Raw genomic sequence first — 55971 nt, forward strand, 5'->3', positions numbered from 1 at the left:
GCCCGCCCGCGAGTTCCGCGGCGGTGCCGTCGCTCAGCACCTTGCCGCGATGCAGAACGACGACCTGGTCCTCCGGCCGGATCTCGTCGACCAGATGCGTCGCCCAGAGCACCGCAAGCCCGCTCTCGGCAAGCAGATGCACATGGTCGGTGATCGCCTGCCGGGAGGCGGCGTCCAGTCCGACCGTCGGCTCGTCGAGCAGCAATATCTGCGGCTTGTGGATCAAGGCCCGCGCGATCTCCATGCGCCGCCGGTGACCGCCGTTAAGCGCACGCACCTGCTCGTCGGCCCGCTCGGGCATGCCGAGCTGCGTCAGCGCCGCTTCGATCGCCACAGCGGCCTGCCGCCCCGACAGGCCATGAAGTCCGGCGAAATAGCGCAGGTTGCGGCGCACCGACATGTCGAGATCGAGGGTAGGCTGCTGGAACACCACCCCGATGCGCGCGAGCGCCGCACGCGGCTCGCGCGCAATGTCGAAGCCGGCCACGCCGATCGTACCGGCCCTTGTCGCGAGCAGCCGCGTCAGAAGAGCGAAGAGCGTCGATTTGCCGGCGCCGTTCGGCCCGAGCAGCGCGCAGAACCGGCCGGTCCTGACGGAGAAGCTGACATCGTCCAGCGCCCGGGACTTTCCGTAGCTGTAGCTGACATGGCTGATCTCGAGCCCGATCATGATGCCCTTCCCGGCGCCGCCGCAAACTCTTCTATAATCGTCGCCGGTTTCCCGGCAAGGCGGAGGCAGCGCCGGGCGAGCCGCCGCGCCTCGGCCTCCGAATGGGTCACGAGAATGACGGCGGGGGCCGTTTCCGCGATCAGCGCCTCGGTCAGGGCCAGCATGTCCTCGGCCATCGCAGGATCGAGCGACACATAGGGCTCGTCCAGGACGAGCAGCTCCGGCCGCCCGGCAAAGGCCCGCGCCAGCGCCAGCCGCCGCTGCTGGCCGAGCGACAGCTGGCCGGGAAAGAGCCCGGCCCTGTCGGCAATGCCGGTCCGCTCCAGCGCTGAGAGTGCAGCTTGCGCCCCGAGTTGCGGATGCACCAATGTCAGGTTCTCGATGACGCTTCTCCACGGCAGAAGGACAGGCTCCTGGAAAACCATGGCGATGTTTTCCGGCCGGGTGATCTCGCCCTCGAAAGCGGTGTCGATGCCGGCGACGAGACGAAGCAGCGTCGACTTGCCGACGCCCGACGGACCGAGAATGGCGACCGTCTCGCCGATCTCCATCTCGAAGCGGATGTCGCGCAGGACCTCCTCTTCGCCGAATGCCTTTCGTCTGACATCGATCCTGATCACGCCGTCCTCCAGCGCCGCACCCGGCGTTCGGCCGGCTGCAGGAAGAAAGCCTCCACCAGCAGCATCACGCCGATGAAGGAAAGCGAATAGACAAGCACCATGGCGACGTTGAAAAGCTGGAAATAGAAATGGATCTGGAATCCGACCCCGCTGGAGCGGCCGAGAAACTCGACCACCAGCACGATCTTCCATATCACCGCGATGCCGGACCGGGCGGCAGCGGCAATGAAGGGCGCAAGCTGCGGCATGATCACGTGTCGCAGCCGCGCCAGCGGACGCATGCGGTAAACCGCCGCCATGGAGTCGAGGTCGGGGTCGAGCGCCCTCGCGCCCTCGCGCAGAAGCGTTGCGACATTCGGGATCTTGTTGAGCACCACCGCGGTAATGGCGGCTGTCTCGTTGAGGCCGATCCAGATGTAGCACAACACGATGAGCACGAGCGCCGGCAGGTTCAGAAACACGACAAGCCATGGGTCGAGCCATCGATCGACGGCGGCAACGCGTCCCATCAGAAAGCCGATCGCCACGCCGATCACCATGGCCGGCACGAATGCGCAGATCACGCGCCAGAGCGTCATTCCCAGGTGATAGGGCAAGGCGCCGGAACTGACCGCTTGCACGAAGGGTTCCCAGAGCGCCCAGGGCTGCGGCAGGACCGACGCGTCGTCCGTGAAGCCGGCGGCCGCTATCCACAAGAGCAACAGCAGCCCCAGCGACAATGCGCGCACCAAGGCAGGATGTTGCAGCGTCTTATTCAAGGTGCAGGAACAATCCACTGGGCAGGCTTGTCGCCTTGCCGACGAGCTCTTCTCCACCAAGTTCCGCCATTAGCCGCAGAAACCGGTCGGCGGCCGCCTCGTCGATCGGCTTGCCGCTCGGAATGCCGGCGCGATAGCCGTCGCGCAGGGCAATGAATTCAGCGTCGTCGGCCGCATTCATCTTGTCCCGCAATTCCTCCCACACCTCGTCGTTCTCGCGCAGCAGATCCTTGGCCGTGCGCGAGGCCTTGTAAAGCCCCTTCACGATTTCCGGATGGGTCGCGGCATATTCGCCCTTCAACACGTAACCGAGGAGCGGCGTATCGGGATCGAGCTTGAGCGCCGCCGCAGCATCCGAGACGGAGACCAGTTCATGCATGCCCTTGGCCCTCATCTTCGCGAGGAAGTGCCAGAAATTGATCGTACCCGCCGTCTCGCCCGAAAGCGCCGACTTGAAGATCAAAGGCGGAGCGCCGAACACCTGCTCGGTTTCGGCTGCGAGGTCCATGTCATGCTGCTGCCTGGCATAGGCGCGCAGGATCAGCCAGCTCTTGTCGAGCGGACCTCCGGCAATGCCGATCTTCTTGCCGGCAAGATCCGGCAGCGCCTTGATGCCGCTGTCGTCCTTGACCATCAGGCCGCCGACTGCCCGCGAATAGGGGATGAAAACATAGTTCTTGCCGGAGGCACGCTGGTTGGCCACCCAGATCCAGTCGGCCACCATGGTGTCGGCCTCGCCGCCCTCGAAGGCGACGCGCGTCGCGCCGTTGTCCGCATAGTCCTGGACGGCCAGCTCGAAGCCGTTCTTGCGGTCGAATTCATGGGTCTTGATGGTGGATATTTCCCAGTTGACGGTTCCCGATGCCAGCATGGCCGCCCGCAACTGCGGCAACTCGTCGGCCGAGGCCGCAGCCGGTCCGAATGCGAACAGGCAAGCGGCCACGATCAGTCTCAAAGTCTTCATTTCTTCCTCCCCGGAACCGCCGCCTTCGGGCTCCCTGTGCCGCGGACTTCTCGGGCGACCGTTTCACTGTATGGAAATCGATACTTTCTGGCTGTCGCCGGAGGTTTCCGGAATCTTCACCTCATAGCTGCCCGGCTTGACGGCGATGAAGGACAGGGTTGCCGTCCCGGCCTCGTCGAATTCCAGACTGTCGATCGCCATTGGGCGAACTTCTATGCCGTTGACAACGATCTCGTTCATCCAGATCGCACGAAAGAACGGCGCACCGGTAATCGCCAGCTCCGCCGATCCGTCCGCCGTGATCTGCATTTCGTAGTATGCGCCGGACTGAAGCGTAATGGCACCCTTGCCGAGCGGCTTTCCGGACGCGAGCGTGATCTCGATCGGCTCGCCGCGGTTGCATTTGGCAAGCAGGCCGGCAAAGCCGAGGTCGCTGCAAAGCGGCGCGGCAACGGCCGGGCTCGCCAGAGAGAGCGCGGCGAGCGCCGCAAGAACCGATTTATGCACGATGAACTCCTCCCCGTTGATATTTGCAAATTGCACCCGTTTAATCCGGCGCGACCACGACCCCCCAGGGCTGCTCGCCCACCTGAACCGAGCGGATCACCTTTTCCGCCTTCACGTCGATGATGCTGACATCATTGGAATTGCCGTTGGTGGTGATCAGGAATTTCTCGCCCGGCGTGAATGCCATCTGCCAGACCCGCTGTCCGACAAGGAGGTAATCGAGCACCTCGTCGGTCTTCCCGTCGATCACTGCGACGCGGTTTGCGGGTCCAAGCGCCACGAAGATGCGCGAGCCGTCCTTGGTGGCCTTGACGCCGACCGGCTGCAGCCATTCCGGCAGAACGCCCGGCACTTCGAAAGTAATCTTCTTGGTGATTTTCGGCTCGGCCGCCGACACGTCGATCACCGAAACCGTGCCGCCGATCTCGGCGCTGACGTAGAGCTTCTTGCCGTCTGCCGTGAATTCCGCATAGCGCGGCCGCTGGTCCACCAGCACGTTGTGCACGATCTTGTAGGTCGAGGCGTCGATGAAATGCGCCATATTGGTGGTTTCGGACGTATTGATGATCGTCTTTGCATCCGGGCTGACCGCGACGCCTTCCGGCTCGACCCCGACGGGCACCTCGGCCAGTACCTGGCGCGTCTTGACGTCCACGACGGTCACGAGATTGTCGTCCTCATTGGCGATGTAGAGCGGATTGCCCGAAGGATCGAGGGCGAAAAGCTCCGGATCCGGGCCTGACGGCAACGTGTGCAGTTCCTTATAGGTCTCGGGATCGAAAACCCGAACAGTGTCGTCGTCCGACGCGCAGACGTAGAGTTCCTTGCCGTCCGGACTGATGGTGATGCCGCGCGGCCTGTTTCCGGCCGGAAACGTGGCGATCACTTCCCAGCTTTCACTGTCGAGCACGGTTATGTTGTTGCCGCGCTCGTTGCTCACGAAGACCTTGTTGGCCTCGGCCGAACCGGCAGACAGCAGAACGGCAGACACAATCGCCAGTGCGGGTCTGAGCATCTTATCCTCCAAATGCGTGACAGGCTGTCTCGGGCGCATCGATACCCAGCGTGTCGAGCGGCGAATTCTGGTGCAGGTAGCCGTCCTGCGGCGATACGGAAACGGTCACCCGGCCCTCGGTCAAAAGGACCGGTTGCCGCAACTGCCCGTTCCAGGTGCGGAAGGTCAATTTCTGGCCCTTGAACGCAGCCAGTTCGAAATCCTTGGAAAGGGCGTAGGCCCGCACGGTTCCGGGATCGGCCTTGCCGGACCGCGTCACCGCCTCCCCGATCACCCGCATCGCAAGCCATGCCTGGTAATCTTCCTCGCGCATGTAACGGCCGGTGAGTTTTTCGAAGCGGCGCTGGAACTGGGTCGCACCCCAGGCCTCGTGAGCAGGATGCCAGGAGACCGGACGCAGGCCCGCAGAGCCGGCAACCGGCCTCGCGTCCCAGCTGTGATAGGGCAGATAGGGCGCGAAAACGCCCGCCTCGTCGGCCGCGACGATGACGTCGTATTCCTCGGCCTCCTGGGTGAAGACGGGAATCTGCTTTTGCACCATGACATGACCGGTATCCGTGCGCCGGCTGCCGCCGGTGTCGACGAACTCCCGCTCCTCGACGATCTCAGCGCCGAACTTGGCGGCCGATTTGCGATAGCTGTCGGCAAGCAGCTTGTCTTCGGGATGAGAGCCGTGGATCAGCAGGATACGCGGCCATTTCTTCCACATGAGAAACTGAACGATGCTGTCGCTGAGCATCGAACGGCTCGGCGAGACGTGCAGCACATTGGCCCGGCAGTCGGCATCGCGCAGCCCGTCGTCGCGAGCGCCCGAATTGAAAAGCAGAACTTCCGGTCCGGCCTTGTCGGAGAGCGCCTTCAGTATGTCGCCTTCGGCGATCACCGCGATGAGACCGATGCCTTCCGCCTTCAGCCCATCGAGCGCCGCCACCGCCTCTTCCGGCGCAACCGCCTGCGTTTTCACGGTGTAGTCCATGCCGGTGAAAGCGCCGGTGGTCCGGTTGTCCTCGTTGCCCAGCATGGCGCCGGCAAAGCCCAGGTCGGCGGGCGGCGCATCGAGCCGCGAGATCGGCGGACCGACGACACGATCGATCCGCAGCACAGCCGTCTTCACCTCCGCCGCCGGCAAGGGAGACGTGAGCAGCACCGTCGCCCAGAAAACGGCAAGCAAAAGCTTTAGGTTAGGCATTGCCGGAACGACCTCCCAATCTTCCTGACACTCCCTCGGAAATGGAGACTAACAGCGCAGTATGGGTCGCAAAACCGATACTTAAGGAGCGTAGTTTAGCGACATGCGTGTGCTAGGCTGAATTTCATGCGGCACACCCTGACAGTCCTTGTCTCCATCCTTGTCCTGGCACTGTTGCCGGCGCTCGCTCGTGCCGCGCTGGACAAGCCGCTCACGCCGGGCGCCAAGGTAGCATTCCTCGGCATGACCTTCATCGATCTGTCGACGGAGGGCGCCTATAACGGAGTGCGCGCCGACGAGACCGCGCGGCTGGAGCTCATGGAAAGCGCAGCGCGCGACCGCTTCGTTCAGGAAGGCTTCGTCATTCTCACGAACGAGCCAGTGGCGGCCGAACTCGCCAGCGCGGTCAATCCTGCCGACTGCAACGGCTGCGACCTGAGCATGGGCGAGCGGCTTGGCGCCGACTACGTGCTGGTCGGCGAAGTGCGGAAGATCTCCAACCTTATCCTATCGGTGGAGCTCGTACTGCGCGACGTGGAGTCCGGCGAGATGCTGCGCGGCCTTGCCGTCGACATCCGCTCGAACACCGACGACAGCTGGCTGCGCGGCATCCGCTACATCCTGAAAAACCACTTCTTCAAATCCTGAAGGATTCCCGATCAAGGTCCTTTGAGGTTCGGGATGACCCGCCGCGGCTTGTTTGATCTCCTCATCCCTGTGCTCGTCACAGGGATCCAGCCAGACCAAGTCCTTGGGCTGAAAAAACTCTTCCCGCGCCACGGAAGCGGAGAGATTGCAGTCCTCCGACACGTCCCCTCATTTCACCGGCCGCCGGGCTCCGGGTCGATGCGCTCCGTGGGGTAGCCGGCGGCCGTCCAGCCATCGGTGCCCTGCGGATACCAGAAGACACGTGTGTAGCCATATTCCAGGGCGCGCTTTCCGGCGTTCCAGGACATCCAGCAGCCGTCGAGGCAAAAGAACAGCACCGGCCGGTCCTTGTCGCCACCGGTCGCCTTTTCCAGGCCGGCGCGAAAATAGGCGTGCATGGCGTCGGCCAGCTGGCCATAGCCGACATTCGGCAGCCATAGGGCAGATGGAATGGACAGGCGCGGCTTTTCGTTCCAGACCGTCCCCTCCGGGAGATTAGTCGGCTTCGGCGGCCGCGGCAGGACGTCGATGAAAGCGACCTGACCGGTCTTCCACAATGCATGGGCAGCTTCGGTCGACACGACCGTCGCACCGGAAAGCGTCGCCGGCACCTCGGCGCGGTACTCGCTCTCGCGGTAGCCGGCAGGCTCCTCGGCCGCCGCCGCCGGGAAGGCGGCAAGCAGGAGCAGGACCAGCGAATGGAGCCGCAGGCGGGTCATTGCTGCGCCTCGAGCGGGCCGGTTCCCATGTCGTTCAGGAGCGGCACGCCGGCATCGGCGAGGATCGCGTTGATCTCGGACTGATTTCGACGAATGAGAGAATTGAGCTTGCGCTCCCAGACCTTCTCGCCTTGCCGCACGCCCATTGTGATGCGGTAGAAGAGCTTTGGCGGCGTGGTCTCCGACAGAAGCGGGGTCGCCTTCAGCTTCGGGTGGCTTGCCTTGACGAGCGGCCCGCCGATCGGCCCCCAGAGGATGGCTGCGTCGAGGGCGCCGAATTCCAGGTCGGCGAGCATGTCGTCGGCCGGATCCTCGTAGCGCCGGTCGACCATCAAATGATAGCCTTTGGCCTTGGGCAGCAGTCCGTTTCTCGCCATATGCGTCGCCGGCGGCGTTCCCGCGACGATGCCGATCCGCTTGTCCTTGAGAAGAGGGTCGGCAAGCGTCGTGACACCGCCCAGGGGACCTTCCGAGGCAACGATCAGCACATAGGACGATGTATAGTAATGGTTGGTGTTCAGGACCAGCTCATCGCCCTGGGCAAAACCGATGACCACGTCGCAGGCATTGGCCTGCAGGGTCTTGCGCACGAAGCCCGTCGCTATCGGAAACCAGGTGTACTCCACCGGCAAACCGAGCTTGGATGCCATCAGTTCGGCGATCCTGTTCTCGTAGCCCTTACCCGAACGATCCGACATCGGCAGATTGGCCGGATCGGCACAGACTCGAAACGCCGTTTTCGAAACAAGATCCGATGTCTGGGCCGCCGCCTGCTGAGAGCCGGCGGCCGCGATGAGAGCGCCGGCGGCTGCCAGGAGGCTACTCGTGACCGAGACAAGCCGTTTCAGCTTCCTTGATCGCATCGGATTTCGCTTCCTTCTTGGCCGGACGTCCCCGCGGCAGCGCATCGGCTCCGCGCGCTTTCAGATAGACGTAGATGTCGTCGAGATAACACATCACGTTGACGTTCTCGCCGAAGGCAGGCATCACCGAGTTCTCGGCAGCGTTCACCTTCTTGCGCCCGTTCGTGACGACATCGACGAAATCGTAGTAGTCCATGTTGATCGCGGAGGTCTTCAAGGCCGGCGCATAGCTCGACCCCTCGCCCTCCGGGCCATGACAGACGTGACATTCCGAGTGGTAGCGGCGAAAGCCCGAATAGGTGAGCCAGTCGACCGTGCCGTCCTCGGCGATCTTGAAAGTGGGAACGTCGTCGGCGGTGTAGTAGCGCCCGTTTTCGTCGCGCACAGCGGTGATGTTGTCCTTTGGCGCATCTTCTGCGCCTGCGGCGCTCGCCATAAACGTCAAAAAGGCGAGGATCATCGGTACGGCTGGTCTTGATCTGGTCATCTTACGTCCTTTGGGGGCTGGTATGAGTTGGCGCGGGCTTGATGAGCCCGCGCCAACTCCCGGGCGAAGTTTGCCCCTTACTCCGGCAGCTTGAACACGGTGAGCGTGCCGCCGAGTGCGGTGTAGTTGCTGAGGGCCGAGTAGCCGCCGACGGCTCCCAGACCTTCAGTCGGGTTGGTCAGGCCCGCTGCCAGACCGATACCGGCCCAGCCGCCGACACCGGAGAGCACCGCCACGTACTGCTTGCCTTCACGGGCATAGGTCATCACGTTGCCGATCACCCCGGAAGGCGTCTTAAAGCGATAGAGCTCCTTGCCGGTTGCCGCGTCGACCGCCTTGAGATAGCCCTCGAGCGTTCCGTAGAAGACCACATCGCCGGCTGTCGCCAGAGCGCCGGACCAGACCGAGAAAGGCTCCGGCAGAGACCACTTGATCTTGCCTTCCTTGTTGTCCCAGGCAATGAAATTGCCCATGCCGCCGTGGCTGTCCTTCGGCGGGTACATCGAAAGCGTGGCCCCGACATAGGGCTGGCCGGCGGTGTAGCTTACCCGGAACGGCTCGTAGTCCATGCAGACGTGGTTGGTGGGCACATAGAACAGCTCGGTCTTAGGCGAATAGGCCGCAGGCTGCTGGTCCTTGGTGCCGAGTGCCGCCGGGCAGACGCCGGTGGTGTTGGTGTCTTCGCCGTTTTGCTCGGTCGAATACTGTGCCACGACCTGAGGCCGACCGTATTTGTCGGACTTCGGATCCATGACCACTTCAGTTGCCCAGTTGACCGTGGGATCGTATTTCTCGGCCACGAGCAGCTCGCCAGTGACGCGGTCCATCGTATAGCCGAAGCCGTTCCGGTCGAAGTGGGTCAGCAGCTTGCGGTCCTTACCGTCGATCTGCTGTTCGGTCAGGATCATCTCGTTGACGCCGTCGTAGTCCCATTCGTCATGGGGCGTCATCTGATAGAGCCATTTGGCCATGCCGGTATCGACATCACGCGCGAAGATGGTCATCGACCACCGATTGTCGCCCGGCCGCTGGGTCGGGTTCCAGGTCGAAGGGTTGCCGGTTCCGTAATATACCAGATTTTCTTCCGGATCGTAGGAGTACCAGCCCCAGGTCGTGCCGCCGCCGATCTTCCACTGATCGCCTTCCCAGGTGGTGAGGCCGGAGTCCTTGCCGACCGGCTTGCCCAGATGGGTGGTCTTTTCAGGATCGATCAGCGTATCGCTGTCCGGCCCCATGGAGTAACCACGCCACAGGACCTTCCCGTCTGCCATCGAATAGGCCGTCACGTGACCGCGGACGCCGAACTCGCCGCCGGATATGCCGACGAGAATCTTGTCCTTCACCGGCATGACGGTGGCGGTATTCGTCTCGCCCTTGGTAGCATCGCCGTTCTTGACGCTCCAGATGACCTTGCCGGTCTTGGCGTCGAGTGCCACGACCGTCGTATCGGCCTGATGCAGGAAGATCTTGTTATCCGCATAGGCCACGCCGCGATTGACGGTGTCGCAACACATCACCGGGATCACGTTCGGATCCTGCTTCGGCTCGTATTTCCAGACGATCTGGCCATCCTTGCTGAGATCCAGCGCGTAGACCGTGTTCGGGAACGGCGTATGGACGTACATCAGGTCGCCGATGACGAGCGGCGAACCTTCGTGACCACGCAGAACGCCGGTCGAGAAGGTCCAGGCAACCTGAAGTTTGCCTACGTTGTCCTTGTTGATCTGGTCGAGCTTGGAGTAGCGCAGGTTGGCATAATCGCCGGTCTGGATGGCCCATTGATTGGGGTCATCGATGAGCTTCTGCAACTCATCGTTGGCGAAAGCGACCTGTGCACCGCCGCCTATCGACATAATGGCAAGCATTGTAAGAAGTCGTTTCATTTCATCCTCCTCTTGGGTGCTGCCGATAGGGCCGTTGAACCCGCTCGCTCCGGGAAAACCTCGCGGTCTCCTCATCTCCCGGTATCGGCTTGCGACTCTGCCCCTGCCGCTGGAGAAAGCTCCGTCTGCTACAGGGGTACCTTGCTTCTGTCCTTGTTTTCGCCTCCTCCTCTTCGATCAGGGAAAGGTTGCCAGATACGCGATTATATCGGCGCGCTCCTGATCCTTGCGCAGACCCGCAAAGGTCATCTTGGTGCCGGGTAGGAAGCCCTTCGGACTCGTCAGAAACTCAGCGATCTTCTCCGGCGTCCAGGTAAGCCCTGCCTCGGCCGCCTTGCTCATCGCCGGCGAGTAGGCGTAGCCTTCGGCTTTGCCGGCCGACCGGCCGATTATCCCGTTCAGCAAGGGTCCGGTCTTCGATTTGGCATCCGGACCGACGGCGTGACAGGCCTGACACTTGCGGAAGACTTTCTCGCCTGCCCCGGGATCTCCGACCGAGGGATCCAGGGCAAGAGCCGGCGCAGCAGCGCCAAGAGTTCCACCGAACAGGACGAAAGCGGTCAGCAGGGTACCAAGTCTAAAAGCCATTCTTTCCTCTCCCTTACGCGGCGTTCAGCCGCTCTGCATGCCAGCGCACGTGGTCCTCGCCGAAGCTCGCCACGAAGTAATAGCTGTGATCGTAACCCGCCTGCAGCCGGACCACGCCGGCCTGCCGCCGCTCCGCCAGCAAGCGGGCCATCGCCTCGGGCTGCAGCTCGTCCAGAAACTGGTCCGCCGCGCCCTGATCGATCAGGATATCGCCATGCCAGCCGAGCTCGCCGAGAAGCAGGCAGGCGTCATAGCTGCCCCAGTCGGCCTCGTCGTCGCCGAGATAGGCCGAGAACTGCTTGCGCCCCCAGTCGGACCGGGTCGGATTCACGATCGGCGCGAAGGCCGAAACGGAGCGGAACAATTCCGGATTGCGGAAGGCGATCGTCAGCGCGCCGTGGCCGCCCATCGAGTGCCCGGTAATGCCGTTGACGCCGTTGAGCGGCAACTGCTCCCGCAGAAGGGCGGGCAATTCGGTGACGATATAATCATACATGCGATAGTGCGGCGACCAGGGCTTCTGCGTCGCATTGACATAGAAGCCCGCACCCTGACCGAGATCATAAGCCTCGTCGTCGGCCACGCCCTCGCCGCGCGGCGAGGTGTCGGGGAAAACCAGCGCCAGCCCCTGCTCGGCCGCGTGCCGCTGCAGGCCCGCCTTGATCATGGCGTTCTCATGCGTGCATGTCAGGCCCGAGAGATACCACAGGAGCGGTACCGAACGCGTCCGCGCCTGCGGCGGCATGTAGAGGCCGAATGTCATCTCGACGCCGCAAACCTCGGAGGCGTGGCGGTAGACCGACTGGGTTCCGCCGAAACATTGGCTTTGCGTTACGAGTTCCATCTTCGCGCTCAATAGAGGACCACGCTTCGGATGCTCTCGCCGGAATGCATGAGCTCGAAACCCTTGTTGATGTCCTCGAGCGGCATGGTGTGGGTGATCATCGGATCGATCTCGATCTTGCCCTCCATGTACCAGTCGACGATCTTCGGCACGTCGGTGCGGCCGCGCGCGCCGCCAAACGCGGTGCCCATCCAGGTGCGGCCGGTGACGAGCTGGAACGGCCTGGTCGAAATCTCCTGGCCGGCGCCGGCGACGCCGATGATCACCGACTTGCCCCAGCCGCGATGCGAGGCTTCGAGCGCCTGGCGCATGACCTTGGTGTTGCCGGTGCAGTCGAAGGTGTAGTCGGCGCCGCCGATCTGGTCGGCACCGCGCTTCGTCAGGTTGACGAGATAGGGGACGATGTCGTCGCCGACCTCCTTCGGATTGACGAAGTGGGTCATGCCGAACTTTTCGCCCCAGGGCTTCTTGTCGTTGTTGAGGTCGACGCCGATGATCATGTCGGCGCCGGCAAGGCGAAGCCCCTGGATGACGTTGAGGCCGATGCCGCCGAGACCGAAGACGATGGCGGTGGCGCCGATCTCGACCTTGGCGGTGTTGATCACCGCGCCGATGCCGGTGGTGACGCCGCAGCCGATGTAGCAGATCTTGTCGAAGGGGGCGTCCGGATTGACCTTGGCGAGCGCGATCTCCGGCAGCACGGTGAAGTTCGAAAAGGTCGAGCAGCCCATATAATGGTGGATCTTGTCGCCGTTGATCGAGAACCGCGAGCTGCCGTCCGGCATCAGCCCTTGCCCCTGGGTGGCGCGGATGGCGGTGCACAGATTGGTCTTGCGGCTGAGGCAGGAGGGGCAGGAGCGGCATTCCGGCGTATAGAGCGGGATGACGTGGTCGCCCCTCTTCACCGAGGTGACGCCGGGGCCGACATCGACGACGATGCCGGCGCCCTCATGACCGAGGATCGCCGGGAACAGCCCCTCCGGATCGGCCCCCGACAGCGTGAAGTCGTCGGTATGGCAGATGCCGGTCGCCTTCACCTCGACCAGCACCTCGCCGGCCCGCGGGCCTTCGAGCTCGACTTCGGTCACGACAAGGGGTTTTCCGGCCTGAACGGCCAGAGCAGCGCGAGTGCGCATGGATGCCTCCGGTACTACGTTATGTAAGCGGCCTTGTGAGGCCTTGTGCACAGATTACAGACGGGCCAAAGCACAAAGACAATTGCGACCTTAGTGTGTAAAACGCGTCCTTTGGCTTCTCCCCCGGTCACCCTATACTGACACCCGTGAGAACACGGAGACATCAAGGATGAGAGCCGCCTGTCATGCGCTTCGCCGGATGCGCGGTTTGCCGCTCAACCTGGCGCTAGGGCTGGCGCTTTGCCTGACCCAAGCCCCCGGCATCGCGGGAGCAATGGATTTTTCCGATCCCGACTGGCCCTGTATCCAGCGCAAGGTCGAGAACCTGTCGGCGAGCCTGATGTGGCCCGCGCCGGTGACCCGCACGCCTCTTTCGCCCGAAGCAAACGATCTCGTGGAAGCATTGTCGCTTCGCCGGGTCAGCCTGGAAGAGGCAGATGCGCATATCAGGGCTTTCGTGGAGCGGAACAAGCAGGTCGACGGTCAACTGCTCGGCAACATCTTCTACGGCGTGTTCGACAATATCGCCGAGACCCGCCAGCGGCTGATCGCGGGAATAGCCCGCTATTCCCGCAGCCAGATCGCGCTCTCGTCGCGCATCGAGGGCGCGCGCGTCGAGATGGCGAAGCTTTCGCGGGAGAAAAGCCCCGATTTCGACCGTATCGACAAGCTGGAGGAACAGATCGACTGGGACGAGCGCATTTATCGCGATCGCTCGCAGGCGCTCACCTATGTCTGCGAAACACCGGTGCTTCTGGAAAAACGCGCCTATGCGATCGCACAGATGCTGCTGAAGCATGTGCCTGATTGACGCTTGAACGCATCGGATCTGCGGATCGTGCCTCCCGAGAGGATCAATTCCGCATTTGTCACCCCGCTAGCGCTTTGAACTACGCACTTCCCGCACGGGAAACCGTCGCACTTTCGCGGGAGTGGCTCTAAGGATCCCATTCCATCTCCGTATAGGCAGCCGTGGCGTTTTGCGGGTTCAAGAGATCGAACAGGCGCCATCGGCCCGATTCGGTTTGACCGATGACCTCGTTTGCTTCCCCGAGCGCCAGGCCGTCGTCGAGCGCTTTCTTTGTATCGGACTCCAGAACACGGAGGTAGCGTTCGAGCGGCGCGGCGGCCTGCGGCCAGTCGAGCAGCGGCCCTCCATGGCCGGGCACGACCTTCGGCGCGCCGAGGTCCTTCATTTCGGAAAGAGCGGCGAGCCAGCCGCGCAACGATCCGTCGAGGGCCGGCATGTGGGTGTCGAACAGCAGATCGCCGGCGAAAAGGATACCGGACGTCCGGTCGAAGACGGTGAGGTCGGTAGAGGTGTGCGCCGTCGGCCAGGTGCGCAACTCCAGCACCCTGCCGCCGAGGTCGATCGCCTCCTCCTGCGCTATCGCCCGATCCGGCGCGACTATGCGGCTGCCCAGGAAGGCCGCCTCGCCGATCCGCCGGGCGTAACTTGCGCGATAGTCTTCGGCGCGGTCGGCAAGCGCCCGCGCCAAATTGGCCTGGCCGAGCACTGCCGCGCCTGCCTCGCGAAGCGGCTCGGCGCCGAAGACATGATCCGGATGCATATGCGTCAGGATCAGATGGCTGATCGGCAGCCGACTTCGTTCGCGGATCGCCAGATAGATCTCTTCTCCGAGCTTGCGCGCGCCGCCGGAATCGATCACGGCGATGCTGCGCGACCCTACGACGAAGCCGAAGTTGGACACGTCGCCGCCGTTTTCCGCATCCGGCTCCCCCACCCGGCCGCGATGCAGGAAAACCCCCGGGGCCGCCTCGCTGAAGGAGAGAGCCGACTTGGGCCTCGGGGCACAAAATGGCGGCTTCTCGGTCCACTCGTCCGGCTTGCGTGTGACGGAGTGCAGCGCATGCTCGCACCCCGCTTTCGTCTCCGCCGCAAAGCCGGGCACCAGTGCCACCCGGCAGATCTCGCTCGGCGGCGCGTCAGGAACGGCTGCAGCAAGGATGCACATCGTCACGAATGCTTCGAACACCTCGAGCCCCCGGCATTTTCGAGAAAGTGGGCGATACACGAACTCGGCGATCTACAAGATTGCGGCCGCCGGTCGCGCCAGACAACATATCCGAAAGGCTCGCTTCTGCTCCCGGGCATCTCGTTCTATGCTATAAGATACTCACAGCCTGTCCAAAAAGGGGCTTTGAACCATGAAGCTCATTCTCGCGCTTATTCCCGCAATGCTGACGGCAAGCCTCGCATTTGCCGAGCCGGAGAAGCCGAACAACCCGCTTGCAGACGGCACGACCTGGCGCGATTTGAAGGGCGACGTCGTCGGCGAGGCGGCCATTCTCGACGGCTCCGCCCTGTTCTCCGTCACCGCGCCCTACCGCGCCAACGACGCCGCGACGGTGCCGGTCACGATCGAGCAGACGGACGCGGCGGCGGACCCGATCGAATCCCTCAAGCTGGTGATCGACGAGAACCCGGCGCCGCTGGCCGCGGAAATCCGCTTCGGCCCCGCAATGGCACCGCTGAAATTCGAAACCCGCGTGCGCGTCAACCAATATTCGAACGTCCGCGCGATCGCCGAAACGCCACAGGGCATTTTCATGAATGGCCGCTTCGTCAAGGCATCCGGCGGCTGCTCGGCGCCAGCCACAAAGGACCCGGTCGCGGCACTGAAGGATATGGGAGAGATGCGGCTGAAGCTCTTCGACGGCAAGGGGGACGTACAGAAAGCCCGCCGCGAGGCGCAGATCATGATCCGCCATCCGAACTATTCCGGTCTCCAGCGGGACCAGATCACCCAGCTCTTCGTCAGTGCGAAATTCATCACCGAATTGGTCGTGAAGCAGGGAGACGAGCTTCTGTTCGCGCTCGACGGCGGAATATCGATCAGCGAGAATCCCGTGTTCCGCTTCAGCTATACCGACAATGGTGCCTCGGATTTTACGGTCCATGCGGTCGATACGGACGGCAATGTCTTCGACCGCGTCCTGCCGAAGACGCCGCCCGCCTGAATGGTAGCTGAATCAGCCTGACGCCACGCACTTCCCGACGAAGAACCGCGACACACTTTTCCTGGAAGTGCTTTTAGAAACACAGCATCTCCGCCTCGGCCTGGGCGCGTCTCAGATCCGCGACCATGGTGCGTGGCACGACCGCCGACTTGAACATGGCCAGCTGTTCGCCGCTCCCCTGCTGGAGAGACAGCACCGTTTCAGCCTGGACATATTTGTCATAGGGCAGGATGGATGCGATCACATCGATCGAACAGGCGCATTTGCCCAATACTTCCCGACTCTGGCCGTTGGCGGCCATGCAGCCGAACACATAGTCGGCCCGGACCTCGGTGGGATAATCGTTGAGGCGCTCGGACATGCTCTGCCCGCTTGCGGGGATTGCCGCCATCGCGATTGCGAGCGCTGCCAGGGCGGCGCGCATCATGGCCGCCGCTCCGCAGCTTCTTTCAAGGTGATCGCGTGGGAATAGCCGGCCTCGGCCCCGCCCGACGCCGAAGGAACGGTGGCCACCAGCGAATAGTACCAACCGGGAATCTCTTCCGACACGGTGACGGCGAGCGACAATTGCGAGATCCGCCCCATTTGCGCGCGCGCCTTGTCGTCTTCGAACGGCCGGATCGTCACCTCGCGCGCGGCGATTTCGCGGTCGTGATAGCGCAGCGATACCGGCTCGATCTGCGCATCCCGCAGCAGGGCTTCCTTGACGCGGTTACGCATGTAGAAGGGACTGCCGCCGGATTGTGCCGCAAGATCGGAAAGCACGCTTTCGAGAAAATACATGATGAGCGGATTGCCGACCGAGGTTGGATAGGTGCCGAGCCCCCGGGACTGGCTGCCCTGATAGAGCGTCATCGCGACATTGTCGTCAACCTTGAGGCCGACCGTGAAGCTGCCGGCCCTCTGCCCTGCATCGGCGCCCGACACGACCTTGTCGTAGACGAGCGAGCTCTGCTCCTCTTCGGAACCGTCCTTCGCGGCGTCCAGCCCTTTCAACGCCGCCGAATGGAAGAGGAGCTCGTAGGTCTCCGCAGCAGCCACGGGTCCGTGCCCCGGCCCCAGCAGGAATAGAGCGATCAGGAGAAAAATACGCATCGCAGATCCACCGTCCGATTGTGGCCCGTTCCGAGGCTCCGTTTACCGGCTTCGAGCCTAGCAGCGGCCCCGGCAATGTCATCGGAGACCTTTGTCTGTGTTTGTCTCACGCCACGCGGGCCCGGGTCTTCCAGTCGATCAGCGCCCTGAGCCGCACCAGCTGCACCGGCTTGGTGAGCACGGCGAAGGACATTTCGTTACAGAGCTGCAGGAATTGCCGCTGCCGGTTGGCGGAAATGATGATCGCCGGTATTTCGGCTCCTGCGAGCGCGCGCAGCGTATGGATGGTTTCTATGCCGTTGTCCTCATCATCCAGCTGATAATCGACCAGCAAAATGTCGGGGGCCGTGCCGATTTCCTGCATCAGCGCCGCCGCATCGGCAGTCGAGTCCGCGGCCAGAACGCTGGCCCCCCAGCTTTCCAGAACCTGCGTCATCGCGTGAAGTTCGTCGGTATCGTTCTCGACGATCATCACGATCAGATCGAGGCTGCCGTCGAGCATCGGCTCCATTCTCGGATCCTCGCTGACGCTGGCACGGCCGGGCGCGACCAGTGGCACTTCGATCGAGAAGACAGAGCCCCGGCCGGGCTGCGATGCCAGCCGGATGGGGTGATCGAGATGCCGGCATGCCCGCTCGACGATCGACAGGCCAAGTCCCATGCCAGGGCCTTTCGCCGCGCCACTTGCGCGGGTGAACTCCTTGAATATCCGTGTCCGATCTTCCTCGGATATTCCGACGCCGGTATCCCACACTTCTATCCGCACGGCATCGCCTGTCAGCCGGCAACCGACAAGCACGCGACCGCGCTCCGTATATTGGATGGCGTTCACGACAAGGTTCTGGACACAGCGCATCAGATAACGCTGATCGCTGCTGACCCAGCGTGAGGAGGGCACGATCCGAAGGTCGATCCCCCTTTCCGTCGCCAAGGGCGCCAGATCCTCGGCCACGCCCTGCAGCAGGTTTCCGAGATTGAACGAGGTGACGTTGAACTCGGCTCCCGAACTGTCGAGCCGCGAAATGTCGAGAAGCGCCTGCAGGAGCGATTCGATCGAGGTGAAGGATCGCTTCAGGCGCCTGACCACTTCCTCCGTGCCCGGCTGCCCCACCTTGTCCGTCAGCATCGACAGATAGAGTTTCGCGGCGTTGATCGGCTGAAGGAGATCATGACTGGCCGCCGCCAGAAAGCGGGTCTTGGATATGTGGGCTGCCTCGGCAGCCTCCTTGGCGTGCCGAAGCGCCGCCTCGATCTTGGTCTGCTCGTCGGCATGTATCTGCAGCAGGCGATTGGCCTCGGTCAATTCGGCCGTGCGCTCCTGTACGCGCTGCTCCAGAAGCGCCGAGGCCTGCGTCTCTGCCGTCACGTCCATGATCGAGACGATGAAGCCGTCGTCGGGTAGGGAATGGATGCGGATGTCGAGGCTCATGCCGTCGCGCCGGCGGAAGCGCTCCTGCACCGCCTCGCCGCGGCGCACGGCCTTGAACCAGCCGGCGACCCTGGACCGGCGCCCTTCGCGTTCGAGAATCTCGTGACGCTCGACATGTTCGACGATGCGCTGAAAGGGGCTTCCCTTTTTCAGGAGCGAAAGCGGAACGCCGAGAAGCTCACCGAAGCGCTCGTTGCGAACCAGCAATTCGCCGCCTGACGAAAACGTGCAGATGCCGAGCGACATGTGATCGAAGGCTGCCTGCAGCAGATGGGACTGCTGGTCGATCAGGCGGTTCTTCTCGCGCCGGTTCTCGCGCACGATGTCGGTGATTTCGGTCTGCAGGACCGTGATGTTGCCGGAACTGGTCTGCCGGTAGGAAATCTGGAACCAGCGATCGTTCCGCAGCACCATCACGAAGGACGAAAAGCGCTGGCCGGATCCCTGCTCCTTCGCCACCGGCTGAGGCCGGCCTGCCAAAGCATTCTCCTCCCGGTTCAGATACTTGCTTGCGTTGACCGCTGCAAGATAGTCGTCGAAACCGAGGCCGGGCTTGATCAGCGGCTCCACGTCTGGCAGCAAATTGCGAAATTGGGCATTGCAGGCCTGCAGTCGTTCTTCGGAAAAGAGCGCGAAGCCGTCCTCCATCGCCACCATGGCATCGGCGAGGTTTCTCTGGATCCGCTCCTGCGCCTGGTAGGCGACCTCGAGCTCGCTCGAGGCCCGGTCGAGCGTATCGAGGGCCTTTTCGAGATCCTTGGTCTTTTCCCAGACCTCCGCCTGAAGGGCGATGGCGGATTCGAAGAGCGAATAGGCGGAGCCACCGACTTCGTGGCCGCGCTCGGCCCGGTTGACCAGCGCCTCGATGATCCTTGCCTGCTTTGCGATCTGAAGTTCGTAGGGCTCGTTCGGATCGATCATAGCGGCGTCCCCGCCTTCGGCCGGAAAAAGGCGACGCCGACAAAGGTCTGGTTCACGTGCACGCCGAGATGCTGTTCTCCATAGGTGTTGAAGCCGACGACGCGGCGCTGCCGCAACTGCTCGGAAACCTCGCTGTCCAGACCCTTGCGCTCGATCTCGAGCTTGCGCAGATAGCAATCGAAACCGAGGATGAAATCCGGGGCCTCACCGTCATGGCCGCTGACCGCCAGCCCCGTCTCGAGCGTGCGGATGATCTCCTTGCCGCGGCCGAGGCGCAACAGCAGGCCATCGTCGATCGCCGACAGGAAGGTGAGCCCGTGCTCGCCTTGAATCTGCTGGATCGCCCGCACGTGATAGAGATTGCCGTTGCGCACCAGCACCGGATTCTCGGCGAAGACCATCGGCGACAATTCGCCGACCGGCACCTTGACCAGCCGGGCATATTCCTCCGCCGCCGGCGAGCCGTTGATCTCCAGGACCAGCCGTTCCTCCGGGACAGCGCGGGTAACCACCATGCGCTTGTCGGTGGGCTGAAAATGGTCGAAGCCGAGACCGCTGAACTCCAGATCGGTTTCGAGCAGCAGGAGGAGCGCGGCGTTGCTGTGGAACTCACCGTTGCGAAGCACCTGGGTGCGCTTGAACCGCAGCCCGTCGCCGGCCGAACCGCCAAAGACGGGAATGTCCTTCAGCCCCGCCTCCAGGGCCGCAACCAGAATATCCTCCTGCTTGGACAGTCCGTCGGCAAAGATCAGCGCCAGCCGCTTCCGGCCCGGCGTCACGCGAAACTGCGTGGCGAGCCGCTCCGTCTGGGAAACGACATCGGCGATCGAAACCGGGGAAATCGGTTGGAACAGAATCGAGGCCACCCGAAAATGATGCCGCTGGAAGGCGACCGCCAGCAGAGTATCGTTTTCATAGCCGCGCGGCGTGATCTGGCCGGCTGTCGTGCAGCCGAAGACGACCGTGTTCGGCAGCGACTTTCTAAGAGCAGCGGCAAGGTCGTCCGGCTGCAGCCGGTTCGGCACGAACAGAAAGATGAAGCTCGGCCTCGCCGTGGCGAGCTGCCGTCTGATTTCGGCGAGGGCAGTGAACGCATCGTCGGCGCGTGATGTCGCGAGCCGCACCGCCTCGGCGGGTTTGCGGTCAAGATCGTCGACAGCCGTCATGCACCGTCACCCTCCAACTCCCATCCCAGCACGCCGGGCACACCTCACTGCAGGCTGTGGCGGATCGATACTTCGCGTACCAGCATCGCCGCCTGGGTGCGATTGTGGACGCCCAGCCGGCGCAGAAGCGCTGTGATATGCGCCTTGACGGTCGCCTCGGCCAGTTGCATCTCGTAGGCGATCAGCTTGTTCGGCATCCCTTCGCAGATCAGGCTCAGAATGCGGGTCTGCTGCTGCGACAGATGGGCGATCTTGCGCGAGATCGTCTCCACCGACTGGTCCGTGGCCGTCGCGCGCGCCGGCACCGCGTAGCCCGGCGGCACATAGGTCTTGCCGTTCCAGATATCCTGCATCGCTTCCTGGAAATTATGACGATCGATGTCCTTGGGGATGAACCCCGCGGCTCCAGCGGCGATGACCGACTGAACCACGTCCTTCGACGTGAAGGCGGAGATCACGATGACCGGAATATCGGGCATCTTCTCCTTGATTTTCAGAAAACCGCTTAAGCCGGACGCATCAGGCAGGTTCAGATCCAGCATGATCAGATCGGGCGAGAAGCGCATCCTGAGCTGCTGCAGCGCTTCACTCAGCGACGTCGCCGTTCTGATCCGGCGCGTATTGAAGGTGCTTTCCATCGTCGCCGCCAGAGCATCGCAATAGAGCGGATGATCATCGATCACGAGGGCCGACTTTATCGAAAGCGAATGAACGGGCAAGGTTGTCCGCGGCATGGCTCTCCTCCCGAGATACTTCCAAGCCAATAGAGCGACTCAAAGCCACTCCGAGTTCACCGAGAATATCTCTCTCCCAGGCCGTCGTACTCTCCCCAGCACGACGCGAATCGTTGTCGCACAGTTTTCCACCCCGGGCAATTCCGAGATTTGCCATGCGACGCTACACCGTCGGCGATACGCTTACGAGATTCAAGCGCCTAGTTCTGGGGGTGCCCAGGTACTCAGACGGGGCGGCTCGCATCCGCAACTCTGCATCGCCACTTCTGGACGCGAAGCGCCGGATGCTGCTCTGACCATTCGGCGATGTACACCGCAGACTGGAACATGCATTGATTCAACGACCTCAGGTCCTGAAACTGCAGCGTTTCCTCCCGGCACTTTTCGGGTGCAGTTGCAAGGCATACGGTCAGTACGAGCGTCACCGGCTCCATGACTTCTCCCGTTTCGGATGACGTTTACGCAGGGGCTAATATAGCCGTCAACGCGTGAATGCGCCAGCTGTGTGACGGCTTTCCGTCCGGATGTGCACGAAGCCTTTTCCCGGCATATTTGTAAATTTAAATTTGCAAATCCTTGCAATACATGTAGAAAATACCGCACGTAAGATAACAACAATCGGATTTTCAGCGCCTCCCCATGCTTGTGATTCTCGCCGATGATCTGACGGGTGCTCTTGATTCAGCTGCCCCGTTTGCGGGCCGCGGCCTTCGTACGGAAGTCGCTCTCGCGCTGGACTCCGTGGATGCTGCACTGGCGGACGGGCCGGAGATCCTCGTCGTCAACCTCAAGTCCCGCGAGATTTCCCCGCACGAGGCGCGCAAGGCGACATCCGACGTCCTGAAGCGCGTCCCTGAGAATGCGCGGATTTTCAAGAAGGTCGACTCGCGGCTGAAGGGCAATATCGAAGCTGAGCTCGACGCCACCCCTTTTGCCCGCGCGCTCGTCGCGCCGGCTATCCCCGATTTCGGCCGTGTCGTGGTCGCTGGCCATGTCCGGGGGTTTGGCGTGGAAGCGCCCATCCCCGTCGCCGAAAGGCTTGGCAGACATGCGGAACGGACATTGATCCCCGATACGATGTCTCGCAAAGACATGCTCGCCGCATTGGCAAGCGCCGAGACGGCCGGCTGCGACCTGATGATCGGCGCAAGGGGGCTTGCCGATGCACTTGCCCATCGGATGACGGATAGCGAAACGCTGCCGCTGATACCGCTGCCCCGGCAACCTATACTGATCGTCGTCGGGTCGCGTGACCCGATCACAGTCGAGCAGGTCGACGTGCTGCGCGATAACCGCCCCGCCGAATATTTCCCGGCGGCCGGAGGCAGGGTGCAGAAGCCTGTCACCCCGGCAACTGGAACGGTGACGATCGTACAGGCGATCGAGGGCGAGACGCCGCTCAATCCTGCCGATGTCTCCGCGAACCTGGCCGACAGCGTCGTTCCTGCTTTCACCGGCGCGGCCGCGACCCTGCTTCTTACCGGTGGCGCAACAGCCGAGGCCGTGCTGGCGAGGATGGGCGTTTCCCGTTTCCGCCTCCTCGGCGAATGCATGCCCGGGATGGCGCTGGCCTTTACCGATGGCCGCTATATCATCACCAAGTCCGGCGGCTTCGGCGGGCCGGACACGCTGAGCGACATCGCAAGGCAGATAATGGGGGAGGCGAGATAGACGATGGGACTGCAGGAAGGGACCCCCCGCAAGGGCCTGCCCGACATCGTGTTCGAAAGAATGCACCGCGCGATCAAGTCCGGCGCCTACAAGCCGGACGAGCGTCTGCCGACGGAGCATGAGCTGGCGACGGAGTTCGAGGTATCCCGGCCGATCGTCCGGGAGGCGCTGAAGCGCCTCAGGGACCAGGGGCTCATCTATTCCCGGCGCGGCGCGGGCAGTTTCGTGAGAGCCGTGGGCCTTCGCGAGCCGCTCGGCTTCGGTCAACTGGAAAACGTCGCCGATCTCCTGAACTGCTATGAATTCCGGCTGACGCTGGAACCCGCAGCCGCAGCCGCGGCGGCGCTCCGGCACGATGAGACGAGCCTCGCATCGATCCGCCGGGCCCTCGAACTGCTGCGCGACGCCACCAACAGGCAGTCCCACAGGGAAGATGCCGACTTCCAGTTCCATCTTGCGATCGCCCGTGCGGCCCAGAACAGCTACTTCTCGACCGCCATGGAGGCGCTGAAGGAGCACATCGCCGTGGGCATGAAGTTCCATGGCATCTCGGTGAAGCGCGAGGCAAGCGGCCTATCCAGGGTTTTCGCCGAGCACGAGGCGATTGCCGATGCCATCGCCGCCGGCAGTGCCGAAGAGGCCCGGATGCTGATGCTGAAGCACCTGACCGGATCGCGCGACCGCCTGTTCCTGGCCTCGCAGTAGAGGCAGGACCGGCCGAGGGAGAAGGTGAAGGGAAGGATACCCCGCCCCGACTTGGTCTGGCTGGATCCCTGTGACGAGCACAGGGATGAGCCGCGGCGGGTATCCCGAATCTCAACAGGCCTTAGAACGCTGCCCGGTAGATCTCCAGCACATCGGCCTCGCTCATGTCGACCGGATTGTTGTCCATCAGCCGCCGGATCGCATGCGCATCCGCGGCAAAGCGCGGCAGGTCGGCCGCCGTCGCGCCATTGGCGGCCAGAGACATCTCTATGCCGAGGCCGGCGCAGAAATCTTTCGCGGCCGACAGCAGATCACGTTGCGAGAGACCCTGCCCGAGCCCGAGGGCATCCGCGACTTCCGCCGTCTTTGCCGCAGCGGCCGGCTGGTTGAAGGCAAGCACATGCGGAAAGATGATCGCATTGGCGAGACCGTGCGGCAGATGCAAGAGCGTGCCGAGCGGATAGGAGATGGCGTGCCCGGCCGCCGTGTTGACGGGGCCGAGGCATATGCCGCCGTAATAGGAAGCCAGCATCATGCCCTCGCGCGCCTCGGTATCTTCGCCGTCGCGCACGGCACGGGCGAGATATTTGCCGACGAGGTTGAACCCCATGCGGGCGAAGCCGTCGATCATCGTATGGGCTTTGCGGTTGGTGAAGGCCTCGACGCAATGGGCCATGGCATCCACGCCGGTCGCCGCGGTGACCGCAGGCGGCACGCTGTAGGTGAGTTCCGGATCGAGCACGGCGAGATCGGCGATCATGTGCGGGCTTTCGACCGCGATCTTGCTGCCCTTGCCCGGGTCGGTGATCAGCGAACGGATCCCGGCCTCAGAACCCGTGCCGGCGGTTGTCGCGACCTGCGCAAGGCGCGTGTTGCGGCCGGCCACGCGATTGGGTCCGGCGACATCGGCGAGCGATTGCCCGGAGTCCCAGAGTACCGCGACCAGCTTGGCGACATCCATCACCGAGCCGCCGCCGAGACCGACGATCAGATCCGGGCGAGCGTTCCGCGCGGCTTCCACCGCCGCCTCGAGTGTCGCGATATCCGGTTCGCCGGGGATGGCGTCGAATAAGGTGACCTTGCCCGAGAGCTTCAGGCTGTCGGCAAAGCCGGACGTGACCGGCGTCGCAATGACCAGGGTGGAGCCGACCTGACCGGCCCAGGCGCCGACTTCCCCGATGCTTCCGGCGCCGACGACAAGCCGGCGCGGCTGATGGATCGTGATCATGACGCTGCCTTTCTGCTTGCCTGGCCGGCCACGAGCTTGCGCGCATAGGCGATCGCGGAATTCAGGTTGCCGTGGTTGGCGATACCCTTTCCGGCGATATCGAAGGCAGTGCCGTGATCGACGGAGGTGCGGTCGATCGGAAGATCTACGGAAACATTGACCGCCGTATCGAAGGCGACCAGCTTGATCGGGATATGACCCTGGTCGTGATATTGCGCGACGACCAAATCGAAGCCTCCCGAATAGGCGCGATGGAACACGGTATCGGCAGAGATCGGCCCCTCCACGTCGATGCCTTCTTCACGCGCGGCCGCCACCGCAGGCCCGATCTGATCATCGTCTTCCGTGCCGAACAGGCCGTTCTCGCCGCAATGCGGATTGATGCCGGCGACCGCGACGCGCGGGTGCTCGTAGCCGATGCGCTTCAGGTGCGCGTTACCGGCGCGGATCGTGGCAAGGACCCGCTCGGTGGTGGCGCGGCCGATCGCCTCCTTGAGCGACACATGGGTCGAGACGTGAATGACCTTGAGGCGCTCGGAGGCAAGCAGCATATAGGCGGCGCTCGATCCGGTCAGGCTGCGCAGCATGCCGGTATGGCCGTCGTAATGGTGGCCTGCCATATTGAGTGCTTCCTTGTTGATCGGCGCCGTGACGATGCAGCCGATGTTGCCGGCCTCGGCATCGCGTACCGCGCGCTCGATGAACCGGAAGGCTGCGTCGCCTGCCACTGCCGAAAGGCTACTCCAGGGGAGCGGCGCGCCCTCGACCGTAAGGTCGACGACATAGGGCTGAAGATCGACCGAGAGACCAAGCGCCTCCCTTGCAGCCTCGAGCGTCGCCAGGTTGCCGTAGATACGGGTAGCCTCCCGGTCCGCAGCCGACATCTCAGCAAGCGACCGGACCGTGATCTCCGGTCCGACGCCACAGGGATCGCCCATGGTGATGCCGATAATCTTGCTCATCAGTTTCTCCCCTCGTCGGCCCACCCGGGCGGCAGACGGACATATTTGATTGCCCGCCGATGGTAGGTGTAGGCGACGTGCAGGCTGCCGTCGTCCCCTTCCAGGAGCCACGGATAGGACATTTCCTTGTTGTGTCCATCGGTCGAATTGTTGGAAAGGCAGGTCCCCGGTCCGTCCTCGATCGCGATACGATCGGGGAAGGTCCGGCCGCCGTCGGCCGACAGGCAGACGCTCACCGGCGCCCGCGGCACGCCCCAGATCGGCACGCAGCCGCCTGAAGGATCGGCATCGGGCCGGCCGTCGTCGTCTCCGAGCTCGTCGTAAAGCGATGCGCGCCGGTCGGCCGAAAGGGCCGCATTCACCGGATTGCAGATCATCGCCAGCCGGCCGTCCCTGAGCCTGACGACCGCGATGGAGGAATTGTTGTTCGGCACGTCGGTCGGCGCCGGCAGGCTCCACGTCCGCCCGCCGTCGACGCTCTCGACGCGATAGACCTGGTCCGCCTGGCGGCGGCGGAAGAAAGCGGCGTAGCCGGTGTCGCCGACGCGCACCGGGCTCATGTGCACGCAACCGATCGAGCCGTCGAGATCGGCGAGCTGCCAGCTTCGGCCGCCATCGATCGAGACGCCGACGGCCGCATTGTCGTGGCTGCCGTTCCACTTCTGGCCGGGGCGCTGGATGCAGCGAAAGATCGGCAGAAGCCAGGCCCCGTCATCTCTGATGACCAGCGGCGCGCGGATGAAGCAGCCGCGCGGCAGGTCGAGATAGCGCCCCTCGGAAGCGGCAAGCCTCGTCGGATCAGCGGCATCCCTCTCGATTGCGGCCATACGGATGCGGCATTCGTCCTGGTTGCCCGAAGGCTGCGACGTGTGGAAAAGCCAGAGCCGCCCGTCGGGCGCCGTGAACAGCACCGGGTTCTGCTCTGAGTGCCCGGCATCGAAGCTCAGCCGCTGCGGCTCGCCCCATTGCGCGGCGCCTGGCGCGAGCACCGACGCGAAGATCGAAATGTCGGATTTTCCCTCGAGCGTCCCACCGAACCAGGCACAGACGAGACTTCCGTCCTCGAGCCTGTGCAGAAAGGCTGCGTGGTTCTGCACCATGGGCGAGGGCAGGAGCGATTCCAATCGCCCACCCCCGGTCTCCCGGAGCTTGCCGGTCATTGCGTTTGCGATTTCGTCAGGCGTCATGAAAGCCTCCTCATGCATTGGACAATCGCGGAATTTCGAAAGTTGTCAAGTTTTCTATTTGTCTGCAGCGCGTTCAGGCCCGGGCGTATTTGCCACCAACATGTTGTTTTTGCTACTTAGTTTCGAGATAAAAATTTTTCATTCCAGAATATAGGCGAAAACAATTTGACAAACTTGCTGAGAAATCGGATGGTCTGGACAATTCGGCGGCAGAAGGGCGCTTAGCGGCGAGGAGGCTGATTGCCGCTAATACCTGCATGGAGAGAGGCGCACGAAGGTCGCCGCGCCACACACGAGATCCTAGAGGGAGGAGAATGCAAATGAAAAGAACGCTGATTATGGGAGCCCTGATGCTGGGCTCCGCGCTCGCCCCGGCCTTCGCGGCATCGGGGCCGGTCAAGATCGTTCTGCCGGAAGAGGCGGACCTGCTCGAACCCTGCATGGCCACGCGCTCGAATATCGGCCGCATCATCATGCAAAACGTCAGCGAGACCCTGACCGAGCTCGACGTTCGCGAGGGCAAGGGCCTGATGCCTCGTCTGGCGGAAAGCTGGGAGCAGAAGGAGGATGGCAGCTGGCGCTTCAACCTGCGCAAGGGCGTGAAGTTCTCCGACGGCACCGACTTCAACGCCAAGGACGTCAAGTACAGCTTCGACCGCGTGATGAGCGACAAGAATGCCTGCGAGTCGCGCCGCTATTTCGGCGGCATGAACATCAAGATCGACGTCGTCGACGACACGACCGTAGATTTCACGGTCGATCCGGTCCAGCCGATCCTGCCGCTGCTCCTGTCGTTGCTGACGATCGTGCCGGAAGAGACGCCGATGGAATTCGTGCGCGAGCCCGTCGGCACCGGTCCCTACAAGCTGACCGACTGGACGCCCGGACAGCAGATCGTGCTTTCCGCCCGGGACGACTACTGGGGCGAAAAGCCCGAGGTCACCGAGGCGACCTATCTGTTCCGCGCCGATCCTGCGGTCCGCGCCGCGATGGTCCAGACGGGTGAAGCCGACCTTTCCCCGTCGATCTCGCAGACCGAGGCGACCAACCCTGCCACCGACTTCTCCTATCTCGACAGCGAAACCGTCTATCTGCGCATCGACCACAATATCGAGCCGTTGAACGACGTCCGCATCCGTCGCGCTCTGAACCTTGCGATCGACCGCGAAGCCTTCCTCGGTACGCTGGTGCCCGACAGTGCCGTCCTCGCCACCGCGATCGTTCCGCCGCCGACGCTCGGCTGGAACCCCGACGTGAAGGTCTTCCCCTACGATCCCGAGCAGGCCAAGAAGCTCATCGAGGAGGCCAAGGCCGATGGCGTCAAGGTAGACACGCCGATCACCATCATCGCGCGCACCGCGAACTTCCCCAACGTGACCGAGATCATGGAGGCCATCCAGGCACAGTTGCAGGAGGTCGGACTCAAGGTCGAGCTCAAATTCGTAGAAGTCGCCGAGCACGAAGTCTATTACTCGAAGCCCTTCAAGGAAGGGCGCGGTCCCCAGCTGGTTGCCGCGATGCACGACAACTCGAAGGGTGATCCCTCCTTCTCGATGTTCTTCAAATACGACTCCGAAGGCACACAGTCGGGCTTCTCCGATCCGAAGGTCGACGACCTGATCGCCCGTGCCTCGGCTGCCGTCGGAGACGAACGCGCCAAGCTCTGGTCCGAGGTCATCGCCTACGTCCATGACGAGGTGGTGGCAGACGTGCTGCTGTTCCACATGGTCGGTTTCTCGCGGGTGTCCGAGCGACTGGACTTCAAGCCCACGATGGCGACGAATTCCATGCTGCAGCTCTCCGAGATCAAGATCAAATGATCTGAACCGCGGACGAGCGGCCATTCGAAATGAAGACCTTCCGGCGGCGGGACCCTCGCCGCCTCATGCAAAATCGAGGGCTGCCATGCTCAGATTCATCCGCCAACGTGCGCTCGCAAGCCTGATCTCGCTCATCGGCCTGATCGTCATGGTATTCTTCCTGTCCCGGATGACCGGCGACCCGGCGGCCCTGTTTCTGCCCGTCGAAGCCTCCGCCGAGATGAAGGAGCAGTTCCGCGAGCTGCACGGACTGAACGATCCGATCCTCGTCCAGTTCGCCCGCTATGTGGGCGATGTCGTCACCGGCGACCTCGGCGAATCCCTGCGCAAGGCCCGCCCTGCACTCGATGTCGTCCTCGAAGCCTTCACCTGGACACTCTGGCTTGCCGTCATCACGATGACGCTCGTCACAGGAGCGGCGATCGTCGTCGGCTCGCTGGGCGCCTTCCGCTCCGGCGGCTTCTTCGACCGGCTGTCCTCGATGGTCTCGCTCATCGGTGCGTCCGTCCCGGATTTCTGGCTGGCGATCGTCGCCATCGTCATCTTCTCGATCAACTTCGCGATCCTGCCGACATCCGGCACCGGATCGGTCGTGCACTGGATCCTGCCGATCGCGGTTCTCTTCGTCCGCCCCTTCGGCATCATCGTCCAGGTGGTTCGCGGTTCCATGGTCAGCGCGCTTTCCTCGGCCTATGTGAAGACCGCGCGGGCCAAGGGCGTGAAGTCCGGGCCGATCATCTTCATCCACGCGCTGCGCAATGCGATGCTGCCCGTCATCACCGTGGTCGGCGACCAGGCGGCGAGCCTGCTGAACGGTGCGGTCGTGGTCGAGACGATCTTCGGCTTTCCCGGCGTCGGCAAGCTCATGATCGATTCCATCCTGCAACGCGATTTCAACGTGGTGCTGGCGGCGATCCTCGTCACGGCCATTGCGATCTTCCTCATGAACGTGCTGATCGACCTCGCCTATGCGCTGCTCGATCCGCGCATCCGGCACTGAGGAGGAACCGACCATGACCCTGGCAACCACCGACAATGTCATCGCCGCAGAGCCGTCCTTCCCGGTCCGCATGATGCGCATGCTGCTGGCGGACAAGTTCGCGCTTTGCGCGGCGATCTTCCTTCTCGTCATTCTCACCATAGCCATCATCGGCCCGGCCTGGCTGGGCGACCTCGCGACGAAGCAGAACCTGCGCGGCCGCAACCTGCCGCCATTCGACTGGACCCGCACCTGGGTCTGGTGGATGGGGGCCGACGCGCTCGGCCGTCCGCTTTTCGCCCGCATCATCGTGGCCGCTCAGAACACCCTGATGGTCGCCGCCGGCGCCGTGATCCTGTCCTCGGTGATCGGCACCGTTCTCGGCCTCATCGCCGGCTTTTCCTCGCCGCGCATGAGCCAGATCATCATGCGTCTCGCCGACGTGATCATGTCCTTCCCGTCTCTGCTGATCGCGGTGATCGTACTCTATGTGCTCGGCTCCTCGATCCTCAACCTCATGCTGGTGCTCGCCATCACCCGCATTCCGGTCTATCTGCGCACCACGCGCGCCGAAGTGCTCGAGATCCGCGAGCGCATGTTCGTGCAGGCTGCCCGGGTCATGGGCGCCTCCAGCAAGCGCATCCTCTTCCGGCACATCCTGCCGGTCGTGCTGCCGACGCTGACGACGCTCGCCACGCTCGATTTCGCCTATGTCATGCTGGCGGAGAGCGCGCTGTCCTTCCTCGGCATCGGCATCCAGCCGCCGGAAATCACCTGGGGCCTGATGATCTCGCAGGGCCGGCAATATCTCACCAATGCCTGGTGGCTCTCCTTCTGGCCCGGCCTTGCCATCATTCTCACCACCATGTCGCTCAACCTGCTGTCCAACTGGATGCGGATCGCGCTCGATCCGGTACAGCGCTGGCGTCTCGAAATGAAGGGCGGCAAAAATGGCTGAACATCTGCTCGAGGTCCGTAACCTCTCCGTCGAGTTCCACACCGCGGCCGGCGTGGTCCATGCCGTGAAGTCGATCTCCTATCACCTCGACAAGGGCGAGACGCTGGCGATCCTCGGCGAAAGCGGTTCCGGCAAGTCCGTCTCCTCCTCGGCGATCATGAACCTCATCGACATGCCGCCGGGCCGCATCAGCGCCGGCGAAATCCTGCTCGACGGCAGGGACCTGCTGACGATGCCTGCCGAGGAACGGCGCGAGGTCAACGGCCGCCGGGTCGCCATGATCTTTCAGGATCCGCTCAGCCATCTCAATCCGGTCTACAGCGTCGGCTGGCAGATCTCCGAAGCCATGACAACTCACGGGCTCGCCGGCAGCAAGGCGCGCGAAGAGGCGCTGCGGCTCCTTCGCCGCGTCGGTATTCCCGAGCCCGAGCGGGCAATGCGCAAATATCCGCACGAATTCTCCGGCGGTCAGCGCCAGCGCGTCATGATCGCCATGGCGCTGGCGCTCCGGCCGGACCTCCTGATCGCCGACGAACCGACCACCGCGCTCGACGTGACCGTGCAGGCCGAAGTGCTGAAGCTTCTGAAGGAGCTGCAGCGCGAAACGGGCATGGCGGTGCTGATCATCACCCACGATCTCGGCGTCGTCTCCGAGATCGCCGACCGGGTCGTCGTGATGGAAAGGGGCGCCATCGTCGAAGCGGGAACCGTGCGCGAGATCTACAAGAACCCGCAGCATCCCTATACGCAGAAGCTCATCGCCGCCGCCCCCGGCAAGGGCGCGATGCACGAACCCGGCGCGCGCGCCGAACCCCTGCTCAGCGTGCGCGACGTGCGCAAGACCTACGGCTCCTTCGAAGCGCTGAAGGGCATCTCCTTCGATCTGATGCCCGGCGAGACCATGGCTGTCGTCGGAGAGAGCGGCTCCGGCAAATCGACGCTTGCCCGGGCCCTTTTGCGTCTCGACGAGCCGGACAGCGGCACGGCGCTCTGGAAGGGCCGCGACCTGTTCACGCTGTCGCCGGCAGAGCTCTACAAGCTCAGGCGCGACCTCCAGATGGTATTCCAGGACCCGACCCAGTCGCTCAACCCGCGCATGACGGTCTACCAGCTGATCTCCGAGGCATGGGTCATCCATCCGGACATCCTGCCCAAGGCAAAGTGGCGTGAACGCGTCGCGGAGCTCCTGGTGCAGGTCGGTCTTTCGGCCGAGCACATGAGCCGCTATCCGCACCAGTTTTCCGGCGGCCAGCGGCAGCGCATCGCCATTGCCCGGGCGCTTGCGCTCGAGCCGCAGCTGATCATCTGCGACGAGGCCGTTTCCGCGCTCGACGTCTCCGTCCAGGCGCAGGTGATCGAGCTTCTCGACAGGCTGCGCCGCGAGATGGGGATCGCCTTCATCTTCATCGCCCATGACCTGCCGGTCGTTCGCGATTTCGCCGATTACGTCATGGTCATGCAGCAGGGAGAGGTCGTCGAGCTCGGCACCGTCCGCGAGGTCTTCGATACGCCGCGGCAGGCCTATACCCGCGCCCTTCTCGCGGCCAGCCTCAGTCCCGATCCGGATGCAAAGGCCGGCCACCTAGCATCGGTGCCGGCCGAGGCTGCCGACATTCTTATCCCAAAGCGGAGTCACTGATGTCCAAGAAAGCCTTCGTCGCCCTCGTCACCTGCTTCAACGAGGACGAGACCATCAATTACGAGGCGACCCGCGCCCAGGTACGCCGGCAGGTCGCCGCCGGCAACAATATCATGTGCGCCGGCACCAATGGCGACTTCACCGCGCTCACGCACGAGGAGAAGATCCGCCTCACCGAGGAAGTGGTCGACGAGGTCGGCGGCCGCGTCGATGTCATCGTCAATGCCGGCATGCCCGCGACCTTCGAGACGCTGCAGCTCGCGCGCGCCTTCGACCGCATCGGCGTCAGCGGCATCGCCGTCATCACCCCCTTCTTCATCGCCTGTACGCAGGACGGCCTGATCCGGCACTTCTCGACGGTAGCCGATGCCGTGGAGACCCCCGTCTATCTCTATGACATTCCCTCCCGCACCCAGAACCATATCGAGCCGGAGACGGCGTTGAAGCTTTCCGCGCACGGCAATATCGCCGGAATCAAGGATTCCGGCGGTGCGCAGGATACGCTCGGGGCCTATCTGCAGGTGGCGCGCGACGTGCCGGGCTTCGAAGTCTATTCCGGCCCCGACCATCTGGTTCTCTGGTCGCTGCAGAACGGTGCGGCCGGCTGCATTTCCGGCCTCGGCAATGCCATGCCGGAGGTGCTCGCCGGCATTCTCAGCGCGTTCAACAGCGGGAACATTGCGGAGGCGGAACGCCAGCAGGCAATCTACACCGCCTTCCGCACCGAGCTTTACGCCCTCGGCTTCCCGCCGGCCCTCGTCAAGCGCTCGCTCTACCTGCAGGACCCCTCCGTCGGCGCCTCCCGCCAGCCGGCACTGCTTCCGAGCGAGGAGCAGGACGCAAAAATCCGGGGAATTCTGGTGCGGCACCGGCTGCTGTGAGAGCGGTTCCCCACCCCGTTCATCTCGAAAGGTCTCGTTTACCGGACCGGTACAGGATCCACCCGGCAATCAGCATCAAGGCTCCCCAGAGAAGAAAGCCTGTGTCCCAGTAGACCCACTGATCGCGCGGCACGGTCTCGTTGACATGATGCAGGCCGAGAATCTGGTGGTTGACGGTGCCCTCGATCAGGTTGAAGCCGCCAAACCCGATGAGGAAGGTACCGGAAATAAGCTTTGCCGACCAAAGCAGGGGTCTCCGCCGCCCCCTGCGCCACAGAACGATCAGGCCCAGCACGACGAAAACGTATGTGCCCACATGGAAGAGGCCGTCGAAGAACGTATTCAGTCTCAGGTTTTCCAGGCTGTCCGGTGGAAAGCCTGCGCTGCTCAGCATGTGATGCCACTGCAGCACCTGATGCAGAACGATGCCGTCGAAGAAGCCCCCGAGACCGAGGCCGAGGAGGATTCCGGCTGCAGCGGGAAACTCTGCGTTTTCTTTTGCGGTGTCGTCCAATGCCTGTACTCCGCTGAGCAACCGCTCACAGAATGAATTCTTTCGAATTATTTATTAATTCATCAGTTTGATGAAATGTACTTTTCATTCCCTCTAAGCTGTCTTAATATTCTCCACGTCAGTAGAAGCGGTCAGCCGCGTTAGTATCTCACGATACAACATCCGGTCGGGAATTGCTGACATGCGATCGCGCAGACCGCAGCCCGACGGATCTTTCTGACCTCGCCTTCAGCAAAGTTGACGTCGAACTCCGGGGCGCTTCGCTCATGGACAATCCGTGAATTGGATTGACGGCAACTCTGGAGAGACTGATGATTATCGACATTAGCTGCTACCCGACCAAGATTGTGGATCTGGCCTGGCGGCACGATGGCGAGCCTTTTACAGGTGAGCGCCTCCTCAAGATGATGGACGGCCCTTATTATGTGAACGGGAAGCCGCGCCGCATCGACAAAGCTTTCATCCAGCCCCCGCAGGGCAACACCATTTACACCGACGGTTACGGCGATCTGACCGGCAAGGCGGCGATCCGGGACTACATGTCCTACACCGTCGAGCTCGTTCAGAAATATCCGGACCGCTTCCTCGGCTGCTTCGTCTACAATCCCCGCTACGGGACGCAGAACGGCGCCGAAGAAATCGAGCACCACGCCAAGGAATACGGCTTCAAGATGGTGCAGCTTCAGGCGAACATGCATGCCTACCGCCCCGACCGGGCGCTCGACTGGCTGCGGCCCGCGATGCGGAAATGCGCCGACCTCGGCCTCATCGTCAAGGTGCATACCGGCGACGGACCCTACAGCATCCCGACCGAATTCTATCCGATCATCCGAGAGTTTCCGTCGGTCAATTTCGTCCTCGGGCATTTCGGCGTGCAGACGGGCGGCGTCTATGTCTTCGAGCCGTTCCAGATGGCGATGGATGCGCCGAACATCTATGTCGAATCCGGCTGGTGCTTGCAGTCGCGCATCGTCGAATTCGCCAAGGAACTGCCCAAGCACAAGATCCTGTTCGGCACCGACACGCCCCCGAACGAGCCGGGTATGTGGCTGCGCCTTCTCGAGGTGCTGTGCCACGAGCCGCCCCAGGGGCTGAACCTCGACGAGGATACGCTCGAGGACTACCTCGGCAACAACATCGCCCGGATGATCGGTCTCGATCCGACGCCGCCGCCACGCAGCGTGGAGGAGGCGCAGGCGCGCCTCAGGGGCACCCATGCCAGCCTTCAGCCGGCATGAGCCTTCCGCACGCGCGTTTCATGAAATCGGAGAAATAGCATGATCATCGATACCCACCTCCACCCGACCAATCTGGTCGACGAGGCATGGCGCCACACCGGCACGCCCTTCAACGGCGAGCGCATGCTGAAGCTGATGGACGGACCCTATATGATCAACGGCAAGCCTCGCCGGATCGACATGGGCTTCATCCAGCCGCCGCCCGGCAATACAGGCTATCGCGACGGCAACCGCATGGGCCGCGAAGGCATCCGCGATTACATGGCGTATATCGCCGAACTTTGCCAGAAATACCCGGACCGCTTCATCGGCAACTTCAACTACAATCCCCGCTGGGGGCCGGAAAACGGCGCGGCCGAGCTCGAATTCCATGTCAAGGAATACGGCTTCAAGATGCTGAAGCTGCATGCCAACATGCATGGTTACCGGCCCGACCGGGCCCTCGACTGGCTGCGCCCGGCGATGAAGAAGTGTGCGGAACTGGGAGTGGTCGTGCTCATCCACACCGGTGATGGGCCCTACACCATTCCGACGATGTTCTATCCGATCATTCGCGAGTTCCCGATGGTCAATTTCATCATCGGGCATTTCGGGATCCAGACCGGGGGCAACTACTCGTTCGAGTCCTTCTGGATGGCGATGGACACACCCAACGTCTACTGCGAGTCCGGTTGGTGCTTCCAATCCCGCATCGTCGAATTCGCGAAAGAGCTGCCGAAACACAAGATCGTCTTCGGTACGGACTCGCCGCCGAACGAACCCGGCATGTGGATGCGAGAGCTCGAGGTTCTGTGCCACGAGCCGCCCCACGGCCTCGGCCTTTCCGAAGACGATCTCGAGGGCTATCTCGGCAACAACATCGCCAAGCTCGTCGGCATCGACCCGACCCCTCCGCCACGCAATCTCGAGGAAGCTCAGGCGCGCCTGACCGATACCTATGCGGGTCTGAGACGTGAGGAGCGCCAGCCTACTCCCGCCTGATCGGCCCTGGCCGATCCAAAAGTCAGAGCGGGATTCGGGCGGAACATCGCCCGCATTTTCCTCATCCCGCTCCAGGGCAGCGGCTCCCTCCAAGGCCGCTGCCCGCTCATTTGAAGTAAACGACACCGCGAAGGGCAGTATTATGGAGTTCGGCAGCCAGGACGTCCGCTACTTTCTCCGGGAATACCAGAAGGCGTATCCCGAAGACGTACTCACCATCGAAGACCGTATCACGGACGATCAGGACGCATCGGCGTTCATCTGGAAGCTCAACCAGCAAGGCCGGGCGCCGCTCCTGCATTTCCGCAACGTCGAAGGCGTCGGCGGCGAAGTGATTGCCAACACCTTCGGATCGCGCGAGCGGATCGCCCGGATGTTCGGGACCTCCCAGGACCGGCTGCACGAAGCCTATCAGGCACGCTCGCGGCAAGCCCTGCCGCCGCGGCTGGTCGACGGCGGGCCGGTCACCGAATGCGTGGAGGAGCACGACATCGACCTCGGCAGCCTGCCGATGCTGAAGCACTTCGCGACCGACAGGGCGAAATACATCACCAGCGGCATAATCATCGCCGAGCATCCCGAAACCGGCGCCGGCAATCTCAGCTATCACCGCGCCATGATCCATTCGAAGAACGAGCTGGCGACGAGCCTGCATTCGCGCGGACATCTGTGGCGGCTGCTCAACATGGCCAAGGACCGCGGCGAGAAACTGAAGGTCGCCATGGTCATCGGCGCACATCCCCTCTTCATGATCGCAGCCTCGGCGCGCCTGGCGTTCGGTGAAGACGAGCGCGACGTCGCCGGCGGCCTCATCGGCGAGCCGCTCGAGGTGGTACGGACGCCGAAATACGGCATCCGGGTTCCGGCCTATGCCGAAATCGTCCTGGAAGGCGTGATCGAGCCCGAAGCGCAGGTTGCCGAGGGGCCCTTCGGAGAGTTCACCGGCTACTCGTCCGACCGGTCGACGAACAATCTGTTTCGCGTCGAGACCTTCCTGCGCCGCAACGACGCAATCCTGGTCAGCGTTGCCGGCGGCAACTCGTCCGAACACCTCAATCTCGGCCGTGTTCCGCGTGAGGCGGAGATGGTGGAAAAGCTGAAGCAACGCTTCCCGAGCGTGACGGCGGTGCACTATCCGGCATCCGGCACGCATTTTCATGCCTATGTCGCCCTCAACCAGACGAGGCCCGGCGAGGCCCGCCAGATCATGCTCGGGCTGCTCGGCTGGGACGCCTATCTGAAGACGGTCATCGCAGTCGATGCCGACGTCGACATCACGCGGGACTCCGACGTGCTTTGGGCCATGTCCGCCCATTTCCAGCCGCACAAGGATGTCGTCATCATCGAAGGACTGCCCGGCAACGCGCTCGATCCTTCGGCATCCGGTATCGGTACGACGTCCCGCATGGGCCTCGACGCGACCCGCGGGCCTGATTTTCACGGCGTGCTCGCCAGGATCGACGAGGCCGCCTTCGACCGCGCTTCGGCGATTCTCGCGAAATTCGGCCGTCCTTAGACTGAATAGCGGCGCTTGGAGGTGAGAGCGATGAAAGCGGACCGGGAACAGAGAAAGCGGATCATCGTCGGCATCAGCGGCGCCTCCGGCGTGATATACGGCATCCGGCTCCTGGAGATCCTGCGGGATCTGGACATCGAGACGCATCTGGTGATGAGCCGTGCCGCCCAGATCACGCTGGCGATGGAAACGGACTTCAAGGTCGCCGACGTCGAAGCCCTCGCCGCCTGCGTCCATTCCAACAAGGACATCGGCGCTTCGTGCTCCAGCGGTTCTTTCCGCACGCTCGGGATGATCGTTGCACCCTGCTCGATCAAGACCCTGTCGGAAATCGCGACCGGCGTAACCTCCGGCTTACTGTCCCGGGCGGCGGATGTAACACTGAAGGAACGCCGCCGGCTGGTTCTCATGCTGCGCGAGACGCCATTGCATATCGGCCATATTCGTTCGATGGCCCAGGCGACGGAGGCGGGGGCGATCATCTGTCCCCCCGTCCCGGCCTTCTATGCCCGTCCGCAGACGCTGGACGAGATGGTCAATCATACCGTGGCCCGCGTCCTCGATCTGTTCGATATCGATACCGGGCTCGCACATCGATGGAACGGGCGGCGCGCTGCCGTCCCTGACACTCGACGTGAAGATGTCGAGGTGAAGATGAGGTGAGGAATACCGCCCGTTCGTCGGCCGGAGGAGGGTCGGGGTTCGGCGGAAGGCTCTTGGAAAAACAATGGGAGGAGCGAAATGAATACGGACTCGAAGTGCGATGCTATCGAAGCAATGTTTCCCGCGCCGAAACTGGCGGCGCTCGGTCTGCAGCATGTCCTGGTGATGTATGCCGGTGCCATCGCGGTTCCCCTGATCATCGGCAGCGCACTGAATCTCTCCAAGGATCAGATCGCCATGCTGATCAGCGCGGATCTTTTCTGCTGCGGCATCGTCACCCTCATCCAGTGTCTCGGCATCTGGAACGTCGGCGCGCGCCTGCCGATCATGATGGGCATCGGCTTTACCGCGGTTCCCCCGATCATCGCCACGGGCACGGATCCGGACCTCGGAATGCCCGGCGTTCTTGGTGCGGTGATCGCATCCGGCGTGTTCACACTTCTGGCCGCCCCCTATTTCAGCCGCTGGGTTCGCTTCTTCCCGGCGGTGGTGACCGGAACGGTGATGCTGGTCATCGGCTTGTCGCTGATGCGGGTCGGAGTAAACTGGGCGGCGGGCGGACAGCCCATGATAAAAGGCCCCGACGGGCTCATTCCCAATCCGGCCTACGGTGAGCCCTTCGCTCTTGCGGTCGCTGCGATCGTGCTGGTCTCCATTCTCCTGATGACCCGCTTTCTCAAGGGATTTCTCGCAAACCTCGCCGTTCTGTTCGGCATAGGGATCGGATTTGCGATCGCCGTCGCTTTCGGAAAGGTGGATTTCCAGGGGGTCGCCGATGCGAGCTGGGTCACGGTGGTGACGCCGTTCGCCTTCGGCATGCCGATATTCGACCTGTGGGCGACGGTTGCGCTCTGCACGGTCATGATCGTCATGATGATCGAAGCGACCGGCCAGATCCTGGCCGTCGGCGACATGGCAGGCCGCACGATCAGCGAAGCCGACCTGGCGCGCGGGCTGCGCACGGATGGCCTCGGGAACATTATCGGCGGAATCTTCAACACCTTCACATACACCACATATGCCCAGAATGTGGGCCTGCTCCAGATCACCGGTGTGATGAGCCGCTGGGCGGTTGCCGCGGGCGGCGTGGTGCTCATCCTTCTGGGCTGCCTGCCGAAGATCGCATTCATTACCGCGTCGATACCGAGCTATGTCGTCGGGGGCGCTGCGATCGTGATGTTCGGCATGGTCTCGGCGACGGGCGTCAAGATCCTCGCCCGCGTCAACTTCGTGGACAACCGCCGCAACCTCTACATCGTCGCCGTCAGCGTCGGCCTCGCGATGATCCCGGTGGTCGCCGACAAGATCTTCGCCCAGTTGCCGGAGTTCATCGACCGGTTCTTCCACAGCGGCGTTCTCGTCGGAACTTTCTCGGCGGTGCTGCTCAACCTGCTCTTCAACGGCGTTCCTCCGCGCGAGGAGGTGCGGCCGGATTTGCTCGGTGAGGGCGCCATGCGGCATCCCGGCTAGGCGCAGCCGGAAGTGAATGCACAACATGCACCGCCCCCGGCCAGGCCGGGGGCGGTGCGGTTTTATGCAAGGTCCATCAAAGGGGGTGCTCCTCGCCTTTTCCGGTCCGGCTGCGTCCAGTGGGATCCGCTGTTCCCGCTCAAACACGACAAATCCGCCGAAGCCTCCCGGCTTCGGCGGATTCTCGTCATTCCCCCGGATCAATTATCCGTATCGCCCGCCGAGGCAAGGCAACGCTCCAGTCCTCTTTCCAGCGCCGCCCGGTCGAGGTTGCGGCCGATGAAGACCAGCTTCGTATAAGGCATGTCCTTCCCCCAGACATGGTCCGGACGGAAGTCCATCAGCTTGTGCACCGCCTGGAGCACGAAGAAACGAGGATCGCCGGCAATCGCTATAATGCCTTTGGTCCGGAAGATGTCGTCGCCTTCCTCCCGAAGCAGGCCCGAGAGATAGCCCGTCAGGCGGCCCTGGTCGAAAGGCCGGTCGAAGACGAAGGATTCCGAGCTGACCGTCGCGTCATGCAGGTGATGGTGATGGTGATGGTGGTGATGATCGTGGTGATGATGATGATCGAGGTCGAGCAGCTTGGCCCGCTCGGCCACGTAGGACGGCGCGAAGCCGGAAATGCCGAGAATGCTCGACAGATCCACCCTGCCGTAGCTCGAGCGTACGATTTCGGCCGTCTGGTTGAGCTTGCGCATGCCGCGCTCGAGCGGGGCGATCTCTCCTTCCGATACGAGGTCGATCTTGTTGATGATGATGCGGTCGGCGGCGACGATCTGGTCGACGGCCTGGTTGTCGCGCCCATCGAGCACGGGATCGTCGATATGCTGGCCGATATGCTTGGCATCGACCAGCGTCACGATGCCGTCCAGCGTTACGTGCTTGCCGATTTCGTCATCGATGAAGAAAGCCGTCGCGACGGGGGTCGGATCGGCAAGCCCGCTGGTCTCGACAAGGATGTGGTCGAACTTGTCCTTTCGGGCAAGCAGCTTCTGCAGAACCTCGATCAGGTCGTTGCGCACATCGACGAAGCAGCAGATGCAGCCGTTCTTCATCTGGTAGATCTCTTCCTCGGAGGCGAGCACGAGGTCCGAGTCCACATCCACTTCGCCGAACTCGTTCTCGATCACCGCGATGCGGTGACCGTGCCGTTCCGTCAATATGTGGTTGAGAAGCGTTGTCTTTCCGGCGCCGAGGAAGCCGGTCAGGATGGTCACGGGAATTTTACTGTCCTGAAGATGGTTGGTCTGCATCACTGCCTCGTTTCGTTGGCTTTGGACTTGAGAGCGTTCAACACCTGCTCGGGCGTTATCGGGTAGTGGTGGAAGCGGACGCCGATGGCGTCGTAGATGGCGTTGGCGATGGCGGGCCCGATCGCGATGATCGGATCCTCGCCGACGCCCTTGGCACCGTAGGGACCGCCGGGATCCGGTGCCGTCTCGAGGATGATGGTGCGGATGGACGGCATGTCCATCGACAGGGGCATCTTGTAATCGACGAAGCTCGGATTGAGGGAACGTCCATCGGTAAGGTCGATGACGTAATCCTCGCTGAGGGTGTGGCCGATGCCCTGCTGAATGCCGCCCTCGATCTGTCCGGCCGCGGCGATCGGATGGATGACCCTGCCGATCTCATGTACCGGAACGACCTCGAGAACGGCGACCTCGCCGGTCTCGGTGTCCACCTCGACTTCGGCGAAATGGGCGGCGAAGGAGTAGGACTTCCTCGGCATGTAGGTGCCTACGCCGACCAGTTGCACCGCCGGCATTCCCCGCTGCGGTCCGACGGCCTCGGAAAGCCGGATGCTGCGATTGGAGCCGTTGGTGACGACCACGAAACCGTCCCGGATCGCGAGATTCTCGGGCTCGGCCTTGAGCATGGGCGCGGCGTGTTCGAGCACTTGCCTGCGCACTTCGGCGGCCGCGAGTTGAGCCGCCCGTCCGCCGAGATAGGTCGTGTGGCTGGCGAAGGCACCGATATCCCAGGGGACGATATCGGTGTCTCCTTGAACGACCGAGACGGCTTCGAAGGGCACGCCGAGTTCCTCGGCGACGATCTGCGAAAGCGCCGTATGCGCGCCGGTGCCGAGGCCGGCGGTGCCGGTGATCAGCGTCACCGTTCCGTCCTCGTTCATCTTCACGATTGCGTTGCCCTGTTCCTTGATGCCCGGATAGGCACTGGATCCGTGCATTTCGCAGCCGATCCCGATCCCGCGGCGCTTGACGGTTTTCGGCTTCTCCCGCCTGCGCAATTCGTGCCAGTTCGTCTCCTCCATGACGCGGCGGATGCAATCCCCCAGGCCGTGTCCGACGATCGGGTGCCCGGAGGGTGCGATGTCGCCCTCGCGCACCGCGTTCATCAACTTGAACTCGGCCGGGTCGAAGCCGAGCTTCTCGGCCGCCTCGTCCATCATGAGGTCGAGCGCATAGTAGGTCTGAACCACACCATAGCCGCGAAAAGCGCCGGCAATCGGCGAATTGGTATAGATGCAGCGGCCTTCCAGCCGGACATTCTCGCAACGGTAGAGCGAGGTCAGCGCTGCGGTGCCGACATTGGTGACGCCTGGACCGTGCGAGCCGTAGGCGCCGGAGTTGAAGGTGACCCTGGCTTCGCGTGCGACGATCCGGCCGTCTTTGGTGAAGCCCTGCTTCAGCCATATCTTGCCGGGGTGTCGCGAGCGGCCGCCGAGGAACGTTTCCTTGCGGCTGAACTCCATCTTGACAGGACGCCCCGTCTGTCGCGCGAGCAGGGCGCAGAGGAACTCGTTCTGAAACAGATCCTGCTTCGCGCCGAAGCCGCCGCCCATGTGATCGACGATAACGCGTACCTTGTTCAGCGGCACGCCGAGCACTTCGGCAAGCGTGCCGCGGACCATGAATGCGCTCTGGGTCGAGGTCCACATGGTGAGCTTGCCGTTGCCGTCCCACTGGCTGACACAGACATTGGGCTCCATATAGGCCGGTGTCGGGCGGCCGAGATCGTATTCGCGCTCGAGGATCAGATCCGCTTCGGCGAAACCCCTGTCGACGTCGCCGCGGGTGACGAAGACCGGCGGCAACACCTGGTTCCGGTCGAGACCATTCTCATGGATCGGCGGAGCGCCGGGCACCGATGCGGCTTCGATGGTGAAGAGGCCGGGCAAGGGCTCGTACTCGACCTCGATGAGCGCGACCGCGCGCTCAGCGATTTCCTCGCTGACGGCAGCGACTGCGGCGACGCCCTCGCCCCAATATCGCACCCTGTCATCCAGGATATACTGATCCTTGGTAACGGATGCCGAGCGCGGATGCGGTGAGCCCGCATGCAAAACGCGCGGCACGTTCTCGTGTGTCAGCACCGCCTTGACGCCCTCGAGCGCCAGCGCCTTGCTCGTGTCGATGCTCCTGATGCGCGCATGCGCGATGTTGCTGCGCTTCATCTTGGCGTGGAGCATGCCGGGCAAGGCGACGTCGCCTGCATATCTGGCCGTCCCCGTGACCTTCTCCAGAGTATCGGAACGCTTGACGCTCTTGCCCACGACGGTGAAGTCCCGGTCGGACAGGTCTCTGTCGATCCTTTCATATGTGTTCATAGCGTCCCCGCCTTTCTCAGTTCCTCCGCCGTGGCCCGAACAGCGTCGATGATCTTGGTGTAGCCGGTGCAGCGGCAGATATTGCCGGCCAGAGCGAAGCGGATTTCGTCCTCGCTCGGGTCCGGGTTTTCGTCGAGCAGCGCCTTGGCCATCATGATGATGCCCGGCGTGCAGAAGCCGCACTGCGCACCGCCGTGCTCCATGAATTTCTGTTGCAGGAGGTGCGGCTGGTCATAGGCCGGCTGCAGGCCTTCGATGGTCTCGATCGTCGCACCCTCGGCCTCGATGGCGAGCACCAGACAGGCATTGACCGGCCTTCCGTCCATGATGACCGTGCAGGCACCGCAGTCGCCGACATCGCAGCCTTTCTTGGTTCCGGTGAGACTGCCTTCGTTGCGTAGCGCATCGAGCAGCGTGCGGTTGGGAACGACCGCGAGTTCACGGGACTCGCCATTGACCGTCATCGAAACGACCCGGTTCATTGGGCACCTCCCATGGCGTAACCGATTGCCCGGCGCGTCAGCACGCCGACCATGTCGCGGCGGTAGGCCGCACTTGCCCGCACATTGCCGATGGGAGTGGCTTCCTGCATTGCGCTTTCCGCAGCTTCGGCCAGCAGTGCCGCGTCGATCCTGCGTCCCCTGATAAGGTCCTCGGTCCTGCGGGCGCGGATCACGGTCGGCGCCACGGCGCCGAGCGCGATGCGGATGTCCGAACATTGTCCGGCGACATGCTCGATGCTGACGGCAACGCCGACGGTCGCGAGTTCCATCGCCTTGCGGCGGCCGTGCTTGATATAGGCGCGGCCGCTCGTCGGGCGGGGCGCCGGAAGGGATATGCCGGTTACGATATCTCCGGGCGAAAGAACCGTCCGGCCGGGACCGGTGAAGAAGTCCTCGAGCAGAATGGTCCGCTCGGTGCCTCCATTATAGACGGACAGGCTGGCGCCGTCGGCGATCAGGGGCGGGATCGTGTCGGCCGAAGGGGAGGCGCGACAGATGTTGCCGACAATGGTTGCCCGGTTGCGCACTTGTACCGAGCCGAGGAGGCTTACCGCCTTGGCGAGGTTCGGATAGTTGCCGATGACGTGCGGCGAGGTCTCTATCTCCCGGACCGTCACCAGCGCGCCAAAGCGAAGCCCGGCGGCCGGATCATAGGTAAAATCCCTCAGGTTCGGGATCTTCTTGATGTTGACGAGATGAAGGACGCTGCGAAGCTCCTCCTTCATCTCGACAAGCAGATCGGTGCCGCCCGCGATGATGCTGGCATCCTTGCCGAGCCGCCTCAGCAGATCGCTGGCCTCCGCCAGGCTCGCCGGCTCGTAATATTCGAACGGTTTCATGCATTCCTCCTCCCAAAAACAGCGGTACGCCGCCGCGTTCCGCACTTGATTCAATCGATACCGGGGTCACCATCCTCCCGTTGTGCGCTCTCGCCGGACGCGGCGTTGGCCTGAACGGAGCGAAACGCCTGCATGGCCGCGGCGCGATCTGCCACCAGTTCACGTTCCAGGGCCCGAAGGTGCTCCATATTGAGGCGGGCGGCCCTTTCGCCGTCTCCGCTCGCTATCGCTTCGACGATCTCGGAATGCGCGTGATTGCCGCAGAATCGCGGCTCGGTATCCGGCCTCGACCAGGAGAGCAGCGGCTGGCGGTTGATGAGATCGCGTATCACCCCCGTCAGCACGTCGTTGCCGGCCATTTCCGCCAGAAGCAGATGGAACCGCCGGGACAGATGCCGGGCTTCTTCCATGCGGCCCTCTTCATAGGCGTTGCGTTCGTCCTCCACGAACGACCGCAGGCGCGCACGCTCCGCCTCGCCGATCGTGCCGGCGAGCTTCTCGACCGTCGCTGTCTCGATCACGATGCGCGCGTCGAATATCTGCCGCGCTTCGTCGGGCGAACACATGGCGATGGACGCTCCCTTGTTGGGGCTGAGTTCCACCAGCCCCGCATGCGCCAGCCGCATGAGCCCGTTGCGTATGGCCGACCTGCTGGCGCCGGAGGCGATCGCCAGCTCGCGCTCGATCAGTCTGGCGCCGGGGGCCACCCGATGATGCATTATCGCCTCGACGATGACCTGGACGACACGTTGCTCGGCCTCCGGCCCGCTCATCGCGGCCCCGACAGGGGGACGGTATCTTGCACTCCTGAGAAAGGGCGACGCGGCCATCCGAAACACTCCAGATTAGATTGTCAACAATCTATACTTGGGTGACTGGATGTCAACGTTACGTATTATCGCGCCATTTCAACGCGTTAATGTATGGACTAATAGTATTTTATTCGCGAAACCCATGCTCTTATCGTGGCTCCTGGCGCGTCACCATACACAAATTTGCTGAAATGAAATCACTTCCGGAATTTCTGCGGATCGCATCTCCGCAGAAACACCTGCTTGGTAGCCGATAATACGATTTTCTTGGCGGATAAAAACACTGACGCGTGATAATATATTATATCGTTCCTTTTGATATCGTGCACTGCACTGACGGATGCGGTGCCGTGGGAACATTCATGATAAAACCGAAACAATATATATCTATTATGAAATTGCCTCAATAATCGCCGCTTCTTAGTCTCCATCCAGATGGAATGACCCAGACGGAACGGGTCAGACGGAATGGAATGGAGTCACTCGATGCATACGGTTCTCGGAACCCGTCATGGCGGCGCCCGCCGTGCACTTCTCCTGCGTGGCTGCCGGATTGCCGGCGAAGCCGCGGCAGGCGATGAACGCGATATCCTCGTCGGGGAAGACGGGCGCATCGCCAGCATCGGCCATCGCCTGGAAGTGGGCCTGGATGTGATCGGCGTCGATCTCCGCGGCGCGCTCGTCTCGCCGGGCTTCGTCGACGTCCACCAGCATCTGGACAAGACAGGTGTCCTCAAATTCACGCCCAATCCCTCGGGAACCTTGCAGGGAGCGCGGGAGGCATTCGCCAGATATGCCCGCCAGGCGCCGGAAGACGACGTGACGCGACGTGCGGCGCGGACCATGGAACGCTGCCTTGCCCGCGGCACCACTGCGATCCGCAGCCACATCAATGTCGACAAGGATGCCGGCTTCAACGGCATCAACGCCTTGGCCCGGCTGAGATCCGAATGGGCGGACCGGCTGACGCTGCAGCTCGTCGCTTTCATGACGCCGCATCCCAATCAGGATATCGAATGGCTGGAGAAGAACATCGATGCCGCGGTCGAACAGGCCGACGCGGTCGGGGGCACCCCGGCGGTCGCCGAGGACCCGATGCGGTATCTCGACATCCTCTTCGCCGCGGCCGAGCGGCATGGCCGACCCATCGATCTGCATCTCGACGAACACCTGAACCCCGAACGGCCGCTTTTCGACGCCGTGTTCGAGCGGGTCCGGAGATTTGGCCTGCAGGGGCGCACCGTCCTCGGTCACGCATCCGTCCTGAGCGCGCTGCCGAGGCAGGAATTCGAGCGCATACGCGACCAGATGATCGATCTCGACATCGCGGTCGTGACACTGCCTGCGGCCAATCTCTACCTGCAGGGCCGCTGCCACGACATGTTGCCGCCCCGCGGTCTGACGCGCGTCGCCGAACTGATCCGCGCGGGGGTCGCCATCGCGTCCGCATCCGACAATATCCAGGACCCGTTCGTGCCGACCGGCTCGGGCGACATGCTCGAGATCGCGCGCTGGACGCTGCTTGCCGGGCATCTGCGGGGCGACGAGCTCGCCACTGCCTATGACATGATCACCGCAATACCGGCACGCATGATGAATCTGACCGACTACGGCATCCGCGAGGGCGCCTGGGCGGACCTTGTCGTCACCGATTGCGAGGATGTCAGCGCTCTCGTCGGCGGGGGTCCCGACTGCATCCAGGTGCTCGCGAAAGGCCGGCCGGTCGCAGCACCCGCATCGCCTGCCATGGAGGCCATACGCGCATTGGAAGATGTCCCCTGAACGGCAGCAAGCCGTCGGACGGGCATGATGAGGAGAGGAAGGGAGGAGCATCATGATGATTACCAGAAGAGGCTGTTTGGGGTCGGCGGTTGCAATGGCCGCGCTCATTGCCGCGGGGCCGGCTTTCGCCGAGGGCGCACCGTTCAAGATGGGACTGCTGGTTCCCGGCAGCATTTCGGAAGAAGGATGGAACCGGATAGGCTTCAACGCACTCAAGGGCGTGGAGGCGGAACTTGGTGCCGAGGTCAGCTATGTCGAGCTGCAGCAGAACCCGGCATCCTTCGAGAAAGCCTTCCGTGACTTCGCCAGCCAGGGCTACAACGTCATTCTCGGGCACGGCTTCGAGTTTCAGGATGCCGCTCTCGAGGTCGCGCCGGAATATCCCGATACGGTCTTTCTCATTTCCTCGAGCTATATATCCGAGGGAAATGTCATCGGCCTCAACACGGATACGAGCCAGCCCTTCTACCTGATGGGCGTGATCGCGGCCAAGACGGGCAAGAAGGCGGGTCTCGTCGGAGGGATGGAGATCCCGCCGATCAAGGAGGCCTTCGAGGGCTTCACCAACGGTGTGCGAAGCGTCGCGCCGGACTTCCCCGTCAGCGAGGTCTATATCGGCAACTTCACCGATGCGACCGCGACCAAGGAGGCGAGCCTCAGCCTGATCTCGCAAGGGGCCGACTTCGTGCTGCCGAATGCTTCAGGGGCGACGGTGGGCGGTTTCCAGGCCGCCGCGGAATCCGGTGCCGACGTCAAGACCTTCAGCATCTTCAGCGACTACACCTCGGTCGCTCCCAAGAACATCCTCGGGCTTTACGTCGCCGACTATGCCCGGGGCGTCATCCGCATCGTCGGAGACATCAGGAACGGCAAAAAGCCGACGACAAATGTCGAGTTCGGCCTGAAAGATGCCGACGTCATGAAGTTCACCTACAATGATCAGGCTGCAAATCCGGTGACGGAGGACGTACGCAAATACGTCGATGAGGTGAAGGGCAAGATCGTCGCCGGAGAAATCAAGACCCGGCAGAAATAACGCCCGCAGGCGCGAGAAGGATGGGGCACTGCCCGACAGGTTGGGCCGGTCCGGCGCCGTTCGGCGTGTGCCCCATTCTGCCACGATAACCGCTTCGATCGATTGTTCGATGGAAAGCTTCAGGCTTTTCCTAATCCGAAGGCAGCAAACTCATGGCAAACAGTGAAAGTGGACGGCCGCTGGCGGTCGTCCCCCAGGCCTATGGCGCCCTTTGGCGAGGCCTGCTCGGTCCTTTACGCACGATTATCCAGCCGGCCGCCGCTGTTGTTCTGGCTCTCGCATGCGGCGCGGCGCTTCTTGCCTTCAACGGTTACGAAGCACGCGCCGTGATCGATGTGATGGTGCTTGGCGTCTTCCAGGACACCCGCTCGATCGCCGAAATTCTCCTGAAAGCAACGCCGCTGATCCTGATCGGCGTCGGCCTTTGCATCGCCTTCCGCTGCAGCATCTGGAACATCGGCGCCGAGGGGCAATTCTATGCCGGCGCCATCGCCGCAACCGCCGCCGGCGTTTCCTTCGACGGGTTGACCGCGTGGATCTACGTCCCGCTGGTCATGATTGCAGGCGCTCTTGCAGGTGCGGCATGGGCGGCGATCGCCGGACTTCTGAAGGTCTATTTCCGGGCCAGCGAGATCGTGACGACGATCATGCTGAATTACATCGCCATTATCATGACGAGCTATCTCGTGACCGGCCCGCTGCGGGATGCGGCTGCGGCCTATCCGCAATCGGCCCGGCTGGTCCAGGAGGCATGGATGCCGCGCATCCTGCCGCCGACCCGCCTCCATATCGGCATCCTCGTCGCCCTGGCGCTGGCCGTCGTGATGTACATCTTTCTGTTCCGCAGCACCCGGGGCTATGCGCTGAGGGTGGTCGGCATCAGCCCGGACGCCGCGCGCTATGCCGGGATCAGCGTTCCCAGGAACATCATGCTGTCGATCTGCCTGAGCGGCAGCATGGCCGGGCTCGCAGGGGCCTTCGAGATCGCCGGCGTCACCCGGCGGCTCTTTCAGTCGATCTCTCCGGGCTATGGCTTCGAAGGCATCGCGGTCGCTCTTCTCGCAAACAACAATCCGATCGGAGCGGTCTTCTCGGGCCTCTTGTTTGCAATTCTGCGAAGCGGCTCCGAGCTCATGCAGATCACGGCACAGGTGCCTCAGGTTCTCGTGCTCGTGATTCAGGGCATCGTCATTCTCTCGGTCGTGGGATTTGCCGTGTTGCGGATCCCGTCGATGCGCCCTTCCGAATAGGTGGACCCATGGAAGATTTAGCAAGCCTGAGCTTTCTCGCCGCGACCATTGCAGCCTCATGGCGGCTGGCAGCGCCGCTGATGTTCGCATCGATCGGCGAAGTGTTTTCCGAGCGCGCCGGTGTCCTCAATATCGGCCTCGAAGGCGTGATGCTGGCGGGTGCCTTTGCGGGTTTCGCCGCCGCCTTCACCAGCGGAAGCATCCTGCTCGGTGTCGCCGCGGCGGTCGCGGCAGGTGTTCTCGTCGGCCTGTTGTTTGCGTTCTTCACCATCACGATCAAGGCGGACCAGATCGTGGTGGGCGCCGCCATCAACCTGCTCGGCCTCGGCCTGACGGCCTTTCTGTTCCGCGCCTATTTTTCCTCGGCCGGCAAGGGCATCGAAATCGCCAAGCCTGTCGATCTGCCGTGGCTGAGCGATCTGCCGTTCTTCGGCGAAGCGTTCTTCCGGCAGAACGCCTTTGTCTACAGCACGCTTCCGGTGGCCGCGCTTGCCGTCTTCGTGCTCTACAGGACGTCGTTCGGACTGACGCTTCGCGCCGTCGGCGAGCATCCCAAGGCTGTCGACGTTTCGGGCCGCAGCGTGGCGCTCTACCGCTACGGCGCGGTGCTTATCTGCTCGGCGCTCGCGGCGCTCGGCGGCGCCTTCCTGACGCTCGCCCACTCCAACCAGTTCGTCGAAGGCATTTCCTCGGGCCGCGGCTTCATCGCCCTTGCCGTGGTCGTCTTTGCGAGATGGTCGCCCATCGGCGCCTTCATCGTCTCGCTGCTCTTCGGGGTGTTCTATGCGCTGCAGCTGCAATTGCAGGCGCAGCCGGTGCTCTTCCTCCCCTATCAGCTCTTCCAGGCTCTGCCCTACGTCATGACGATCGCGGCGCTGATACTTGTCCGAAACCGGGTCGACACCCCGAGCATGCTCGGCGTCGCCTACAAGAAAAGCTGAGGGGGAGAAATGGCGGGCAAACAACTGCTTTTGATGGATGGAATCCATAAACGATTCGGACCGCTCATCGTCAGCGCAGGCGTGACCCTCGACGTCGCGGAGAACGAGATTCACGCGCTGCTTGGCGAAAACGGCGCCGGCAAGACCGTTCTGATGAGCATTCTTTGCGGTGTTCTCTCGCCCAATGAAGGGCAGATCGTCTTCAAGGGACGGCCACTCAAGCTAGGCTCCCCCCGCGAAGCCATCAAACATCGCATCGGCATGGTCCACCAGCACTTCATGCTGGTCCCCAACCTCACGGTCGCGGAAAACTACGTGCTAGGACAGGGCTCGCCCTTCAGCATGATCCGCGACATGAGGGCGGTACATGCGCGCATTCTGGAGCTCAGCGACCGCTACGGTCTCGACGTCGCGCCCGACGCGCTCGTCTCCAGCCTGTCGGTTGGCGAACGGCAGCGGGTCGAGATCTTGAAGGTGCTCTACCACGGCATCGAACTGCTGATTCTGGACGAGCCGACCGCGGTCCTGACGCCTCAGGAAACCGACCGTCTCCTGCATCTGCTTCGCCAACTCGTCGCAGACGGAAAGACGGTCATCTTCATTTCGCACAAACTGGACGAGGTGATGCGCGTCAGTGATCGCGTCAGCGTCATGCGCGATGCCAAGGTTGTCCGCACGGTGAAAACGTCCGAGACGACCGCGCGCGAGCTGGCGCGCATGATGGTCGGCAGAGACGTTCTGATGGATTTGCCGCGGGCACCTCTCGAGCCCGGCCGTGTCGTGCTGTCGGTCGAGCATCTCAGCTGCGACGGCGAAGCCGGGCTTCCGGCACTGCGAGACGTATCTTTCGAGGTCAGGGCCAATGAAATTGTCGGGATCGCAGGCGTCTCCGGCAATGGCCAGAGCGAGCTGGCGCTGGCCCTGACGGGGCTTCTTCCGGTTGCGTCCGGCAGCGTCACGCTCGACGGGACCCAGCTGGCGGGCCTGTCGTCCTACGAGATCAATCAATTGCCTATGGCGCATATCCCCGAGGACCGCCACAGGATGGGCATCGTGCTGCCGCTGCCACTGACGGAGAATGTGATCCTTCAGCGGTTCGACAAGCCGCCCTTCTCGTCTCGTGGATTGCTCGACCTGAACGAGATCACGAGGCAGACCCGTGATCTCATGCGCCGCTTCAAGGTCAAGGCGTCGGGACCGGGCGACCACATCCGGAATTTGTCGGGCGGCAATCAGCAGAAGCTCGTCGTCGGGCGCGAGTTGGACCGCCGGTTCGATTTCCTGCTGATCAATCAGCTTACGCGCGGTATCGACATCGGAGCGACCGAGCTGGTGATGCACAAGATTCTCGAGCAGCGCAGCGCCGGCAAGGCCATTCTGCTGATATCCACGGAGCTCGAGGAATTGTTCACGCTCTCCGACCGCATCCTCGTCATGTATGAAGGCCGCCTCGTCGGCGAGATTCCGCCCGACCGCAGCCGTCTGGAAGAGATCGGGCTGCTGATGGCCGGCAAATCTCCGCTATCGGCAGCTTGAGGAACCGGTCTAAGGCGATCGCGGGTACATCCATTGTTTTTGCGCCGGAAAAAGGGGAACTTGGCTCAAGCGGAACGGGAACAGGCAGCGCTGCTGCCTGGCGCGAGACAGAGAAGTACCGATGAATGTGACACTTCGCCAGTTGCAGGCCTTCATTGCCGTGGCCGAACTCGGGCGTTTCCATCTGGCAGCCGATCACCTCGGACTCACGCAGTCGGCGATCAGCATCCTGATCAAGGATCTGGAGGTTGCCCTCAAGCATCGGCTGTTCGACCGGCACACACGCATGGTCAGCCTGACGACGGCCGGAGCGGAATTTTTGCCGCAGGCCCGCAAGGTCATGTCGGACCTCGAGATCGCGGTTGCGAATGTGCACGAACTGGCGAGCCTGCAGCGCGGCCGGGTCACGATCGCGGCGGCAATCGTGCTTGCTGCGACCTTGCTGCCGCCGGTCATCGCGCGCTTCGTCAAGCGTTATCCCGACATATCGGTACAGGTGCGGGACATGCCGGAGGAGGAGATCCGCTCCGCATTGAAGCGGAACGAGGCGGATCTCGGCATCGGCACCGTTTCCGCCGACGATCCGGAGATCCAGGCCAGCGTCCTGATGCGGGACCAGCTCACCTTGATTTGCCGCTCCGACCACAGATTCGCAAAGGCGCGGCAGGTGAGCTGGGCAAGCCTTGCAGGCGAAGGCCTGATCGGACTGGCAAAGGACAATCCCCTGCGCGGGCTCGTCGATCGCGCGCTGATCGCCTCCGGTGTAGAGGTCAAGACGAGATACGAGGTGCGTTTCTCGACGACGGCGATCAGCATGGTGGCGGAAGGCCTGGGTATAGCGATCCTTCCGGAAAACTCCCGCCAGCTTACGACCAATGTGGACGTCCGGATCGTCGAGCTGGTCGATCCGGTCATCAGCCGCAACATCTCCATTCTGCAATACCGCCAACCGATGCTCTCGCCGGCGGCCGCGAAAATGAAGGAGTTTCTCATGGGAGCGAGCCGCAAGCTCTCGTGATTTAGGGCACTTCCCCGTCTTCGAGACAGTCCGGCGGCAGGATGTCGGATTGAGGGTGATGACTCCGCCCACGGCATCATTATGTCCGCCGATGAACGTGGTCGCGATCTCGACGACGACGTCGACCCCGAAATCACGCGGGCGGCCGACCGCCGGCGACGCTAAGGTATTCGCAGATCACCACGATGCCGCGCGCATGCGCCAACTCCGGCGATCGCCTCGACATAGAGCACCTTCGTTTCTTCCGTAAGCGCATTCTCGACACCGCCATCAAGACGGCCGAACAGCCGGCGGCCGCGCCAGCAGCTCCGGCCGCTTCCGACACGCCGGTAGAGCCGAAGCGGCCTGCTGCCAGCCCGCTGCCGGCCGGCACCTACATTCCGCTATCGCGGGCTGGCGAGACAGCCAAAACCCACCAATTGCCGCCCGCCTATTGGGAAACGCTGGAAGAAGTCAGCTTTCGAACGCGCGACGACAAGGGTTAGCGGATTCCGCAGGAGCGGCTTGTGGCCAAGGCGCTCCTGCTTTTCGCAAATACAATTTCCCGGTCGTTCGTGAGGGCGGGGAATAGTTGCCAAGCCATCATGCTTGCGTGCAATCATGTAGGCAGGATCGCTCCGACCGTTTGCTGCGTTTCCCGATCGGTCTACATGTGGTAGTGTTCAATCCTACTTAGCACGATCCGAAACGGGAGATTCCCATGCGCAGCACGCAACAATTCAGCGTCACGTTGCCGAATGAAATGGCACAGATGGTCAAGACGAAGGTTTCGTCGGGCGAGTATGCCAGCGAGAGCGAGGTTATCCGCGACGGGCTGCGCGCCTTGCAGGCGCGCGACAAGGCCCTTGAAAGCTGGCTGCGCACGGAAGGCGTTGCCGCCTACGACAAGCTAAAGGCCAACCCGAGCCGGGCGCTCAGCGTTGACCAGGTACGCCAGCATCTTGCCAGCAAGCGTAAGCGATCTGACCCGGCGTGACGCACACCGTTCATTTCACCCCGGAGGCTCGCGACCAACTCGCCACGCTGGAAGTCGATTTTTCCGGGGCAGCGTCGCCCGCCGTGGCGGCGCGCTATGTCGATTCCATCGTGGACTATTGCGGGAAGCTGCAAACCTTTCCGCACCGAGGCACGCGCCGCGACGATCTTCGGCCAGGCTTGCGAACGCTTGGGTTTCGCCGGCGTGTGACGATTCTGTTTGAGGTAGCGGACGGCACCGTGAATATCATCGGCGTCTATTACGGCGGCCAAGACTACGAAGCACCTTTGCGGGACGGGGATTTGACGGAGATCGAGCATGACGACGACGAATCCTAGCCGCGCCGCGTGTCGCCAGCGTCGTCATGGGGGAAACACCCTGGCAAGCTGGTATGAGCCTCATGGCGTTCGACAGCCTCGAAGCGTGGCAGCGCGTAGCCACATGGTGTCGACCGCGTTCGCCGGGATCGCGGATTTCGAGCGGTCCTTGATCGTAGAGCGCACCAGCGCCGGCCGGATCGCGGCGAAGGCGTGCGGTTCGGTCCCTCCCCTGCCCTGTCCGCCGCGCAGATCGAAAACGCCCGGAAGCTCATCAAAGACGAGGAAAAGCCGGTGGCCGAGGTCGCTCGGCTCTTGGGTGTGCATCGTGCGACCCTTTATCGGGCGTTAGCCGATGCGCCCGCCGAGGCTTGATGCTTGCCGACTCAGACGAAAGGACACTCCGAATGCAGATGATTCCACGGAACCCGCGCGACGGCATCTATCCAGCTACCGACGACTATGTGCATGCGATGGAGGTGAGCGGCGCGGCACGGTTCCTGTTTGTCAGTGGCACTATGGGGCTTGATCCCGAAGGGAAGGCTCCAGACAGCCTGGAAGAACAGCTATCGCTGATCTGGTCCAATATCCGGCGCATCCTCGCCGAAGCAAACATGACGACCGACAATATTGTGCGGTTGACGAGCTACTTGCGCGATGCCTCTTATGCCGAGGCGAACCAGAATGTCCGCATTGCGGCTTTGGGCAATCGTCGTATCCCGACAACTGCGATCGTGGCCGAAACCCTTGTCCCGGAATGGTTGGTCGAGATCGAGGTGGTAGCTGCCGCATGAGATCGCTGGCCGGCCCGCTCTTCACATAGGGCCGTAGCTATTTGGCTGCCCGCAACGCATCCTCTCAGGCGGGAAGGCGAAATAACCGAGGTCGAAGCCTTCCGGCGCGTCCGCCGATGCGCCGATCTGCCAGGTGCCGTTCAGCGGCCTGACCGTTGAGGAAGAGCATATTCAAGCCGGAAAACGTTCAGGCGGCCATCGAAGCCGTCCGCCCCTGGGCGGACGATTCCCTCACCCACACGAACCAGCCGCTTCCCGGAGGCGGCTTTCGCAAGGATATCGACAAGATCGCGGCTTTCGTGGAGGCGGCAAGAGCGGCCTGAGCCCCCACCTCCATAAAGAACAGATCCGTGATCATCCGGTCGCGTCGGTTCGCCGTTGCTCTTGAAGAGCACGGCGCATCGACTAGATCATAGATGTTGTCCGGCCCCGGAGGTTCACAATGGAGGCTCACAACGCTTCATGACATCCCGATCCAAAGGAGCGTCGTTCATGAAGATAGCCCAGATCGCACCGCTGTTCGAACGTGTCCCGCCGAAGCTCTACGGCGGAACCGAGCGCGTCGTTCACCACCTGACGGAAGAGCTCGTCCGGCAGGGCCATGAGGTCACGCTCTTCGCGAGCGGCGACTCGATGACCTCGGCAAGGCTCATCCCCTGCTCGGATATGGCGCTGAGATTGAACCCTGCGGTTCAGGATCCTATCCCCTATCACATGCTGATGCTGGAGGAAGTGCGCCGGCAGGCCAACGGCTTCGACGTCCTGCACTTCCACATCGATCTCCTGCATTTTCCCCTCGTTCGCAGCCTCGCAGGAAAGACGGTGACGACCCTGCACGGCCGCCTCGATCTGCCCGATCTCCAGCCCTTCTACGCCGCATTCCCGGATGTTCCCCTGATTTCGATCTCCGACGACCAGCGAAAACCGATGCCGCCGGTCAATTGGGTCGCGACGGTCCATCAT

General features: G+C 62.8%; 58 protein-coding genes and 1 pseudogene (2 of these 59 cut by a window edge). 28 read left to right on the forward strand and 31 right to left on the reverse strand.

The genetic code is table 11. The features are described from left to right. The 7 genes from M1D34_RS24905 to M1D34_RS24935 all read right to left on the reverse strand — a co-directional run. On the reverse strand, positions 1-670 hold the 5' portion of the coding sequence (locus M1D34_RS24905) for an ABC transporter ATP-binding protein (protein ID WP_498782953.1). The gene continues 59 nt to the left of window position 1, outside the view; only the first 670 of its 729 coding nucleotides appear in the window; its start codon is at positions 668-670; its stop codon lies beyond the left edge, outside the window. Next, entirely contained in the window at positions 667-1290 is a 624-nt protein-coding gene (locus tag M1D34_RS24910; RefSeq protein ID WP_015243476.1) for an ABC transporter ATP-binding protein, read from the reverse strand. Before M1D34_RS24910 ends, M1D34_RS24905 begins: the two co-directional genes overlap by 4 nt. Continuing rightward, the gene (locus M1D34_RS24915) at positions 1287-2048 is read right to left on the reverse strand and encodes an ABC transporter permease (RefSeq protein ID WP_498782956.1); all 762 of its coding nucleotides are present in this window, start codon (positions 2046-2048) and stop codon (positions 1287-1289) included. Before M1D34_RS24915 ends, M1D34_RS24910 begins: the two co-directional genes overlap by 4 nt. Continuing rightward, positions 2041-3012, reverse strand: a complete 972-nt coding sequence (locus M1D34_RS24920) for an ABC transporter substrate-binding protein (RefSeq protein ID WP_498782958.1) — start codon at positions 3010-3012, stop codon at positions 2041-2043. The genes M1D34_RS24915 and M1D34_RS24920 overlap by 8 nt, the downstream gene beginning before the upstream one ends. 63 nt (positions 3013-3075) lie before the next feature. Beyond that, positions 3076-3519 (reverse strand): cupredoxin domain-containing protein, encoded by a 444-nt coding sequence (locus tag M1D34_RS24925; RefSeq protein WP_014527586.1) that lies wholly within the window; start codon positions 3517-3519, stop codon positions 3076-3078. Positions 3520-3559: 40 nt separating this feature from the next. Further along, positions 3560-4534 (reverse strand): YVTN family beta-propeller repeat protein, encoded by a 975-nt coding sequence (locus M1D34_RS24930; RefSeq protein WP_498782960.1) that lies wholly within the window; start codon positions 4532-4534, stop codon positions 3560-3562. Position 4535: 1 nt separating this feature from the next. Beyond that, positions 4536-5723, reverse strand: coding sequence for an ABC transporter substrate-binding protein (locus M1D34_RS24935; RefSeq protein WP_498782962.1), 1188 nt, complete (start codon positions 5721-5723; stop codon positions 4536-4538). A gap of 126 nt (positions 5724-5849) precedes the next feature. On the opposite strand from M1D34_RS24935, the gene M1D34_RS24940 reads away from it, so the two are divergent. Then, positions 5850-6371, forward strand: coding sequence for a DUF3280 domain-containing protein (locus tag M1D34_RS24940; protein ID WP_498782964.1), 522 nt, complete (start codon positions 5850-5852; stop codon positions 6369-6371). Positions 6372-6544: 173 nt separating this feature from the next. On the opposite strand, the gene M1D34_RS24945 is transcribed toward M1D34_RS24940, so the two are convergent. The 7 genes from M1D34_RS24945 to M1D34_RS24975 form a co-directional block, all read right to left on the reverse strand. Then, positions 6545-7090 (reverse strand): PQQ-dependent catabolism-associated CXXCW motif protein, encoded by a 546-nt coding sequence (locus tag M1D34_RS24945; RefSeq protein WP_003528756.1) that lies wholly within the window; start codon positions 7088-7090, stop codon positions 6545-6547. Beyond that, a complete protein-coding gene (locus M1D34_RS24950) occupies positions 7087-7953 on the reverse strand; it encodes a substrate-binding domain-containing protein (protein ID WP_498782966.1) in 867 nt (288 codons plus the stop codon). Before M1D34_RS24950 ends, M1D34_RS24945 begins: the two co-directional genes overlap by 4 nt. Next, positions 7910-8440 carry a c-type cytochrome, methanol metabolism-related gene (locus M1D34_RS24955; protein WP_010975085.1) on the reverse strand — a complete coding sequence of 177 codons (531 nt, stop codon included), beginning with the start codon at positions 8438-8440 and terminating at the stop codon, positions 7910-7912. The genes M1D34_RS24950 and M1D34_RS24955 overlap by 44 nt, the downstream gene beginning before the upstream one ends. 77 nt (positions 8441-8517) lie before the next feature. Next, positions 8518-10323, reverse strand: a complete 1806-nt coding sequence (gene xoxF5 / locus M1D34_RS24960) for a lanthanide-dependent methanol dehydrogenase XoxF5 (RefSeq protein WP_010975084.1) — start codon at positions 10321-10323, stop codon at positions 8518-8520. Positions 10324-10500: 177 nt separating this feature from the next. After that, positions 10501-10911 (reverse strand): c-type cytochrome, encoded by a 411-nt coding sequence (locus M1D34_RS24965; protein ID WP_010975083.1) that lies wholly within the window; start codon positions 10909-10911, stop codon positions 10501-10503. 13 nt (positions 10912-10924) lie between these two features. Then, complete coding sequence (gene fghA, locus M1D34_RS24970; protein WP_498782970.1) at positions 10925-11755, reverse strand: S-formylglutathione hydrolase; 831 nt, start codon at positions 11753-11755, stop codon at positions 10925-10927. 8 nt (positions 11756-11763) lie between these two features. Then, positions 11764-12891, reverse strand: a complete 1128-nt coding sequence (locus M1D34_RS24975) for an S-(hydroxymethyl)glutathione dehydrogenase/class III alcohol dehydrogenase (protein ID WP_498782972.1) — start codon at positions 12889-12891, stop codon at positions 11764-11766. Between the two features lie 169 nt (positions 12892-13060). Between M1D34_RS24975 and M1D34_RS24980 the strand changes: the two genes are divergently transcribed. Continuing rightward, positions 13061-13702 (forward strand): hypothetical protein, encoded by a 642-nt coding sequence (locus M1D34_RS24980; RefSeq protein ID WP_498782974.1) that lies wholly within the window; start codon positions 13061-13063, stop codon positions 13700-13702. A gap of 127 nt (positions 13703-13829) precedes the next feature. Here the strand turns inward: M1D34_RS24980 and M1D34_RS24985 are convergent, their stop codons facing one another. Continuing rightward, positions 13830-14888, reverse strand: a complete 1059-nt coding sequence (locus tag M1D34_RS24985; protein WP_498782976.1) for a quinoprotein relay system zinc metallohydrolase 2 — start codon at positions 14886-14888, stop codon at positions 13830-13832. 172 nt (positions 14889-15060) lie between these two features. On the opposite strand from M1D34_RS24985, the gene M1D34_RS24990 reads away from it, so the two are divergent. Beyond that, positions 15061-15873 (forward strand): quinoprotein dehydrogenase-associated SoxYZ-like carrier, encoded by an 813-nt coding sequence (locus M1D34_RS24990; RefSeq protein ID WP_498782978.1) that lies wholly within the window; start codon positions 15061-15063, stop codon positions 15871-15873. 73 nt (positions 15874-15946) lie between these two features. Here the strand turns inward: M1D34_RS24990 and M1D34_RS24995 are convergent, their stop codons facing one another. From M1D34_RS24995 to M1D34_RS25020, 6 genes are all read right to left on the reverse strand, one after another. Beyond that, complete coding sequence (locus M1D34_RS24995; protein WP_029962147.1) at positions 15947-16300, reverse strand: hypothetical protein; 354 nt, start codon at positions 16298-16300, stop codon at positions 15947-15949. Further along, positions 16297-16968: a hypothetical protein gene (locus M1D34_RS25000; protein ID WP_498782980.1), complete on the reverse strand. Its 672-nt coding sequence runs from the start codon at positions 16966-16968 to the stop codon at positions 16297-16299. Before M1D34_RS25000 ends, M1D34_RS24995 begins: the two co-directional genes overlap by 4 nt. 106 nt (positions 16969-17074) lie before the next feature. Continuing rightward, entirely contained in the window at positions 17075-19318 is a 2244-nt protein-coding gene (locus tag M1D34_RS25005; protein ID WP_498782982.1) for a hybrid sensor histidine kinase/response regulator, read from the reverse strand. Beyond that, positions 19315-20484 carry an FIST N-terminal domain-containing protein gene (locus tag M1D34_RS25010; protein WP_498782984.1) on the reverse strand — a complete coding sequence of 390 codons (1170 nt, stop codon included), beginning with the start codon at positions 20482-20484 and terminating at the stop codon, positions 19315-19317. Before M1D34_RS25010 ends, M1D34_RS25005 begins: the two co-directional genes overlap by 4 nt. Positions 20485-20528: 44 nt before the next feature. Further along, on the reverse strand, positions 20529-21218 hold the full coding sequence (locus M1D34_RS25015) for a response regulator (protein ID WP_498782986.1): 690 nt from the start codon (positions 21216-21218) through the stop codon (positions 20529-20531). Positions 21219-21442: 224 nt separating this feature from the next. Beyond that, positions 21443-21652 carry a hypothetical protein gene (locus tag M1D34_RS25020; RefSeq protein ID WP_498782988.1) on the reverse strand — a complete coding sequence of 70 codons (210 nt, stop codon included), beginning with the start codon at positions 21650-21652 and terminating at the stop codon, positions 21443-21445. A gap of 205 nt (positions 21653-21857) precedes the next feature. Here M1D34_RS25020 and M1D34_RS25025 point away from each other — a divergent pair, with 205 nt between their 5' ends. After that, positions 21858-22889, forward strand: coding sequence for a four-carbon acid sugar kinase family protein (locus M1D34_RS25025; protein ID WP_498782990.1), 1032 nt, complete (start codon positions 21858-21860; stop codon positions 22887-22889). Positions 22890-22892: 3 nt separating this feature from the next. Next, positions 22893-23594 (forward strand): FadR/GntR family transcriptional regulator, encoded by a 702-nt coding sequence (locus M1D34_RS25030; protein ID WP_003532059.1) that lies wholly within the window; start codon positions 22893-22895, stop codon positions 23592-23594. A 121-nt stretch (positions 23595-23715) separates the two neighbouring features. On the opposite strand, the gene M1D34_RS25035 is transcribed toward M1D34_RS25030, so the two are convergent. The 3 genes from M1D34_RS25035 to M1D34_RS25045 are packed head-to-tail and all read right to left on the reverse strand — an operon-like array spanning position 23716 to position 26971. After that, positions 23716-24822: an iron-containing alcohol dehydrogenase family protein gene (locus M1D34_RS25035; protein ID WP_498782993.1), complete on the reverse strand. Its 1107-nt coding sequence runs from the start codon at positions 24820-24822 to the stop codon at positions 23716-23718. Further along, positions 24819-25784: a 4-hydroxythreonine-4-phosphate dehydrogenase PdxA gene (pdxA, locus tag M1D34_RS25040; RefSeq protein WP_498782995.1), complete on the reverse strand. Its 966-nt coding sequence runs from the start codon at positions 25782-25784 to the stop codon at positions 24819-24821. Before pdxA ends, M1D34_RS25035 begins: the two co-directional genes overlap by 4 nt. Next, positions 25784-26971, reverse strand: a complete 1188-nt coding sequence (locus M1D34_RS25045; protein ID WP_498782997.1) for a sialidase family protein — start codon at positions 26969-26971, stop codon at positions 25784-25786. The genes pdxA and M1D34_RS25045 overlap by 1 nt, the downstream gene beginning before the upstream one ends. A gap of 320 nt (positions 26972-27291) precedes the next feature. On the opposite strand from M1D34_RS25045, the gene M1D34_RS25050 reads away from it, so the two are divergent. From M1D34_RS25050 to M1D34_RS25070, 5 genes are all read left to right on the forward strand, one after another. Next, positions 27292-28791, forward strand: a complete 1500-nt coding sequence (locus M1D34_RS25050; RefSeq protein WP_013850154.1) for an ABC transporter substrate-binding protein — start codon at positions 27292-27294, stop codon at positions 28789-28791. Between the two features lie 85 nt (positions 28792-28876). Beyond that, the gene (locus M1D34_RS25055; protein ID WP_003532054.1) at positions 28877-29791 is read left to right on the forward strand and encodes an ABC transporter permease; all 915 of its coding nucleotides are present in this window, start codon (positions 28877-28879) and stop codon (positions 29789-29791) included. Positions 29792-29804: 13 nt separating this feature from the next. After that, the gene (locus tag M1D34_RS25060; protein WP_498783000.1) at positions 29805-30728 is read left to right on the forward strand and encodes an ABC transporter permease; all 924 of its coding nucleotides are present in this window, start codon (positions 29805-29807) and stop codon (positions 30726-30728) included. Continuing rightward, positions 30721-32367 carry an ABC transporter ATP-binding protein gene (locus tag M1D34_RS25065; RefSeq protein ID WP_498783002.1) on the forward strand — a complete coding sequence of 549 codons (1647 nt, stop codon included), beginning with the start codon at positions 30721-30723 and terminating at the stop codon, positions 32365-32367. Before M1D34_RS25060 ends, M1D34_RS25065 begins: the two co-directional genes overlap by 8 nt. Beyond that, a complete protein-coding gene (locus M1D34_RS25070) occupies positions 32367-33248 on the forward strand; it encodes a dihydrodipicolinate synthase family protein (protein ID WP_498783004.1) in 882 nt (293 codons plus the stop codon). Before M1D34_RS25065 ends, M1D34_RS25070 begins: the two co-directional genes overlap by 1 nt. A gap of 19 nt (positions 33249-33267) precedes the next feature. Here M1D34_RS25070 and M1D34_RS25075 read toward each other — a convergent pair whose 3' ends face one another. Further along, on the reverse strand, positions 33268-33762 hold the full coding sequence (locus tag M1D34_RS25075) for a DUF2243 domain-containing protein (RefSeq protein ID WP_498783006.1): 495 nt from the start codon (positions 33760-33762) through the stop codon (positions 33268-33270). A gap of 311 nt (positions 33763-34073) precedes the next feature. On the opposite strand from M1D34_RS25075, the gene M1D34_RS25080 reads away from it, so the two are divergent. The 5 genes from M1D34_RS25080 to M1D34_RS25100 all read left to right on the forward strand — a co-directional run bounded on the left by M1D34_RS25080 (position 34074) and on the right by M1D34_RS25100 (position 39630). After that, on the forward strand, positions 34074-35000 hold the full coding sequence (locus M1D34_RS25080; RefSeq protein ID WP_498783007.1) for an amidohydrolase family protein: 927 nt from the start codon (positions 34074-34076) through the stop codon (positions 34998-35000). 39 nt (positions 35001-35039) lie between these two features. Then, positions 35040-35981, forward strand: coding sequence for an amidohydrolase family protein (locus M1D34_RS25085; protein ID WP_498783009.1), 942 nt, complete (start codon positions 35040-35042; stop codon positions 35979-35981). 142 nt (positions 35982-36123) lie between these two features. After that, the gene (locus M1D34_RS25090) at positions 36124-37497 is read left to right on the forward strand and encodes a UbiD family decarboxylase (protein ID WP_498783011.1); all 1374 of its coding nucleotides are present in this window, start codon (positions 36124-36126) and stop codon (positions 37495-37497) included. A 30-nt stretch (positions 37498-37527) separates the two neighbouring features. After that, positions 37528-38160 (forward strand): UbiX family flavin prenyltransferase, encoded by a 633-nt coding sequence (locus M1D34_RS25095; RefSeq protein WP_498783013.1) that lies wholly within the window; start codon positions 37528-37530, stop codon positions 38158-38160. Between the two features lie 78 nt (positions 38161-38238). Then, positions 38239-39630 carry a nucleobase:cation symporter-2 family protein gene (locus M1D34_RS25100; protein WP_498783015.1) on the forward strand — a complete coding sequence of 464 codons (1392 nt, stop codon included), beginning with the start codon at positions 38239-38241 and terminating at the stop codon, positions 39628-39630. Positions 39631-39830: 200 nt separating this feature from the next. Here the strand turns inward: M1D34_RS25100 and M1D34_RS25105 are convergent, their stop codons facing one another. Genes M1D34_RS25105 through M1D34_RS25125 form a run of 5 tightly spaced genes read right to left on the reverse strand, consistent with a single transcriptional unit; the run spans position 39831 to position 45376 of the window. Continuing rightward, positions 39831-40886 (reverse strand): CobW family GTP-binding protein, encoded by a 1056-nt coding sequence (locus M1D34_RS25105; protein ID WP_498783017.1) that lies wholly within the window; start codon positions 40884-40886, stop codon positions 39831-39833. Continuing rightward, a complete protein-coding gene (locus M1D34_RS25110) occupies positions 40886-43204 on the reverse strand; it encodes a xanthine dehydrogenase family protein molybdopterin-binding subunit (RefSeq protein WP_498783019.1) in 2319 nt (772 codons plus the stop codon). Before M1D34_RS25110 ends, M1D34_RS25105 begins: the two co-directional genes overlap by 1 nt. Beyond that, entirely contained in the window at positions 43201-43686 is a 486-nt protein-coding gene (locus tag M1D34_RS25115) for a (2Fe-2S)-binding protein (protein ID WP_498783021.1), read from the reverse strand. Before M1D34_RS25115 ends, M1D34_RS25110 begins: the two co-directional genes overlap by 4 nt. Beyond that, the gene (locus M1D34_RS25120) at positions 43683-44546 is read right to left on the reverse strand and encodes an FAD binding domain-containing protein (protein ID WP_003532039.1); all 864 of its coding nucleotides are present in this window, start codon (positions 44544-44546) and stop codon (positions 43683-43685) included. The genes M1D34_RS25115 and M1D34_RS25120 overlap by 4 nt, the downstream gene beginning before the upstream one ends. A 50-nt stretch (positions 44547-44596) precedes the next feature. After that, the gene (locus tag M1D34_RS25125; RefSeq protein ID WP_498783023.1) at positions 44597-45376 is read right to left on the reverse strand and encodes a GntR family transcriptional regulator; all 780 of its coding nucleotides are present in this window, start codon (positions 45374-45376) and stop codon (positions 44597-44599) included. A gap of 468 nt (positions 45377-45844) precedes the next feature. Here M1D34_RS25125 and M1D34_RS25130 point away from each other — a divergent pair, with 468 nt between their 5' ends. From M1D34_RS25130 to M1D34_RS25170, 9 genes are all read left to right on the forward strand, one after another. After that, a complete protein-coding gene (locus M1D34_RS25130) occupies positions 45845-47140 on the forward strand; it encodes an amidohydrolase family protein (protein ID WP_498783025.1) in 1296 nt (431 codons plus the stop codon). A 52-nt stretch (positions 47141-47192) separates the two neighbouring features. Beyond that, the gene (locus M1D34_RS25135) at positions 47193-48176 is read left to right on the forward strand and encodes a BMP family protein (RefSeq protein ID WP_498783027.1); all 984 of its coding nucleotides are present in this window, start codon (positions 47193-47195) and stop codon (positions 48174-48176) included. A gap of 152 nt (positions 48177-48328) precedes the next feature. Then, the gene (locus M1D34_RS25140; protein WP_498783029.1) at positions 48329-49426 is read left to right on the forward strand and encodes an ABC transporter permease; all 1098 of its coding nucleotides are present in this window, start codon (positions 48329-48331) and stop codon (positions 49424-49426) included. Between the two features lie 8 nt (positions 49427-49434). Then, entirely contained in the window at positions 49435-50367 is a 933-nt protein-coding gene (locus tag M1D34_RS25145; RefSeq protein WP_127613918.1) for an ABC transporter permease, read from the forward strand. Between the two features lie 9 nt (positions 50368-50376). Continuing rightward, entirely contained in the window at positions 50377-51903 is a 1527-nt protein-coding gene (locus M1D34_RS25150; RefSeq protein ID WP_498783031.1) for an ABC transporter ATP-binding protein, read from the forward strand. Positions 51904-52024: 121 nt separating this feature from the next. Next, complete coding sequence (locus M1D34_RS25155; RefSeq protein ID WP_013850166.1) at positions 52025-52921, forward strand: LysR family transcriptional regulator; 897 nt, start codon at positions 52025-52027, stop codon at positions 52919-52921. Between the two features lie 185 nt (positions 52922-53106). Continuing rightward, positions 53107-53406, forward strand: a complete 300-nt coding sequence (locus tag M1D34_RS25160; RefSeq protein WP_498783034.1) for a hypothetical protein — start codon at positions 53107-53109, stop codon at positions 53404-53406. Positions 53407-53621: 215 nt separating this feature from the next. Then, entirely contained in the window at positions 53622-53897 is a 276-nt protein-coding gene (locus M1D34_RS25165) for a type II toxin-antitoxin system ParD family antitoxin (RefSeq protein WP_003536795.1), read from the forward strand. After that, entirely contained in the window at positions 53894-54235 is a 342-nt protein-coding gene (locus M1D34_RS25170) for a type II toxin-antitoxin system RelE/ParE family toxin (RefSeq protein ID WP_498783036.1), read from the forward strand. The genes M1D34_RS25165 and M1D34_RS25170 overlap by 4 nt, the downstream gene beginning before the upstream one ends. A 60-nt stretch (positions 54236-54295) precedes the next feature. On the opposite strand, the gene M1D34_RS25175 is transcribed toward M1D34_RS25170, so the two are convergent. Continuing rightward, positions 54296-54541 (reverse strand): hypothetical protein, encoded by a 246-nt coding sequence (locus M1D34_RS25175; protein WP_498784379.1) that lies wholly within the window; start codon positions 54539-54541, stop codon positions 54296-54298. Between M1D34_RS25175 and M1D34_RS25180 the strand changes: the two are divergent. The 4 genes and pseudogenes from M1D34_RS25180 to M1D34_RS25195 form a co-directional block, all read left to right on the forward strand. Beyond that, positions 54503-54589, forward strand: a pseudogene (locus tag M1D34_RS25180) (helix-turn-helix domain-containing protein); the annotation flags it as partial. The gene M1D34_RS25175 and the pseudogene M1D34_RS25180 overlap by 39 nt on opposite strands. A gap of 32 nt (positions 54590-54621) precedes the next feature. Then, the gene (locus M1D34_RS25185; protein WP_498783038.1) at positions 54622-55008 is read left to right on the forward strand and encodes a RidA family protein; all 387 of its coding nucleotides are present in this window, start codon (positions 54622-54624) and stop codon (positions 55006-55008) included. A 155-nt stretch (positions 55009-55163) separates the two neighbouring features. Further along, entirely contained in the window at positions 55164-55331 is a 168-nt protein-coding gene (locus tag M1D34_RS25190; protein ID WP_014530842.1) for an N-(5'-phosphoribosyl)anthranilate isomerase, read from the forward strand. Positions 55332-55500: 169 nt separating this feature from the next. Then, a protein-coding gene (locus M1D34_RS25195) for a glycosyltransferase family 4 protein (RefSeq protein ID WP_127517186.1) crosses the window boundary here: on the forward strand, positions 55501-55971 show its 5' portion. Its footprint extends 630 nt past the window's final position; 471 of the gene's 1101 nt are visible here — the first part of the coding sequence; it begins with the start codon at positions 55501-55503; its stop codon lies off the right edge, out of view.

The sequence above is a fragment of the Ensifer sp. D2-11 genome, from assembly GCF_054161295.1.

Excerpts from the sequence above, each read along its gene's own strand:
- M1D34_RS25120 (WP_003532039.1), bottom strand. The coding sequence starts at position 44,546 with ATGAAACCGTTCGAATATTACGAGCCGGCGAGCCTGGCGGAGGCCAGC.
- M1D34_RS25165 (WP_003536795.1), top strand. The coding sequence starts at position 53,622 with ATGCGCAGCACGCAACAATTCAGCGTCACGTTGCCGAATGAAATGGCA.
- M1D34_RS25045 (WP_498782997.1), bottom strand. The coding sequence starts at position 26,971 with ATGACGCCTGACGAAATCGCAAACGCAATGACCGGCAAGCTCCGGGAG.
- M1D34_RS25155 (WP_013850166.1), top strand. The coding sequence starts at position 52,025 with ATGAATGTGACACTTCGCCAGTTGCAGGCCTTCATTGCCGTGGCCGAA.
- M1D34_RS25185 (WP_498783038.1), top strand. The coding sequence starts at position 54,622 with ATGCAGATGATTCCACGGAACCCGCGCGACGGCATCTATCCAGCTACC.
- M1D34_RS25015 (WP_498782986.1), bottom strand. The coding sequence starts at position 21,218 with ATGCCGCGGACAACCTTGCCCGTTCATTCGCTTTCGATAAAGTCGGCC.
- M1D34_RS25080 (WP_498783007.1), top strand. The coding sequence starts at position 34,074 with ATGATTATCGACATTAGCTGCTACCCGACCAAGATTGTGGATCTGGCC.
- M1D34_RS24955 (WP_010975085.1), bottom strand. The coding sequence starts at position 8,440 with ATGACCAGATCAAGACCAGCCGTACCGATGATCCTCGCCTTTTTGACG.
- M1D34_RS24965 (WP_010975083.1), bottom strand. The coding sequence starts at position 10,911 with ATGGCTTTTAGACTTGGTACCCTGCTGACCGCTTTCGTCCTGTTCGGT.
- fghA (WP_498782970.1), bottom strand. The coding sequence starts at position 11,755 with ATGGAACTCGTAACGCAAAGCCAATGTTTCGGCGGAACCCAGTCGGTC.
- M1D34_RS24995 (WP_029962147.1), bottom strand. The coding sequence starts at position 16,300 with ATGATGCGCGCCGCCCTGGCAGCGCTCGCAATCGCGATGGCGGCAATC.
- M1D34_RS25140 (WP_498783029.1), top strand. The coding sequence starts at position 48,329 with ATGGCAAACAGTGAAAGTGGACGGCCGCTGGCGGTCGTCCCCCAGGCC.
- M1D34_RS25100 (WP_498783015.1), top strand. The coding sequence starts at position 38,239 with ATGAATACGGACTCGAAGTGCGATGCTATCGAAGCAATGTTTCCCGCG.
- M1D34_RS25150 (WP_498783031.1), top strand. The coding sequence starts at position 50,377 with ATGGCGGGCAAACAACTGCTTTTGATGGATGGAATCCATAAACGATTC.
- M1D34_RS24940 (WP_498782964.1), top strand. The coding sequence starts at position 5,850 with ATGCGGCACACCCTGACAGTCCTTGTCTCCATCCTTGTCCTGGCACTG.
- M1D34_RS25085 (WP_498783009.1), top strand. The coding sequence starts at position 35,040 with ATGATCATCGATACCCACCTCCACCCGACCAATCTGGTCGACGAGGCA.
- M1D34_RS25005 (WP_498782982.1), bottom strand. The coding sequence starts at position 19,318 with ATGATCGATCCGAACGAGCCCTACGAACTTCAGATCGCAAAGCAGGCA.
- M1D34_RS24930 (WP_498782960.1), bottom strand. The coding sequence starts at position 4,534 with ATGCTCAGACCCGCACTGGCGATTGTGTCTGCCGTTCTGCTGTCTGCC.
- M1D34_RS25010 (WP_498782984.1), bottom strand. The coding sequence starts at position 20,484 with ATGACGGCTGTCGACGATCTTGACCGCAAACCCGCCGAGGCGGTGCGG.
- M1D34_RS25105 (WP_498783017.1), bottom strand. The coding sequence starts at position 40,886 with ATGCAGACCAACCATCTTCAGGACAGTAAAATTCCCGTGACCATCCTG.
- M1D34_RS24945 (WP_003528756.1), bottom strand. The coding sequence starts at position 7,090 with ATGACCCGCCTGCGGCTCCATTCGCTGGTCCTGCTCCTGCTTGCCGCC.
- M1D34_RS25025 (WP_498782990.1), top strand. The coding sequence starts at position 21,858 with ATGCTTGTGATTCTCGCCGATGATCTGACGGGTGCTCTTGATTCAGCT.
- M1D34_RS25055 (WP_003532054.1), top strand. The coding sequence starts at position 28,877 with ATGCTCAGATTCATCCGCCAACGTGCGCTCGCAAGCCTGATCTCGCTC.
- M1D34_RS25110 (WP_498783019.1), bottom strand. The coding sequence starts at position 43,204 with ATGAACACATATGAAAGGATCGACAGAGACCTGTCCGACCGGGACTTC.
- M1D34_RS25065 (WP_498783002.1), top strand. The coding sequence starts at position 30,721 with ATGGCTGAACATCTGCTCGAGGTCCGTAACCTCTCCGTCGAGTTCCAC.
- M1D34_RS24950 (WP_498782966.1), bottom strand. The coding sequence starts at position 7,953 with ATGCGATCAAGGAAGCTGAAACGGCTTGTCTCGGTCACGAGTAGCCTC.
- M1D34_RS25130 (WP_498783025.1), top strand. The coding sequence starts at position 45,845 with ATGCATACGGTTCTCGGAACCCGTCATGGCGGCGCCCGCCGTGCACTT.
- M1D34_RS24935 (WP_498782962.1), bottom strand. The coding sequence starts at position 5,723 with ATGCCTAACCTAAAGCTTTTGCTTGCCGTTTTCTGGGCGACGGTGCTG.
- M1D34_RS25175 (WP_498784379.1), bottom strand. The coding sequence starts at position 54,541 with ATGCACACCCAAGAGCCGAGCGACCTCGGCCACCGGCTTTTCCTCGTC.
- M1D34_RS24975 (WP_498782972.1), bottom strand. The coding sequence starts at position 12,891 with ATGCGCACTCGCGCTGCTCTGGCCGTTCAGGCCGGAAAACCCCTTGTC.
- M1D34_RS25070 (WP_498783004.1), top strand. The coding sequence starts at position 32,367 with ATGTCCAAGAAAGCCTTCGTCGCCCTCGTCACCTGCTTCAACGAGGAC.
- xoxF5 (WP_010975084.1), bottom strand. The coding sequence starts at position 10,323 with ATGAAACGACTTCTTACAATGCTTGCCATTATGTCGATAGGCGGCGGT.
- M1D34_RS24920 (WP_498782958.1), bottom strand. The coding sequence starts at position 3,012 with ATGAAGACTTTGAGACTGATCGTGGCCGCTTGCCTGTTCGCATTCGGA.
- pdxA (WP_498782995.1), bottom strand. The coding sequence starts at position 25,784 with ATGAGCAAGATTATCGGCATCACCATGGGCGATCCCTGTGGCGTCGGA.
- M1D34_RS25160 (WP_498783034.1), top strand. The coding sequence starts at position 53,107 with ATGCCGCGCGCATGCGCCAACTCCGGCGATCGCCTCGACATAGAGCAC.
- M1D34_RS25135 (WP_498783027.1), top strand. The coding sequence starts at position 47,193 with ATGATGATTACCAGAAGAGGCTGTTTGGGGTCGGCGGTTGCAATGGCC.
- M1D34_RS25060 (WP_498783000.1), top strand. The coding sequence starts at position 29,805 with ATGACCCTGGCAACCACCGACAATGTCATCGCCGCAGAGCCGTCCTTC.
- M1D34_RS25125 (WP_498783023.1), bottom strand. The coding sequence starts at position 45,376 with ATGGCCGCGTCGCCCTTTCTCAGGAGTGCAAGATACCGTCCCCCTGTC.
- M1D34_RS25000 (WP_498782980.1), bottom strand. The coding sequence starts at position 16,968 with ATGCGTATTTTTCTCCTGATCGCTCTATTCCTGCTGGGGCCGGGGCAC.
- M1D34_RS24990 (WP_498782978.1), top strand. The coding sequence starts at position 15,061 with ATGAAGCTCATTCTCGCGCTTATTCCCGCAATGCTGACGGCAAGCCTC.
- M1D34_RS25115 (WP_498783021.1), bottom strand. The coding sequence starts at position 43,686 with ATGAACCGGGTCGTTTCGATGACGGTCAATGGCGAGTCCCGTGAACTC.
- M1D34_RS25030 (WP_003532059.1), top strand. The coding sequence starts at position 22,893 with ATGGGACTGCAGGAAGGGACCCCCCGCAAGGGCCTGCCCGACATCGTG.
- M1D34_RS25090 (WP_498783011.1), top strand. The coding sequence starts at position 36,124 with ATGGAGTTCGGCAGCCAGGACGTCCGCTACTTTCTCCGGGAATACCAG.
- M1D34_RS25035 (WP_498782993.1), bottom strand. The coding sequence starts at position 24,822 with ATGATCACGATCCATCAGCCGCGCCGGCTTGTCGTCGGCGCCGGAAGC.
- M1D34_RS25020 (WP_498782988.1), bottom strand. The coding sequence starts at position 21,652 with ATGGAGCCGGTGACGCTCGTACTGACCGTATGCCTTGCAACTGCACCC.
- M1D34_RS24980 (WP_498782974.1), top strand. The coding sequence starts at position 13,061 with ATGAGAGCCGCCTGTCATGCGCTTCGCCGGATGCGCGGTTTGCCGCTC.
- M1D34_RS25145 (WP_127613918.1), top strand. The coding sequence starts at position 49,435 with ATGGAAGATTTAGCAAGCCTGAGCTTTCTCGCCGCGACCATTGCAGCC.
- M1D34_RS25095 (WP_498783013.1), top strand. The coding sequence starts at position 37,528 with ATGAAAGCGGACCGGGAACAGAGAAAGCGGATCATCGTCGGCATCAGC.
- M1D34_RS25050 (WP_013850154.1), top strand. The coding sequence starts at position 27,292 with ATGAAAAGAACGCTGATTATGGGAGCCCTGATGCTGGGCTCCGCGCTC.